This is a genomic window from Streptomyces albus subsp. chlorinus, from assembly GCF_013302895.1.
Taxonomy (GTDB): Bacteria; Actinomycetota; Actinomycetes; order Streptomycetales; family Streptomycetaceae; genus Streptomyces; species Streptomyces chlorinus.
The window spans coordinates 5,669,109-5,718,039 of record NZ_VJOK01000001.1 but is presented as its reverse complement, the minus strand read 5'-3'; the positions used below and the strand labels follow the sequence as shown (position 1 = coordinate 5,718,039).

The 48,931-nt window shown below is 72.3% G+C and carries 37 protein-coding genes; 14 read left to right on the top strand and 23 right to left on the bottom strand.

Annotation, left to right across the window (positions count from 1 at the left end):
- Positions 1 to 492: transcriptional regulator NrdR (gene nrdR / locus FM076_RS25025; protein ID WP_173873176.1), on the bottom strand; the 492-nt coding region annotated here is incomplete at its 3' end.
- An 813-nt stretch (positions 493 to 1,305) separates the two neighbouring features.
- On the opposite strand from nrdR, the gene lexA reads away from it, so the two are divergent.
- Positions 1,306 to 2,037, top strand: coding sequence for a transcriptional repressor LexA (lexA, locus tag FM076_RS25020; RefSeq protein ID WP_428815171.1), 732 nt, complete (start codon positions 1,306 to 1,308; stop codon positions 2,035 to 2,037).
- A gap of 476 nt (positions 2,038 to 2,513) precedes the next feature.
- On the opposite strand, the gene FM076_RS25015 is transcribed toward lexA, so the two are convergent.
- The 4 genes from FM076_RS25015 to FM076_RS25000 all read right to left on the bottom strand — a co-directional run bounded on the left by FM076_RS25015 (position 2,514) and on the right by FM076_RS25000 (position 9,964).
- Entirely contained in the window at positions 2,514 to 4,487 is a 1,974-nt protein-coding gene (locus FM076_RS25015) for an ATP-dependent DNA helicase (RefSeq protein ID WP_173873174.1), read from the bottom strand.
- Between the two features lie 101 nt (positions 4,488 to 4,588).
- Positions 4,589 to 6,394, bottom strand: coding sequence for an IucA/IucC family siderophore biosynthesis protein (locus tag FM076_RS25010; protein WP_173873173.1), 1,806 nt, complete (start codon positions 6,392 to 6,394; stop codon positions 4,589 to 4,591).
- Between the two features lie 415 nt (positions 6,395 to 6,809).
- The gene (locus tag FM076_RS25005; RefSeq protein ID WP_173873172.1) at positions 6,810 to 7,580 is read right to left on the bottom strand and encodes a GNAT family N-acetyltransferase; all 771 of its coding nucleotides are present in this window, start codon (positions 7,578 to 7,580) and stop codon (positions 6,810 to 6,812) included.
- A gap of 50 nt (positions 7,581 to 7,630) precedes the next feature.
- The gene (locus FM076_RS25000) at positions 7,631 to 9,964 is read right to left on the bottom strand and encodes an IucA/IucC family protein (RefSeq protein ID WP_345945208.1); all 2,334 of its coding nucleotides are present in this window, start codon (positions 9,962 to 9,964) and stop codon (positions 7,631 to 7,633) included.
- A 287-nt stretch (positions 9,965 to 10,251) separates the two neighbouring features.
- Between FM076_RS25000 and FM076_RS24995 the strand changes: the two genes are divergently transcribed.
- A complete protein-coding gene (locus FM076_RS24995) occupies positions 10,252 to 11,475 on the top strand; it encodes a trypsin-like serine peptidase (protein ID WP_173873171.1) in 1,224 nt (407 codons plus the stop codon).
- Positions 11,476 to 11,718: 243 nt separating this feature from the next.
- The gene (locus FM076_RS24990; RefSeq protein ID WP_173873170.1) at positions 11,719 to 12,921 is read left to right on the top strand and encodes a trypsin-like serine peptidase; all 1,203 of its coding nucleotides are present in this window, start codon (positions 11,719 to 11,721) and stop codon (positions 12,919 to 12,921) included.
- 167 nt (positions 12,922 to 13,088) lie between these two features.
- Here the strand turns inward: FM076_RS24990 and hflX are convergent, their stop codons facing one another.
- From hflX to miaA, 6 genes are all read right to left on the bottom strand, one after another.
- Positions 13,089 to 14,591 carry a GTPase HflX gene (gene hflX, locus FM076_RS24985; RefSeq protein ID WP_173873169.1) on the bottom strand — a complete coding sequence of 501 codons (1,503 nt, stop codon included), beginning with the start codon at positions 14,589 to 14,591 and terminating at the stop codon, positions 13,089 to 13,091.
- Between the two features lie 216 nt (positions 14,592 to 14,807).
- Positions 14,808 to 16,397 (bottom strand): M1 family metallopeptidase, encoded by a 1,590-nt coding sequence (locus FM076_RS24980; protein WP_173873168.1) that lies wholly within the window; start codon positions 16,395 to 16,397, stop codon positions 14,808 to 14,810.
- 259 nt (positions 16,398 to 16,656) lie between these two features.
- Positions 16,657 to 18,984, bottom strand: coding sequence for a RelA/SpoT family protein (locus FM076_RS24975; RefSeq protein ID WP_173873167.1), 2,328 nt, complete (start codon positions 18,982 to 18,984; stop codon positions 16,657 to 16,659).
- A gap of 193 nt (positions 18,985 to 19,177) precedes the next feature.
- Positions 19,178 to 20,056 carry a diaminopimelate epimerase gene (gene dapF / locus FM076_RS24970; protein ID WP_173873166.1) on the bottom strand — a complete coding sequence of 293 codons (879 nt, stop codon included), beginning with the start codon at positions 20,054 to 20,056 and terminating at the stop codon, positions 19,178 to 19,180.
- A 55-nt stretch (positions 20,057 to 20,111) separates the two neighbouring features.
- Positions 20,112 to 20,627, bottom strand: coding sequence for a hypothetical protein (locus FM076_RS24965; protein WP_173874984.1), 516 nt, complete (start codon positions 20,625 to 20,627; stop codon positions 20,112 to 20,114).
- Between the two features lie 107 nt (positions 20,628 to 20,734).
- Positions 20,735 to 21,655 (bottom strand): tRNA (adenosine(37)-N6)-dimethylallyltransferase MiaA, encoded by a 921-nt coding sequence (gene miaA, locus FM076_RS24960; protein WP_173874983.1) that lies wholly within the window; start codon positions 21,653 to 21,655, stop codon positions 20,735 to 20,737.
- A 221-nt stretch (positions 21,656 to 21,876) separates the two neighbouring features.
- Between miaA and FM076_RS24955 the strand changes: the two genes are divergently transcribed.
- Positions 21,877 to 22,305 carry a hypothetical protein gene (locus FM076_RS24955; RefSeq protein WP_173873165.1) on the top strand — a complete coding sequence of 143 codons (429 nt, stop codon included), beginning with the start codon at positions 21,877 to 21,879 and terminating at the stop codon, positions 22,303 to 22,305.
- Positions 22,306 to 22,348: 43 nt separating this feature from the next.
- A complete protein-coding gene (locus FM076_RS24950; protein WP_173873164.1) occupies positions 22,349 to 22,648 on the top strand; it encodes an antitoxin in 300 nt (99 codons plus the stop codon).
- Between the two features lie 374 nt (positions 22,649 to 23,022).
- Here the strand turns inward: FM076_RS24950 and FM076_RS24945 are convergent, their stop codons facing one another.
- From FM076_RS24945 to FM076_RS24935, 3 genes are all read right to left on the bottom strand, one after another.
- The gene (locus tag FM076_RS24945) at positions 23,023 to 23,730 is read right to left on the bottom strand and encodes a class III extradiol dioxygenase subunit B-like domain-containing protein (protein ID WP_173873163.1); all 708 of its coding nucleotides are present in this window, start codon (positions 23,728 to 23,730) and stop codon (positions 23,023 to 23,025) included.
- A 239-nt stretch (positions 23,731 to 23,969) separates the two neighbouring features.
- Positions 23,970 to 25,511, bottom strand: coding sequence for a tRNA (N6-isopentenyl adenosine(37)-C2)-methylthiotransferase MiaB (miaB, locus tag FM076_RS24940; RefSeq protein ID WP_173873162.1), 1,542 nt, complete (start codon positions 25,509 to 25,511; stop codon positions 23,970 to 23,972).
- A gap of 118 nt (positions 25,512 to 25,629) precedes the next feature.
- On the bottom strand, positions 25,630 to 26,322 hold the full coding sequence (locus FM076_RS24935; protein WP_243274629.1) for an ATP-binding protein: 693 nt from the start codon (positions 26,320 to 26,322) through the stop codon (positions 25,630 to 25,632).
- 71 nt (positions 26,323 to 26,393) lie between these two features.
- On the opposite strand from FM076_RS24935, the gene FM076_RS24930 reads away from it, so the two are divergent.
- A complete protein-coding gene (locus FM076_RS24930; RefSeq protein ID WP_243274628.1) occupies positions 26,394 to 27,428 on the top strand; it encodes a TAXI family TRAP transporter solute-binding subunit in 1,035 nt (344 codons plus the stop codon).
- Positions 27,429 to 27,485: 57 nt separating this feature from the next.
- Here the strand turns inward: FM076_RS24930 and FM076_RS24925 are convergent, their stop codons facing one another.
- Both FM076_RS24925 and FM076_RS24920 read right to left on the bottom strand, forming a co-directional pair.
- On the bottom strand, positions 27,486 to 28,907 hold the full coding sequence (locus FM076_RS24925) for an ATP-binding protein (RefSeq protein ID WP_173873159.1): 1,422 nt from the start codon (positions 28,905 to 28,907) through the stop codon (positions 27,486 to 27,488).
- Positions 28,908 to 28,933: 26 nt separating this feature from the next.
- The gene (locus tag FM076_RS24920) at positions 28,934 to 29,665 is read right to left on the bottom strand and encodes a response regulator (RefSeq protein WP_173873158.1); all 732 of its coding nucleotides are present in this window, start codon (positions 29,663 to 29,665) and stop codon (positions 28,934 to 28,936) included.
- 269 nt (positions 29,666 to 29,934) lie between these two features.
- Here FM076_RS24920 and FM076_RS24915 point away from each other — a divergent pair, with 269 nt between their 5' ends.
- From FM076_RS24915 to FM076_RS24890, 6 genes are all read left to right on the top strand, one after another.
- Positions 29,935 to 30,720: an amino acid ABC transporter ATP-binding protein gene (locus tag FM076_RS24915; RefSeq protein WP_173873157.1), complete on the top strand. Its 786-nt coding sequence runs from the start codon at positions 29,935 to 29,937 to the stop codon at positions 30,718 to 30,720.
- Between the two features lie 60 nt (positions 30,721 to 30,780).
- On the top strand, positions 30,781 to 31,692 hold the full coding sequence (locus tag FM076_RS24910) for a glutamate ABC transporter substrate-binding protein (RefSeq protein ID WP_173873156.1): 912 nt from the start codon (positions 30,781 to 30,783) through the stop codon (positions 31,690 to 31,692).
- A 112-nt stretch (positions 31,693 to 31,804) separates the two neighbouring features.
- Positions 31,805 to 32,452 (top strand): amino acid ABC transporter permease, encoded by a 648-nt coding sequence (locus FM076_RS24905; RefSeq protein WP_173873155.1) that lies wholly within the window; start codon positions 31,805 to 31,807, stop codon positions 32,450 to 32,452.
- Positions 32,449 to 33,366 carry an amino acid ABC transporter permease gene (locus FM076_RS24900; protein WP_173873154.1) on the top strand — a complete coding sequence of 306 codons (918 nt, stop codon included), beginning with the start codon at positions 32,449 to 32,451 and terminating at the stop codon, positions 33,364 to 33,366. Before FM076_RS24905 ends, FM076_RS24900 begins: the two co-directional genes overlap by 4 nt.
- A gap of 221 nt (positions 33,367 to 33,587) precedes the next feature.
- Positions 33,588 to 35,420 carry an FAD-dependent monooxygenase gene (locus FM076_RS24895; RefSeq protein WP_173873153.1) on the top strand — a complete coding sequence of 611 codons (1,833 nt, stop codon included), beginning with the start codon at positions 33,588 to 33,590 and terminating at the stop codon, positions 35,418 to 35,420.
- A 126-nt stretch (positions 35,421 to 35,546) separates the two neighbouring features.
- Positions 35,547 to 37,760, top strand: a complete 2,214-nt coding sequence (locus FM076_RS24890; RefSeq protein WP_173873152.1) for a glycoside hydrolase — start codon at positions 35,547 to 35,549, stop codon at positions 37,758 to 37,760.
- A gap of 140 nt (positions 37,761 to 37,900) precedes the next feature.
- On the opposite strand, the gene recX is transcribed toward FM076_RS24890, so the two are convergent.
- From recX to FM076_RS24870, 4 genes are all read right to left on the bottom strand, one after another.
- On the bottom strand, positions 37,901 to 38,551 hold the full coding sequence (gene recX / locus FM076_RS24885; RefSeq protein WP_173873151.1) for a recombination regulator RecX: 651 nt from the start codon (positions 38,549 to 38,551) through the stop codon (positions 37,901 to 37,903).
- Between the two features lie 3 nt (positions 38,552 to 38,554).
- The gene (recA, locus tag FM076_RS24880; RefSeq protein WP_173873150.1) at positions 38,555 to 39,727 is read right to left on the bottom strand and encodes a recombinase RecA; all 1,173 of its coding nucleotides are present in this window, start codon (positions 39,725 to 39,727) and stop codon (positions 38,555 to 38,557) included.
- A 225-nt stretch (positions 39,728 to 39,952) separates the two neighbouring features.
- Positions 39,953 to 41,077 carry an AI-2E family transporter gene (locus FM076_RS24875; protein WP_173873149.1) on the bottom strand — a complete coding sequence of 375 codons (1,125 nt, stop codon included), beginning with the start codon at positions 41,075 to 41,077 and terminating at the stop codon, positions 39,953 to 39,955.
- A gap of 340 nt (positions 41,078 to 41,417) precedes the next feature.
- Entirely contained in the window at positions 41,418 to 41,612 is a 195-nt protein-coding gene (locus FM076_RS24870) for a DUF3046 domain-containing protein (protein WP_173873148.1), read from the bottom strand.
- Between the two features lie 79 nt (positions 41,613 to 41,691).
- Between FM076_RS24870 and FM076_RS24865 the strand changes: the two genes are divergently transcribed.
- A complete protein-coding gene (locus FM076_RS24865; RefSeq protein ID WP_173873147.1) occupies positions 41,692 to 42,597 on the top strand; it encodes a hypothetical protein in 906 nt (301 codons plus the stop codon).
- Between the two features lie 42 nt (positions 42,598 to 42,639).
- Here the strand turns inward: FM076_RS24865 and FM076_RS24860 are convergent, their stop codons facing one another.
- The 3 genes from FM076_RS24860 to FM076_RS24850 form a co-directional block, all read right to left on the bottom strand.
- A complete protein-coding gene (locus FM076_RS24860; RefSeq protein ID WP_173873146.1) occupies positions 42,640 to 42,945 on the bottom strand; it encodes an AzlD domain-containing protein in 306 nt (101 codons plus the stop codon).
- Positions 42,942 to 43,892 carry an AzlC family ABC transporter permease gene (locus FM076_RS24855; protein ID WP_173874982.1) on the bottom strand — a complete coding sequence of 317 codons (951 nt, stop codon included), beginning with the start codon at positions 43,890 to 43,892 and terminating at the stop codon, positions 42,942 to 42,944. The genes FM076_RS24860 and FM076_RS24855 overlap by 4 nt, the downstream gene beginning before the upstream one ends.
- A 142-nt stretch (positions 43,893 to 44,034) precedes the next feature.
- Complete coding sequence (locus tag FM076_RS24850) at positions 44,035 to 44,886, bottom strand: AraC family ligand binding domain-containing protein (protein WP_428815006.1); 852 nt, start codon at positions 44,884 to 44,886, stop codon at positions 44,035 to 44,037.
- Between the two features lie 111 nt (positions 44,887 to 44,997).
- Between FM076_RS24850 and FM076_RS24845 the strand changes: the two genes are divergently transcribed.
- Positions 44,998 to 48,931 (top strand): Lhr family ATP-dependent helicase (locus FM076_RS24845; protein ID WP_173873144.1); only part of this gene is annotated, 3,934 nt, incomplete at its 3' end.

The following is a 48,931-nucleotide window of genomic DNA, read 5'->3' as shown; positions in this document are numbered from 1 at the left end:
CTCGGCAGACCGGCCGCCCTCGCCCGGCTCGGAGGCCGCGGCAGGCGGGTGCGCCTCGCGCAGTTCGGCTATGGCCGCCTCGAAGTCCTCCAGCGATTCGAACGCCTTGTAGACGGAGGCGAACCGGAGGTAGGCGACCAGGTCCAGGTCCTGGAGCGGGCCGAGTATGGCCAGTCCGACGTCATGGGTGGACAGCTCCGCGCTGCCGGTGGCCCGCACGGCCTCCTCCACCCGCTGCCCCAGCTGTGCGAGGGCGTCCTCGGTGACCGGGCGGCCCTGGCACGCCTTGCGGACGCCCGCGATCACCTTGTCCCTGCTGAAGGGTTCGGTGACGCCACTCCGCTTGATTACCGTGAGTGACGCATTTTCCACCGTGGTGAAGCGGCGGGAGCAGTGCGGACACTGGCGCCGCCGCCGGATGGCCGCGCCGTCGTCGGCCGTACGGCTGTCGACCACACGGCTGTCGGGGTGCCGGCAGAAGGGGCAGCGCATCGTTTTCACCCTCCCAGGGCTCGGACAGCCCTCACCGTGCATGACAGATCACGCCTCGGCACCCCCGTCACAGGAGCCCCTCGACGAGCCACCAGCATAGGCGAAGCTCCCCGGCATGAGCACCCGGGTCACCACAACTTCTGGTGGCGTGCGCTCATCAAAGCACTAGATCTGGTAGCCGCTGGTCAAGACAGCCGCCACGCGTGTCGGACCTGGTGCGACGCACGAGCCTACGCGAGGCGGGGCGGCGGAACGCCTTCGGGGCGCGCCTGCGAGACTGTCCGGGACATCCGCCGCGCGTGGTCCTGTCGTGACGGCCGGGCGGACGCATTCCGACCGCGCGCCAACCGTGACCGGACAGCGGCCCGGCGGCGAGGGCCGGCACCCTCTCCGCACGCTGACTACGGACAGCAACGGGCCGCCACGGACGCGGGCCGAGCCTCGGGCCGTGGACGCGGACGCGGAGCGCGGGTGTCGGACACGTCAGTGAACGTTGCGGGACATGTCGAACGCGGCGAGCACTGCCGGCACAACGAAAGACAGAATCGAAGCGTACGGATTCCGAAGAGCGCAGGATTCCGGAAGTGTCTGCGAAAACCGGCGGTACGAACGAAGCGAGACCTATACACCCATGGGGCCCAAGGAGTCCGGAGAACTGCGTTTTTTCACTCGAACGTGTGTTTGGCGCAACCTTTCGAAACCCACTACCGTTGTCCGGCTAGGGAGAACTTCTCGAGAGGGGCCGACGTGACCACGACCGCAGACAGCGCCACCATCACCTCCCAGAACCGCACAGCTCAGCCCATGGACGAAATGCAGCCGGTGAAAGACGCCGTGAACGCAGAGACCCAGGAAAGCCACCAGGCCAAGCGCTCACTTCCAGGCCGCCCCCCGGGTATCCGAGCCGACAGTTCTGGTCTCACCGACCGGCAGCGGCGGGTGATCGAGGTGATCAGGGACTCCGTCCAGCGGCGCGGATATCCGCCGTCCATGCGGGAAATCGGCCAGGCGGTCGGGCTGTCGAGCACCTCTTCGGTGGCACATCAGCTCATGGCGCTGGAACGCAAGGGGTTCCTGCGGCGCGACCCGCACCGGCCCCGCGCCTACGAGGTGCGCGGCTCCGACACGCCGAGCACCGCGCAGGCGGCGACGGACACCACCGGCAAGCCCTCGGCCTCCTACGTTCCGCTGGTCGGCCGCATCGCCGCGGGCGGACCCATCCTCGCCGAGGAGTCGGTCGAGGACGTGTTCCCCCTGCCGCGCCAGCTCGTCGGCGACGGCGAGCTGTTCGTCCTGAAGGTCATCGGCGACTCGATGATCGAGGCCGCGATCTGCGACGGCGACTGGGTCACGGTCCGCCGCCAGCCCGTGGCCGAGAACGGCGACATCGTCGCGGCGATGCTCGACGGGGAGGCGACCGTCAAACGCTTCAAGCGCGAGGACGGGCACGTGTGGCTGCTGCCGCACAACTCCTCGTACCAGCCGATCCCCGGCGACGACGCGACCATTCTCGGCAAGGTCGTGGCCGTACTGCGCCGGGTCTGAGATCTCCCGCCTCTCGTCTCCACAGCACACACACGACAGCACAGCGGCCCCGCCGGGGCCGCGGGCTACGGGCCGCTGGTTTCCTCCGCACTGGAGCCAGCGGCCCGCCGTCGTTTACCTACCACTCGCTGTCCTTCGCGTGCAGCGGGGAGGGCCGGGGGCCGAACGCGCCGCGAACGGCACGCTGTCCTTCGCGCGCACCGCGGAGGGCAGCGTCCTTCGCGCGAACCGCGGAGGGCCGGGGTCGAGCGGCCCGCGAACGGCGGCCGGGAACAGCCCCGCGAACCGTGCGGCCGGGAATCCGCACGCGGGCACGCGGCCACGCGGCCACGCGGGGGCGAGAAGCGCCGCACTGGACGAGAAGCGCGGCGCGGAGGCGCAGAGCGCCGCACGGGGCGACAGCGCCGGCACGGGGCGACAGCGCAGCGCCGAGGCACCAGTGCGGCGGTGGAGGCAGCAGCGCGGCGCGAGGCGGCTCATCCGCTTTTGGCGGCCTCGTCGATGGCCGCCAGGGAGCGGCGCACCTGGTCGCGGTCCGTCGTGTACCAGAAGTCGGGCATGGAGGTGCGCAGGAATCCCCCGTAGCGGGCGCGCTCCAGGCGCGGGTCGAGCACCGCGACCACACCGCGGTCCCCCGTCGCGCGGACGAGCCGGCCGGCGCCCTGCGCCATCAGCAGCGCGGCGTGGGTGGCGGCCACCGCCATGAAGCCGTTGCCGCCCGCCTCTTCGACGGCCTTCTGCCGGGCGCTCATCAACGGATCGTCCGGGCGTGGGAAAGGCACCCGGTCCATGACCACCAACTGGCAGTTCGGGCCCGGCACATCGACGCCCTGCCACAGCGAGAGCGTGCCGAACAGACAGGTCTCGGCGTCCTCGGCGAACCGCCGGATCAGCTCTCCGAGCGTCTCCTCGCCCTGCAGCAGGATCGGCAGCCCCAGTCGGCCGCGCAGCTCCTCGGCGGCCGTCCGTGCCGCCCGCATGGAGGAGAAGAGCCCCAGTGTGCGCCCGCCCGCCGCCTCCACCAGTTCCGCCAGCTCATCCAGCATGTCGCCGCGCTGGGCGTCACGGCCGGGTGGCGACAGGTGCTTGGCGACGTAGAGGATGCCCTGCTTGCGGTAGTCGAACGGGGAGCCGACGTCGAGCCCCTTCCAGGGGGGCGTCTCCGCGTCCTCCTCGTCCCCGATGCCCTCCGGGGCCAGGCCGAGGGAGGCGCCCACCCCGTTGAAGTCCCCGCCCAGCTTGAGCGTGGCGGAGGTGAGGATCACGGAGCGGTCCGTGAACAGCTTTTCGCGCAGCAGGCCGGAGACGGACAGCGGCGCCACCCGGAGGGAGGCCCCGTAGCGCTCGTGACGCTCGTACCAGACGACGTCGAACTCGGAGCCCGTCAGAATGCGCTCGGCCACGTCGTGCACGTTCTCCAGCGAGGCCTTCGCCTGCTTGCGGACCGCGTCCTCGTCCTGGACGGACTTGTCCCGGGTGTTGCCCAGCGCGCTGAGGCAGGTGCGCCCGGCGTCGCGCAGCGCCATCAGCGCGTACTGGAGGTCCTCCGGCACCGTCTCCAGGCGTCCGGGCAGTGCCAGCTCCATGAGCCGCTCGAAGGTCTCGGAGGCGGTCTGGAGCTGGTCGGCCGCCTTCTCGTCCACCAGTTTGGCGACGCGGCGCACCGCCCGGTTGACGCCGCCCGGGGTGAGTTCGCCGGTGGCCACCCCGGTGACGCGGGAGACCAGCTCGTGCGCCTCGTCGACGATCAGCACCTCGTGGCTGGGGAGGACCGGGGCGCCTTCGATGGCGTCGATGGCCAGCAGGGCGTGGTTGGTGACGATCACGTCCGCGAGCTTGGCGCGTTCGCGGGCCGCCTCCGCGAAGCATTCGGCTCCGTAGGCGCATTTGGTGGCCCCCAGGCACTCGCGTGAGGTCACGGAGACCTGGGACCAGGCCCGGTCGGAGACGCCCGGCTTGAGGTCGTCGCGGTCGCCCGTCTCCGTCTCGTCCGACCAGTCGCGCAGGCGCAGCAGGTCCTTGCCGAGCTTCGAGGTGGGGGCCGCGCTCTCGAACGGGTCGAACAGCCCCTCCTCCTCTTCCTGCGGCACACCCTCGTGGAGGCGGTGCAGGCACAGGTAGTTCGACCGGCCCTTGAGCATGGCGAACTCGGGGCGGCGGCGCAGCAGCGGATGCAGCGCTTCCACCGTGCGCGGCAGATCCCGCTCCACCAGTTGGCGCTGGAGCGCGAGCGTCGCCGTGGCGACCACGACGCGTTCCCCGTGCGCCAGCGCGGGGACCAGGTAGCCGAGCGACTTCCCGGTGCCGGTGCCCGCCTGCACGAGGAGGTGGCGGCCGGTGTCGACCGCCTCGGCGACGGCCTCCGCCATGGCGGCCTGACCTGGGCGTTCAGTCCCCTTGACGGCGTCGACGGCGGCCTTGAGGAGTTCGGTGACGGCGGGCTTGCTCATAGACCCGACACCTTACGCGGCGCCACTGACATTCCGCTCGGCACCGATCCGCTTCGGCCTTTCCCGGCCCCCTCCCCCCACCCCCCGCACACACCGGTGCCTCAGTGCAGCGGGTTGCGGATCGTCCCGTACACCGCGGCGTGCGGGCGCTCGGAGCGGTCGCGGTAACCGTCCGTGTGCAGCCTGTTGCGGTTGAGGCAGAGGCGTTCGATGCGCGGGGTCAGCAGGTCGAAGGTTTCGAAGCGGGTCTTCAGTTCGGGGAACCGCTCCTGGTAGCGGTCGATCTCTGCCCGCACGAGTGACCAGAAAACGTCCTCCCTCACACCGAGCTGTGCCTCGCACAGCGGGGCCAGGTAGCGGAAGACGCCGACGAAGAGCGCGGAGTGGATGAACTGCGGGAGGAATGCGGGCGGTTCGCTCAGCAGCACGCCGCGCACGTCGTCGGGCATGGAGTCGAGTTCCGGCACGGGTTCGGCGCTGACGTTCACGTCGTCCACGAAGTCCTTTATCGCCAGCCGGACCGGAACGTCCCGCTCGTCGAAGACGACGATGGCGTTCTCCCCGTGCGGCGAGAAGACGGTGCCGTAGCGGTAGAGGAAGTGCAGCAACGGCGGCAGGAGCGCGGCGAACAGGTGCTGGAGCCACACCTTCGGCTCCAGACCGGAGCAGGCGACGAGTTCGGCGGTGAGGGCACGGCCGTCCGCGTCGGTGTGGATCAAGGAGGCGAGCGTACGGGCGCGTTCGCCGGGGTCGAGGCTCGGGGTCAGGGGTTCTCGCCAGATGCAGCCGAGCAGTTCGCGGTACTGGTACGGCACTCCCGCCAGTCGCTCGTATACGGGGTGGGGGACGGCCACGGAGGCGACCTCGCCCAGGAGGACGACCCGGCACTCGTCCGACAGGAACGGATCCTGGTCGCGCAGCCCCTGCACCCAGGCGGTGACGGAGGGGGCGGCTGCCGTGCGTTCCGTCGGCAGGCCGCGCCACACCAGTGTGTTGAGGATGGCGAGCGGCAGCTTGACGGTGTGCCGTTCCGGTCTGCTGGTGTTGAGGAAGGTGCGGATCGACTGCTGGGGCAGCCGCAGGTCACCGTCCGTGGGCAGCGGCACGATCCGCTGGGCGGCCACCTCCCCGGCGAAGAGGGGCACAACGGTTTCGTCCCACTGCCAGGGATGCACCGGCATGAAGAGGTAGTCCTGCGGCGGCAGGCCCCGGGACCGCAGTGCCTGCCGGAAGGCGGCGAGCGTCCCGGGGCTCAGCTCGCGGGCGTACAGCCGTTCCGCTCCAGCCAGTCGGGGCACCCCGTGGTAGGTCCCCAGGCTGTCGTGCACGGCGATCCACGGGAGGGGCCGTGCGGTGCGGCCCTCGGGCGCCCAGCCCGTCGCGTCGGCGGCGGAGAACCCGAGACGGCCCTTGTTGGCGACCAGCCAGGGGTGGCCGGTCATATGGCCTTCCAGTTCGGCGTAGCCGAGATCGGCGAGGTCGGCGGCCGGCAGTTCGGAGGCCAGGAGCCGGGCGTCCGCGGTGAGGGTGGCCGTCAGCTCCCGCAGGTAGTGGCTGGTCGTCTCCCCGCTCAGCCCGAGCGGCTCCTGGGCGCGGGCGACGAAGTCCAGCGGGTCGAGGTCCGCCGGCCGCAGGGACTCGGGGTCGACATTCCAGTGGCCGTAGGCGCCCCGGTGGGCCCGGAAGCGCAGGGTCACCTCGTCGTCCACCCGCAGCTCGTAGGCGTCGGGCGTGCCGTCGGCGGCGGGGAGGGGCTGGAGGATCTCCTCGTAGGAGAACTCGGCGAGCATCTTGGCGAGCAGCCGCCGGGCCGCACGGCGCCAGTGACCGGGCCCGGTCTCCAGGCCGGCGGGGGCGGCTAGCGGGGCTACATCGGAGGACGCGGGGACGGAGGATGTTCGGGACACGGGAATCGCTCCTTGCGGACAGCGGATGGAGAAGTGGGAGACGACGGGAGGGAGGGGGAGGGAGGTACGGGACGGGACGGAAATCGGCACCGGGACGGGGAGGGGAGGGGAGGGGAGGGGACGGGTGGAGCAGGACCGGGACGGTGTCCGCAACGGGACGGGACGCAATGGGACGGGACGGGAACGGGAGACCGGAACGTCAGCGGACGGAAGCGGAACGGGCACGGGTCAGGGGCGGCGGCGGACGGCGGCAGGCGGAGGCGACGGCCGGAGGAGCAGCCGCGGGGTGCGGAACGCTGCCGTCCGGTGCGGTCCTCCTCAGTGGTCCCGTCCCCGGCCGTCCCCGGCCCCCGCTCCCGGAACGGGGCGGGTGACCGCCCGGTCCGCGCCGGAACCGGCGGACCACGACCGCCGCTCAGAGCACGTGACGCAGCGCGCGATCGCGGACCATCAGGGCCGCACGCTTGGCGGGAAGCTCGATCTCTGCACCGAACCGGAAGCCCGCGCCGAGAAAGGCCGCGACGGACGGAACGTTGCGCACGTCCGGCTCGGCGAGCACCCGCCCGCACCGGGGGCGCCCGTCCAGGACGAGATCCGCGACCGTGCGCAGCAGCAGCGTTCCGAGGCCCCTGCCCCGCTCTGCGCCTCCCCCGATGAGCACGTGCACACCGGTGTCGTGGGTTTGGACAGGGCAGTGGCGGGCCAGGGGATCGAGGTCGGCGCGGTACAGCTCCCAGTAGCTCACGGGGGTGCCGTCCAGGACACCCAGGCAGGGGACGCTGCGCCCGTCGCCCTCCACCTGCGGCCGCAGGTGCCTCTCGGTGACGTGTTCGGGGCCCGCCAGTTCCCAGAAGGCCGCCACCGCGGGGTCGTTCATCCAGGAGGAGATCAGCGTCAGATCCCGTCCGACCTGGACGGGCACGAGCTGGAACCGTCCCGCCGCCGTGGGGACGGCCGGCCAGCCGGCGGGGTCGTCGAGCAGGCTGTCCGCCGCGCGGGCAGGGGGTCCTCCGCGCGGGCTGCCGAGCCGGGCCGCCTCCGCCCCGCGGATGCCAGGGGGCCCGACGGCTGTGAGGGGGTCGTCGCTGCTGGGAACGGAGCCGGGCTCCGCCGTACCCGCGGTGTCGGTGGCGGAGCCACCTGGAGTGCTCGCGGGTGGTGCGGAGCCCGGCTGGAGGTGCGGCATGAGGACGTCTCCTCTCCTGCGAGGGCCGGCGGGGGGCCGGGGTCAGGGGGTCACGGGATGATCGGGTTGTCGAGGGTGATGTACACGGACTGGGTGTCCACCGGTCCCACCAGCTCGTCCAGGCCGTGCAGCCGGGTGAGCAGGTTGGCCTTGCAGCGCAGCGTCGGGGACTCCAGCAGGAGCGCGGGCAGCGGCGAGGCCGGCCTGTCCCGCGCGGCGTCGGCGAGGAAGCGCCGGAACGCCGCCAGCAGCACCCGTTCATCGGCCAGCCGCTGGGAGCCGAAGGCCCCGATGAGGCCGAGGACGTTGTTGATGCCCAGGTAATAGGCGAAGCGCTCGTCGGTCACCCCGTCGGCGACGAAGGTGTCACTGGCCACGCCGAGAGCCGTGCCCGGCAGACGGCGGCTGAGTGCTTCACGGTGGGAGGCGCGGAAGTAGTACCCCTGGTTGTCCCGGTAGCGCCCGCCCTGCGGCCACCCGTGCGCGTCCAGCAGGACGAGCGTGTTCTGCTGGTGGGCCTCCAGGGCGATACCCGCGTGCGCGTCCAGCCAGAGGATGGGCCGTACGACGGCGTCGAGGTACCGCAGGAACCACTCGGCGGCCACCGCGGTCAGGGGCCTCCTGGTGCGCTGGGCGAGCGCGGTCACCAGGGAGGCGAGTCGGGAGCGCAGCACGCCCGCGGAGCCGTTCGGGACGGGCACGGGCGCGGTCAGCCCCGCGAGGCAGACGGCGTCCTCGCCGGCCCCGAAGGGGTTGTGCCGGATGACGGTGTCGAAGCCGGGCACCCGTCCCTCCCCGGGCACGTCGACGCCGAGCCATGCGGGGTCCCGCACGATGTCGAAGCACGGGTGGGCGGCACGCCAGGCCGCGCCCAGCTCACCGCGGAGCAGCCGGTGCACCTCCAGGCCGCGCAGCAGTTCCTTGCGGAGATTCTCCCGGCGGGAGTTGGTGATACGCAGGCCGAGCGAGAGCTTGAGCATGGCGCTGCTGTCCGGACGGAAGACGGTACGCACGGACGACGTCGGGTGCCAGCACTCCCCGGTCTGGCCGAGGTCGTGCAGGAGCCCGGCTTCCAGCAGCCCGCGGACGGCGGGGCTGTGCCGCAGCTCGCCCGCCTGCCAGGGGTGGAGGGGCAGCGGAACGCAGTCGTCCGGGAGCCGGCCGACCAGGGCCCGGCCGCTGAGGCGCACGGCGAGTTCGGGGGCGGAGACGGGCTTGCCGCGGTCGGTCCAGGCGGAGTCCCCCGCCAGTACGGTGCGGTGGACGGCCATCCAGTGCAGCGGGAAGCCGGCGCGTACCTCGGGCGAGTAGAGGTTCTCCTCGGTTTCGGTGAGACCCTCTCGGCTCTTCGGGGTGGGATGGAGGGGGTGGCCGAAGAGCAGTGCCTGTTCGCCGTCGAGGAAGGGGCACGTACCGGGCGGTGGCTCGGGATGCTCACGCCGGTCCGCGAGGAAGCGGGCGGTGCGCCGCACGGAGTCGGCGACCCGGCCCACCAGGTCGGCGCTGTCCTGGGCGCGGGCGGTCTCCCGGGCGACGGCTCCGGGAGCGACGCGTCCGGGAGCGACGGCTCCGGGAGCAATGGATCCGGAAGCAACCGCTCCCGAAACGGGGGCTCCAGCAGCATCCGCTTCTGAGAGGGCGGCCCCGGAAGCAGCCGCCCCGGAAGGAGCCACCCCGGAATCAGTAACTCCGGCAGCAGCCGCTCCCGCAGCAGCGCGGAGGCCGCCGTCGCCACCGCCCTCGCCGGCCTCCGGGGCGCCCCGGTCACCGGGACGACCGCCGGTCTCCCTCCCGTCCCGCTCGTCAGGACGGCCGGGGGCCTCCGTACCGCTCCGTCCCTCAGGGCTGTCCGCGCCCCCGGGCTCCGTGACGTCTCCTGCCCCGTGTGCGGCCTCGCGTCCGATGAGTGCGGCGAGTGCGACGGCCTCCAGCGGGGCGGCATTGGGGGGCGCGCCCTTGAGGTACGGGGGGTCGAAGCGGTGCCAGCCGACGACCGACCAGTGCCGTACCGGCACCAGGAGCGCGGTGCCGCTGGCGGGCAGCGGGACACGCAGCGTTCCGTCCGGCGGACAGGCCAGGCCCGTCTCACGCACCCAGCAGCGCAGCAGGTTCTCCGACGCCGCCGCGTCGGCCGCCTTGCCGGAGTCCGGGTGGTGCAGGGGGTCGTACGGAGCGGTACGTGCGCGGGGGGCGGCGACCACGCGGGCGGGTCCGCCCGTGTGCCCCGTTCTTCCGCTGTCCGGGGGCCCGTCCGGGAGGTCCTCGTGGCGCCCGGTACGACGCTCCTGCGGGGGCACCATCGGCTCGGTCGGCCCGATCAGTCGGCGGGCCGGCCTGGTGCGGACCGGGTCCATCGAGCCGTCGGCTCCGGAGCGCGCGTTCACTGGGGTCTCCTTAACTGGTGTCGACTGGGCGCGCCGGGCAGCGAGCCACTGTCCCCCGTAAGCACCAACGAGACGAAGCGCTGGGGAACACGGGCCCGTTGAAGTTCGCTCCCCGCCGGGGGCGCGGGGAGAAGCAGTGCGGGGGCGCACTGTGACGGCGGTGCGCCGGGGAACCGCGGACCCTGCTGTGCCCGTCCCGAACACCACCGGGCATAGTGGGGGCGCCCCGCCCGGCGAGGTGCATGACAAGTCAACAGGCACGATCCACTTCAGGGGGAGTTTCAGCCATGCCATCGATAGCCAGGCCCGCGCGGCGCCGTCCGGCGCTGGCCGCGGCAGCGGTCGCCGCCGTGCTGGCGGTCACCGCGACGGCCTGCGGTCCGGAGGAGAACAAGGCGGACGCCAAGCCCAGCCCGGCCGCGTCCGAGAAGCAGCCCAGCCGGGACCTGAAGAAGGATCTGGGACTTCCGGACGATCTCCCCAAGGACCTGCCGACTTCCCTGGAAGACCTGGACAAGTGGAAGAACGGTGCCTGGAAGAACTGGGACCGGGACAAGTGGCTGAAGGAGGCGCAGGACTTCTTCAACCCGATCATCGATGACCTGTGGGACCCGGACCGCATGAAGGACGCGGACGGGAACGACCGCAAGATCGACGACTCGGACATCGACGACAGCGAGAGCGGCGGCCGGGACGGCACCGGCGAGGACGAGGGCGTCACCGACCCGACGCCGAAGCCCGTCAAGGCCGCTGCCGTCAGGACGCCGTACACCCAGGACAAGCTGCCCGTCGGCAAGGTGTTCATGGACACCCCCAAGGGCGCCATGGTCTGCTCCGGCGCGGTCGTCAAGGACCCGCGGCACCCGGGCAAGTCCAACCTCGTCGCCACGGCCGGGCACTGTGTGCACGGCGGCGCGGGCAAGGGCTGGTACCGCAACGTGGTCTTCGTGCCGGACTACAACCCCCGGGGCATGTCCAACCAGCGGCTGGCGAACGCCTCCAAGACACAGGTCGCACCCAAGGGCATCTGGTGGGCCAAGCGCGCCCGTACGACGAACCACTGGATCCGCAACGGCGCCGAGCGGGGCGGCAAGGGCGCGCAGCAGGACTTCGCGCTGCTGAGCGTCCAGCCCGAGGACAAGACGGACAGCACCTCGCTGGAGGAGAAGGCGGGCGGCGCGGTGCGGGTCGCCTTCAACACGCCGCGGGTCAAGTCACTCAGGAGCCTGACCGCCGTCGGCTACCCCGCGGCCCCGCCGTTCGACGGAGCCCGGATGTACCGCTGCCCCGCCAAGCCGGGCCGTCTCACGATCGACCCGCAGCAGCCGACGATGTACCGCATCGGCTGCACCATGACGGCCGGCTCGTCCGGTGGCCCCTGGCTCGACGCCTCGGGCACGCGCCTGCTCTCGGTCACCTCCATCGGCCCGATCACGGCCGACTGGCTGGCGGGCGCCCGCCTGGGCAAGGAGGCCAAGGCCGTCTTCGACGCGATCAGCAAGGAGAGCTGACAGCCGGTCCGGAAGGCCGACGGCCGTCCGGACCGGCCCCGGCCCGGGGGTGGGGGTGCGTGCGGTAGACCGTGTGCACGCCCGTCCCCCCGCCCGGTGGTTCGCCCCGCCGGGCCCCGCACGCTCACCACACGGACGCCACGCGGACGTCGCATGCTCACCGCACGGACGCCGCGCGCACGTCGCACGAATGCCACGCGGGCGCGCGGGCTTTCTCGTACAACCTTCAGGGGGACTCGGAACATGTCACGCATACGCAGAGCAGGGCGTGGGCGGCCGGTCATGGCCGCCGCCGCGCTCGTCGCGGCGCTGGCCATGACGGCCACGGCCTGCGACTCGGGCGACGGCGACTCCGGCAAGAAGACGGACGCCAAGCCGGCCGCCTCCGACACGCCGCGGGACTCCGGCGGCAAGGAGGGGATCGGTATCCCGGACAAGCTCCCGAAGGACCTTCCCACCTCGTTGCAGGACCTGGACGAGTGGCGCGGCGGAGGCTGGAAGAACTGGGACAAGGACCAGTGGGTGCGTGACGCCGAGGACTTCGTCAACCCCTACCTCAAGGGCCACTGGGACCTGGGCCGGATGAAGAAGGCCGAGGACAACGAGAAGAAGGTCCCCGAGAACATCGAGAGCACCTCCGGTGCGGCGAACACCGCCGAACCGCGTCCGGTGCGGGCGCGGGCCGTCAAGACCCCGTACACCCGCAACGCCGCCCCGGCGGGCAAGGTCTTCATGGACACCCCGGAGGGCCCGATGGTCTGCTCCGGCACGGTGGTCAAGGACCCGCGCCATCCGGGCAGGTCCAATCTGGTGGCCACGGCCGGGCACTGTGTCCACTCGGGGCGCAGCGGCGGCTGGCTGCGCAACATCACCTTCATCCCGGCCTTCAACGACCGCGGCCTGGACATGCCCTCGGTCAACAACGCCCCGCCGCAGGAGGTCGCCCCGTACGGCGAGTGGTGGGTGAAGTGGGCGCAGACCACGAACTACTGGATCCAGAAGGGCGCCAAGTCCGGGGGCGGCGGCTCCCAGCAGGACTTCGCCGTGCTGAGCGTCCAGCCGGTGAACAAGAGCGGCAAGTCGCTGGAGGAGACCGTCGGCAACGCCGTCAAGGTCAACTTCCACGCCCCCTCGTCGTCCCGTATCCGCGGGGTCAGCAACTACGGCTACCCGGCGGCACCGCCGTTCGACGGCGCGAAGATGTACGCGTGCACCGACAGGCCGGGGGCGCTGACGATCGACCCGGCGCAGCCCGCGCTCTACCGCGTCGGCTGCACCATGACGGGTGGCTCCTCGGGCGGTGCCTGGCTGATCAAGGGCGCGGGCGGCAAGCCGGAGCTGATCTCCGTCAACTCCATCGGCCCGCACCCGGCCACCTGGCTCGCCGGGCCGCGCCTGGGCCGCACGGCGAAGGCCGTCTTCGACGCCGCCGGCCGGAAGGGCTGACCGGCACCGCGTCAGCGGACCGCCCACGTCAGCGGACCGACCGCGTCAGCGGGCCAACCACCTCAGCGCGCGGCACAGCGGTGCCCGGAGCGTGAAGTGCCCCCTCCCGGCGACGGGGAGGGGGCACTTTCTGTCGGTCGGGTCCTGCCGGCCGGGCCGGAGGACGGTTACGCCCGGGCGGCGGCCACCGGCTGGAACGCGCGCAGTTCGGCGGCGAGTTCCTCGTGCACCCGCGCCTTGAGCAGGGTGCCGTGCTCGGTGTGCTCCTCGGAGAGCACCTCGCCCTGGCTGTGCACCCGGGAGACCAGCTTGCCCTCGGTGTAGGGCAGCAGCACCTCCAGCTCGACGGAGGGGCGCGGCAGCTCGTTGTCGATCAGCTCCCGCAGCTCGTCGACGCCCTGCCCGGTGCGGGCGGAGACGACCAGCGCGTGCTTCTCGGCGTGCAGCAGCCGCTGGAGGACCACCGGGTCGGCGGCATCCGCCTTGTTGACCACCACGATCTCGGGCACATCGGCCGCGCCGACATCGCGGATGACCTCGCGCACGGCCGCCAGCTGCTCCTCGGGGGCCGGGTGCGAGCCATCCACCACGTGCAGGATCAGATCGGCGTCACCGACCTCCTCCATGGTGGAGCGGAATGCCTCCACGAGGTGGTGCGGAAGGTGCCGGACGAAGCCGACCGTGTCGGCCAGCGTGTAGGCCCTGCCGCTGGGCGTCTCGGCCCGGCGCACCGTCGGGTCCAGGGTGGCGAACAGCGCGTTCTCCACCAGCACGCCCGCGCCGGTGAGCCGGTTGAGGAGCGAGGACTTGCCCGCGTTGGTGTACCCGGCGATGGCGACCGACGGCACCTTGTTGCGCCGGCGGTCCTGCCGCTTGATCTCGCGGCCGGTCTTCATCTCCGCGATCTCGCGGCGCATCTTCGCCATCTTCTCGCGGATACGGCGCCGGTCCGTCTCGATCTTGGTCTCACCGGGGCCTCGGGTGGCCATGCCGCCGCCGGCCGAACCGGAACCACCGCCACCCATCTGCCGGGAGAGCGACTGGCCCCAGCCGCGCAGCCTGGGAAGCATGTACTGCATCTGCGCCAGCGAGACCTGCGCCTTGCCCTCCCGGGACTTGGCGTGCTGCGCGAAGATGTCCAGGATCAGCGCCGTGCGGTCCACGACCTTCACCTTGACGACGTCTTCGAGGTGGATGAGCTGGCCCGGGGTGAGTTCACCGTCGCAGACCACGGTGTCGGCGCCCGTCTCCAGGACGATGTCCCGCAGCTCGTCCGCCTTGCCGGAGCCGATGTAGGTGGCCGCGTCGGGCTTGTCACGGCGCTGGATGACGCCGTCGAGCACGTGGGCGCCCGCCGTCTCGGCGAGTGCCGCCAGCTCGGCCAGGGAGTTCTCGGCGTCCTGCGCCGTCCCGGAGGTCCAGACGCCGACCAGTACCACCCGCTCCAGACGCAGCTGCCGGTACTCGACCTCTGTGATGTCCTCCAGCTCGGTGGAGAGACCGGCCACTCGCCTCAGCGCGGCCCGCTCGGAGCGGTCGAGCTGTTCACCGTCACGGTCCTCGTCGAGCGGGTGACTCAGAGCGACGTCCTCTTCCATCAGGGCGTCGGCTCGGCGGTTCGTCCTGGCGATGCGCTGGCCGTTCTGTGGAAGGGAAGAGGAGAAGGTCAAGTGGATCCTTAAGTCGAGGGACGTTTCCGTACCCGCAACAACGCTCCGGCTCCGGGGAAGATTCCCGGACGGGCCCCGTCTCACGCGGATGGCGTCGGCCGCCGCGCCGTGCGGTCACCAGATGGTCGCACGGGGCAGCGGCGGCGTCACCCGTATTTGCGGTCTGTCACCGCCGGCAGGGCGCCGGGGGGAGCGAGGACGGGGCCATGGGCCGGCTCAGCCCTTGCCCGCGGCCTCCGCCGGGCGCGAGCCGGCCGCACCTGTGCCGGCCGGGCCCGCACCTGTGCCTGCCGGGCCCGCGCCGGTGGTGGGCCGGGTCTTGCCGGGCTTCTTCTGCTTCCAGTCCGGGTGCCCCGGCATGGGCGGGGTGGTCTTCCCGTAGAGCCATGGCTTCAAGAACGCGCTCTGGTCCTTTCCGGAGACCTCGCCGGCCAGGGCGATGAAGTCGGCAGTGGTGGCGTTCGCGTCCCGGTAGCGGTGCGTCCACACGCGTTCGAGCCGGGCGAAGGCGTCCTTCCCGATCCGCTCCCGCAGCGCGTACAGCACGACGGCCGACCCGTTGTAGACGATGGGGCTGAAGAGCTGGATCTTGCCCTCCGTCCTGGCGGGCAGCAGTGCGGCGGGCGGGCCGTAGCGCTTGCGCCAGTCGTCCGACTGCTCGTACGAGGCACGTGCGCGCTCCTCCACCGAGAAGCCGCCCCGTTCGGCCGCGTATCCCCACTCGTACCAGGTGGCGTGCCCCTCGTTCAGCCACAGGTCACTCCAGCGGTGCGGGGTGACGCTGTTGCCGAACCACTGGTGCGCCAGTTCGTGCACCATGAGCGATTCCTTGTACCACGAGGGGTAGTCGGGGCTGACGAAGACGTCGTTCTCGAAGAGCGACAGCGTCTGGGTCTCCAGCTCGAAACCGGTCTGCGCCTCGGCGGACAGAATGCCGTAGTTCTCGAACGGGTAGCGCCCAGCGTGCCGCTCAAGCCAGCTGATCTGCCGGGGGGTGCGGTCCAGCCACGGCTGCAGCTTCTCGCGCTGCTTCACCGGTACGACATGGCGCAGCGGCAGCCCGTGCGGCCCTGCCGAGCGCACCACGGTGGAGCGTCCGATGGAGACCTGCGCCAGTTCGGTGGCCATGGGGTGCGCCATCCGGTACGTCCACACGGTGTCCTCACCGCGCCCGCCCGCGCGAGTCTTCCCCATGGGGAGCCCGCCCGCGACGACGGTGAGGGTGCGCGGGGCACGCACGTGGAAGGTGAACATCGCCTTGTCGGCCGGGTGGTCGTTGGAGGGGAAGACACGGTGGGCGGCGTCCGCCTGGTTCGCCATGGCCAGACCGTCCTTGGTGCGCACCCAGCCGCCGTTCTCCGTCGTGGGGTCGCTGGTGTGGCGCACCTCGACGTGCAGCCGGTCCCCCCGCCTCAGCGGCGTCCGGGGAGTGATCACGAGGTCCTCCCCCGCGCGTGCGTGCTGGGCGGGACGGCCGTCCACCTCGACGGAGCGGACGTCTCCGGCCGCGAAGTCGAGGTTGAAGTGGTCCATGGTCGAAGCGGTGACCCGCGCGTCGATGCTGGTGCGCGCGGTGAGCGGCTTGCTGTTGTCACCGCCGTAGTCGAAGGCGATGTCATAGGCGCGGACGTCGTAGCCGGGGTTGCCGAGGTGCGGGAAGAGGGGGTCTCCGATCCCGGCCGCGCGGGGCGCGGGAAGGGCCGCTCCGACGAGGGCGAGAGCGGCGGCGCCGACGGTGCCGGCGACGGCACCGCGGCGACGGCGGGAGCGTGCGCGGACGCGGGAGGTGAGGGCTGTACTGGCCATGCGACATCGCTACCAGCGCCCGGCACCGGTACTGATCCTCCCCGGGCGCGTCCACCCGAAAGGGGACGCGGGCGCGTCCGGGAGAAGGGCCGCGGCCGGGGTTCGCGGGACGGGCGGGCTCACGGGAGGACCGCGATCGAAGGGGAGGCAGCGGCCGAAGGGGAGGCAGCGGCCGTGAGAAGGCGGCTGTCGCTCGGTGGAGAGGCGGTGCTCACCGCTCGGAGACTGTACTCACCGTTGGAGGCGGTGCGACGCGGCGTCAGTTCGCGGCGGCCCGGCTGGCGGAGCGGGTCACGTCGTAGACACCGGGGACCTCGAGCATCGCGCGCATGAGGGCGGGAAGGCCCGCGGCGTCGGGGAGTTGGAGGGTGTAGGTGTGCCGCACGCGCTGCTCCCTCGGGGGTTCGACATCGGCGGCGACGACGGCGGCACCGTGGGCCGCGATGGTCTCGGTGAGATCCGCGAGCAGATGCGGCCTGCCGAACGCCTCGGCCCGCAGGGTCACCCTGCACCCGGCGTCACCCTGCTCCCAGCGCACCGGAAGCGTCAGACGCCCGTCCCGGGCCATCCGCGCCACCGACTGGCAGCTCTCCCGGTGTACGGTGACGGCGCCGCCGCGTACGGGAAACCCGGTGACCGCGTCGGTGGGCACGGGCGTGCAGCAGCGGGCCAGCCGTACGGGCGTACCGGGACGGCCCGGCACGACGGGCACGTTCTCCGGATACCGGTCCGGCCCCTGGGGCTGCGCGGGTGCCCTCTTCTGACGGACCCCGCCGAAGGCGTGCCGTGCGGAGCCCCCCGTCCGCTCGCCGCCGGCCCCCCCGTGCCCAGGGGCGTGTCCGGCGCTCCGGGTGCGGGATTCGGGGGTGGAGCGCGGGCCGGGGGCAGGGTCCCGCAGGGCGTCCGCACACCGGTCGGCGACGGTGCCGCGGCCCTCGGCCGCGGTCCGGCCGGCGCCCGTCTCCTGTCCGGCCGCCGTGCCCTCCGCGGCGCCCGCCTCCGGGCGGTGGGCCGCGAGCCATTCCCGGATGGCCAGCCGGGCGGAGGGGGTCCTGACGTGGTCCAGCCACTCCGGGGACGGCCCCGAGGGGCTGCCGTGGCTCGGTTCCAGGAAGAGCTGGAGCGCGTCACCGTCCCGCAGGACCGTGGTGAGCGCCACGAGACGCCCGTTGACGCGCGCGCCGATGCAGCGGTGCCCCGCCTCTCCCAGCTGGGCGTAGGCGGCGTCCACACACGTCGCACCGGCCGGCAGCGGGACGGCTCCGCCGCCGGAGCCCTCGGCGCCGGGGACGGCGCAGTAGACGGTGATCTCCAGGTCCTGCGCCAGCTCGTCCCGCAGCTCCTGCCAGAAGGTGTTCGGGTCGGGCGCGTGGCTCTGCCACTCCAGCAGCCGGGAGAGCCACCCTGGGCGGGTCGGGTCGGTGCGCTCCCCCGTGGCGTCGCCGACGGTGGCTCCCGTGGCCTGTCCGGCGGTGTCGTGGGCCGCGTCCGCGGTGGCCGCCGCGTGTGGGTCACCGAGCGCGATGACACCGGTCTCGGCCACGCGGTGCATCCGGTGGGTGCGCACCAGCACCTCGGCGACCCGGCCCTCGGTGTCGGCGATCGCCGTGTGCAGCGACTGGTAGAGGTTGAATTTGGGGACGGCGATGAAGTCCTTGAACTGCGACACCAGCGGAGCGAAACAGGTGTGCAGTTCGCCCAATACGGCGTAGCAGTCCGCGTCCTCCTCCACGAGCACCAGCAGGCGGGCGAAGTCGCAGTCGCCCAGCTGGCCGCGTTTGAGCCGCAGACGGTGCACGGAGACCGTGTGCCGGGGGCGGATGAGCACCTGAGCGGTGATCCCGGCGTCCCGCAGGGTGCGGCGCACCTGGCCGGCGAAGGCCGTCAGCGGGTCGGGGCGCGCGTTGTGCTCGCGGATCAGCTCCCGGGTGCCGGCGTGCTCCTCGGGATGCAGGACGGCGAAGACCAGGTCCTCCAGCTCGCTCTTGAGCGCCTGGATGCCGAGCCGTTCGGCGAGCGGGATGAGCACGTCCCGGGTGACCTTGGCGATACGGACCTGCTTCTCCCGCCGCATCACCCCGAGGGTGCGCATGTTGTGCAGCCGGTCGGCCAGCTTGATCGCCATGACCCGCACGTCGTTGCCGGTGGCCAGCAGCATCTTGCGGAACGTCTCGGGCTCGGCGGCCGCACCGTAGTCGACCTTCTCCAGCTTGGTGACGCCGTCGACCAGGTAGCAGACCTGCTCCCCGAACTCCTCGCGCACCTGATCGAGCGTCACCGCGGTGTCCTCGACGGTGTCGTGCAGCAGGGAGGCGGTCAGGGTCGTGGTCTCCGCGCCGAGCTGTGCCAGCAGCAGGGTGACCGCGAGGGGGTGGGTGATGTAGGGCTCACCGCTCTTGCGGGTCTGCCCCCGGTGCGAGGACTCGGCCAGTACGTACGCCCTCCGCAGCGGCCGCAGGTCCGCACCGGGGTGGTGGGCCCGGTGCACCTTGGCGACGTGCTCGATGGCGTCCGGCAGGGAGTCGCGTGACGTCGTGCCCAGCAGTGCCACTCTGCTGAGCTTCCGCAGACCGCGCACCGCGCTCATGGGCTCCTCCCGCTCCTGCCGCACCCCCGGGCCGGGGCTGTGATGCTACCGACCCCATCACGTGCCGCTGACCGGCTTCGGCCGAGGGTGAGGCGGATCACTCCATCGTGCGACTCCAGGCCCGCGAGGCCATGCAGGGGCCGGCCAGGTCCGCCCGGTAGCCCGGCGGCGCGCGCCGGAGGGGCCGCGGCGGTCAGGGGAGCAACGCGGGGTCGATGCGGCCCTCTGCGACGAGCACGGCCGGTCCGGTCATCTCGATCTCCCCGTCGGCCCGCTCGGTGATCTCCAGCCGTCCGCCGGGCACGTCCACGGTGTACGTCACCGGAACGCCGTCCCGGCGCGGGTCGTGCCCGTCCCTGCGCGCGGCGGCGACCATCACGGCGCAGGCACCGGTGCCGCAGGAACGCGTCTCCCCCGCGCCCCGCTCGTGCACCCGCAGGGCGACATGGCGCGGCCCCCTGGTGACGACGAACTCGACGTTGACACCGTCCGGGTAGGCGCTCGCGGGGTGCACCTCCGGTGCGTCCAGCAGCCGTCCGGCATCGTCCAGGTCCGCGACGAAGGCGACCGCGTGCGGGTTGCCCATGCCGACCTTGCGGGCCGGCCAGGTGTGTCCGGCGGCGCTGACGGTGATCTCCGTGCCGCCGTCCGGGGCGGCCAGTTCGGCAGTGCCCATGGCGATGGTGACGTCCCCGCCGTTCTTGGCGATATGGGCCCGGCGCACCCCCGCACGGGTCGCGAGGGCCAGGTCGCCGGGCTGGGCCAGTCCGGCGTGCTCCAGGTAGCGCGCGAAGACCCGGGCGCCGTTGCCGCACATCTCGGCGACGGAACCGTCGCTGTTGCGGTAGTCCATGAACCACTCCGCCTCGGCGGCCATGGGACGCGCCTCGGGGTGCGCGGCCGTGCGCACGACGCGGAGCACGCCGTCGCCGCCGATGCCCGCTCTGCGGTCGCACAGCCGGGCCACGGCCTCGGGCGGCAGATCGAGCACGCCGTCCGGGTCGGGGATGATCACGAAGTCGTTCTCGGTGCCGTGGCCCTTGAGGAACGGCACACCTGCTGCGCTGGTCACCCTGCCGATCGTACGGGAGAGCGGCGCGGGGCGCGGCGGGGGGCGATCGCGCTGGTCAGCGCAGCCGGGCGACCCGCCAGACAGCCAGCACGACGAGCGTTCCCACCACGAGCGCGTAGCAGAGGACCACCCGCCAGTCGGGCCGTCTGTCCGAGCCGCGGGCCGGGAGCCCCGGCCAGGTGTGCCCCACGCGGCGGGCCGCCATCACGCCCCAGCCCGCCGCGCAGCCGCACAGCAGCAGGCCGAGCATGGAGACCACGGCACCGGAACTGCCGCCGGGCTCGAAGGCGAGCGGGAAGGCGAACATCAGGGAGCCGAGCGCCCCGAGCACCACGATGGGGGCCAGCTGCCACAGGCGGAGCTTGCGCTGGGGGCGCAGTTCGTGCGGCTCGACCGGGGGGCCGGGCGGCTGGCCGTCCACACCGACGACGCCGTCCACACCGACGACGCCGTCCGCACCGACCAGGCCGTCCGGCGGGTCCCCGGCGGTCTCCGCGTCCCCGGCGGCGGGGCCGAGGGCGGCGGGTTCGCCGTCCGCGGGAGAGGAGTCGTCGCGAGGGCCGGCTTCCATTGCCACGCGCCCTCCCAACTCCGGCTTTACGGCTTCCAACGATGGAGATGATGGCATGCCGGGGGTAACGGGACGGTTGCACAGGGCTTCCCGATGCCATCACGTGATCAGGCTGTAACCGCCCTTGTGAGCAACGTCAGGGCGGCATCCGGCAGTTCCCCCCTGTCCGCGGCAGCTCCACTGAGCCAGTTCACCCGTGGATCGCGGCGAAACCAGGAATCCTGGCGGCGTGCGAAGCGCTTGGTGGCGCGGATCGTCGCCTCGCGCGCCTCCTCGAGGGTGCACTCCCCCGCGAGCGCCGCGAGAACCTGCTGGTAGCCCAGGGCCCGGGAGGCCGTGCGCCCCTCGCGCAGCCCCCGCTTCTCCAGCTCGCGGACCTCGTCGACGAGGCCCGCCTCCCACATCAGGTCCACACGGCGGGCGATCCTCTCGTCCAGCTCCGGCCTGGCGACGTCCACGCCTATCTGGACGGTGTCGTAGACGGCTTCGTGTCCCGGCAGGTTCGCCGTGAAAGGCCTGCCCGTGATCTCGATGACCTCCAGGGCACGGACGATGCGGCGCCCGTTGCTGGGCAGGATGGCGCGGGCCGCCTCCGGGTCGGCCGCGGCCAGGCGCTGGTGCAGCACGCCCGGACCGTGCTCGGCCAGCTCCTCCTCCAGGGCGGCGCGCACCTCGGGATCGGTGCCGGGGAACTCCATGGCGTCCAGCGCGCCGCGCACGTACAGCCCCGAGCCCCCGACCAGGACGGGCACCCGCCCCAGACCGCGCAGCCGGTCGATCTCGGCGCGGGCGAGCCGCTGGTACTCCGCGACGCTGGCGGCGACCGTGACGTCCCAGATGTCGAGGAGGTGGTGCGGCACCCCCTGCCGTTCCTCGACGGTCAGCTTGGCCGTCCCGATGTCCATGCCCCGGTAGAGCTGCATGGAATCGGCGTTGACGACCTCGCCCCCCAATTCGCGGGCGAGGTGGACGCCGAGGTCGGACTTGCCCGCCGCGGTGGGTCCGACGACGGCGACGACCGGGGGCAGGTCCGGCGAGGGGGACTGGGGGACGACGTGGGCGTTCACGCGTCAAGTCTCGCAAACCGGCCTGCCGGTTCCCGAACGAGCGACGTGACGGACCGTCCCGGGGGTCGTTGCCCGTTGCGAGGTTCCGACAGCCGGTTTCCGCACCGGTGCCCCGGGGCGGCGCAATGGGACGCTCCGCAAGGCGCGGGATTTCGCCCACACGAGTATGGTCTGGAGTAGATATGGGCGTATTTGCGAGACTTCTCCGTCGTTCGTCCGGCAAGTCAACACAGGACGGCCCCGACGCCACCCCCGCGGAGGAGACCGGGACGGCTGCGGACCCGGCGGCGAACCCGGCTGCGGCGGCGCGGGCCGACGCCGGGCGGGACGAGGGCACACAGGAAGCCGGCCCCGACGCGGGCGTGCGGGCGGCGGATGGCGACACCTCGCGGGAGAACCGGGAGAACACGCCCGGGGACGGGGACGCAGACGCGGCGTCGGCGGGTACCGGCCCCCGGGAGGCCGGGCACGCCGGAGGGGAGTCCGGTGAAGTCCCGCCGGCGGCTAGTGTCGAAAGCGGCGAGGCGGCCGAGGCGGCCGTGGGCATCCCCAAGCAGCAGTCCGCCGACAAGGCCGCCGACAGCGAGACCGGCGACAACGCTCGCAAGTAGCCGTGCGGCCCGCGTCGCACGGCACAGCAGGAAGGTGACCGCGATGGGCTTCATGGACAAGGTCAAGGGCATGCTCGGCCAGCACGGCGACAAGGTCCAGCAGGGGCTGGACAAGGCCGCCAAGGTCGCCGACTCCAAGACCAAGGGCAAATACAGCAGCCAGATCGACGCCGGTACCCGTAAGGCCAAGGAGGCGGCCCAGCGGCTGGCCGGCGAGGGGCGCGGTCCCGGCGGGCACGGCGGCTCCGGCCACGGCCCCACGGACGGCCCCGCCGGTGGTCCCACCGGCGGGAGCAGCGGCGGTTCCGGTCCGACGGGCGGCGGGAGCGGCACCGGCTCCTGACCGGCCTGCCGGGGCTTGCCGCCGCTTCCCGTGACGGCCGCTTCCCGTGACGGCCGCTTGCCGAGTCGCCCGGAGACGGGCCGGAGGTCCGAGGGTGATGGCCCAGCCCCGGGCCGCAGGGTCCCACGGTCGGACCCGAGGGCGCAGGCGGCCTGGTGACGGCCTCCCGGTCGAGCCAGGGAGGCCGGGCCCCCGAGGCGGCTCACGGCCGCTGAGCGAGCGCCTCGCGGCCTTGTGGGCACCGTTCCCGGACGAGTGGTCCGGTCTTGTCGACGGTGTACCCGGCGGGACGGCGACGGGGGCGTGCGCTGCGTCGTGCAGCGCACGCCCCCGTCGCCGTCTGCGCACGGCTGTCGCCTGTGCGCACGGCGCCGTCACGACCAGCTGGCCACCATGTAGCCCACGCCGTAAGGGGCGTCGTCGTACAGCAGGCGTCCGGCCAGACCCGCGCCCTGCGCTGCGCCCGCGAGGGTCTGCCAGGAGGAGCGGCCGGCGGCCTTGAGGTCGTAGGCCAGTTCCTCGTCCAGCGCCAGCAGCGCGGTGGTGTCGGCGCTGCCCAGGGCCCGCGCGGCTGCGGCGTCGAAGGCGGCGGCACGGTCGTCGAAGTAGCCGGGGGCCTTGAGGGTGCGGCAGTTGCTGCCGTCCCCCATCACCAGCAGTGCGACCCGGTCGGCGCCCGTCGCCAGCTCGCGGCCCGTCTCCACGCAGCGGTCCCGGGCGAGCGGTTCCCCGATGCCGAGGCCCTCGACGGGGCAGCAGGTCCAGTCCGTGCGCTCCAGCAGCCAGGCGCCCACCGCCAGGGACGGCGGAAGCTCACGGCGGGCGGGCTCGCCCTTGCCGAGGCTCACCTCCAGCGGGACGCCGAACCCGGCGAACGAACCACGCGCGCCCTGCGGGTGCGGGCCGCGCCCCGCCACTTCCGCGGGACCGATCACATACAGCTGGTCGGGACGGGCGGCGGCCAGGACGCCGACGGCGTCGTAACAGGCGGCGCGCGCCGCGTCCATCTCGGCGGCGGCACCACCGGCGACCTCGGGCACGAGAAGCGGGGGGCAGGGGCATACGGCTGCGGCGACAAGCATGGCGCGCAGCTTAAGTGCCGTACGGACCACTTCCCACCCTGCCCGCGCCGTGACTCACCCGCGCGTGCGAGATCCGCGAGAACAGGTGACAGAAGGGACCGGAGGCCATCTTCCGTGTCCGGTCCGGGGGGTCGTCCGGAAGCGGGGTGGTGGTCCGGCCGCGAAGCCGCGCGCCCGGACCGGTACACCGCTGTGGCGGCCCGGCGGGGTCGTGGTTTCCGTCCTGGCCGTCCGGTGGTTCAGTCGAGTGCGCAGCCGCCGGTCGCCGCGGGCAGCGGCTCGGGGACACCGACCGTGGGCAGGCCGAGCAGCACGCCCGTGCCTTGCTGCGACGTCGCGCCGTCGGCCCGGCCGGTGGTGCGGCGCTCCCAGGCGTCTCCCGCGCGGGTGCGGCGCACGGCCTTGGAGGGGCCCTCGGCGAGCAGGTGGTGGGGGGCGGCGTAGGTGATCTCGACGGTCACCATGTCGCCGGGGCGGACCGGCTCCTGGGGGCGGGTGAAGTGCACCAGGCGGTTGTCGGGCGCCCGGCCGGAGAGCCGCCGGGTGGCGTCGTCCTTGCGGCCCTCGCCCTCGGCGACCATCAGTTCCAGCGTGCGGCCGACCTGCTTCTTGTTCTCCTCCCAGGAGATCTCCTCCTGGAGGGCCACCAGCCGCTCGTAGCGTTCCTGGACGACCTCCTTGGGAACCTGCCCGTCCATCTCGGCGGCGGGGGTTCCGGGCCGCTTGCTGTACTGGAAGGTGAACGCCTGGGCGAACCGGGCCTCGCGCACGACGTGCAGCGTCTCGGCGAAGTCCTCCTCGGTCTCACCGGGGAAACCGACGATGATGTCGGTGGAGATCGCCGCTTCGGGGATGGCGGCGCGGACCTTCTCGATGATGCCGAGGAAGCGCTCCTGACGGTAGGAGCGGCGCATCGCCTTCAGCACACGGGATGAACCGGACTGGAGCGGCATGTGCAGCTGCGGCATCACGTTGGGCGTCTCGGCCATGGCGGCGATGACGTCGTCGGTGAAGTCGCGGGGGTGCGGGGAGGTGAAGCGGACGCGTTCCAGCCCCTCGACGCGGCCGCAGGCGCGCAGCAGCTTGCTGAACGCCTCGCGGTCGCCGATGTCGGAGCCGTAGGCGTTGACGTTCTGGCCGAGCAGGGTGATCTCGGTGACGCCCTCGTCGACCAGGGCCTCGATCTCGGCGAGGATGTCGCCGGGCCGGCGGTCCTTCTCCTTGCCGCGCAGCTGCGGCACGATGCAGAACGTGCAGGTGTTGTTGCAGCCGACCGAGATGGACACCCAGGCCGCGTAGGCGCTCTCGCGACGGGTGGGCAGTGTGGAGGGGAACGCCTCCAGGGACTCGGCGATCTCGACCTGTGCCTCGCTGCGCAGCCGGGCGCGCTCCAGCAGCACGGGGAGCTTGCCGACGTTGTGGGTGCCGAAGACGACGTCCACCCAGGGCGCCTTCTTGACGATGGTGTCGCGGTCCTTCTGCGCCAGGCAGCCGCCGACCGCGATCTGCATCCCCGGCCGCGCGGCCTTCTTGGGCGCGAGCTGGCCGAGGTTGCCGTAGAGGCGGTTGTCCGCGTTCTCGCGGACGGCACAGGTGTTGAAGACGACGACGTCGGCGGCGTCGGCCCCCTGCGGCGCGCGGACGTAGCCCGCGTCCTCCAGCAGGCCCGCCATCCGCTCGGAGTCATGGACGTTCATCTGGCACCCGAAAGTGCGCACCTCGTACGTCCCCTTGACGCCCTCGACGACGTCCACTGCCTGACTCCGGTCGCTACTGCTCATGCGACAAGGGTAGGCGTTTTCACGGGTGTGCTCCGCCGCGCCCGTGGTGCACCCCTGGGAACCACGCATCAGCTGTGACGCAGCTCACTGTGCGGTAGGCGAACCGGCGGGCGGCCGGTCACTGTTCGGGAAGCCGGTGGGGGAGGCGCAGGGTCGCCCAGACGGCGTTGCCGACGGTGAGCGGAGAGGGCCGCACGCCCCAGTCGGCGGCGAGTGCCGCAACGATGCACAGGCCGCGTCCGCTCTCGTCGGCCGCCTCGCTGTCCTTCATGTGCGGCGCCTCGTCACCCTCCGAGGGGTCGTGCACCTCGATGCGCAGCAGCGCCGCGGTGGAGGCGCCGTGGGGTGCCAGGGCCGCCCGGCAGACGAGTTCCGCGTCGGGCAGACAGCGGGTGTGCACCACGGCGTTGGTGGTCAGTTCGGAGAGCAGGAGCACGGCGTCGTCCGCCGTCCCGGCGGGCACCGGCGGATCGTTTCTCTCAGCCAGCCATCGGGAGAACGCGGCCCGGGCACGGGCGATGTTCCGCTCCCGCGCGGGGATACGGAGCTGCCAGCCGGTATCCCCGGTGTGTCCGGTGTGTCCGGGTGGGGCGGCGGGTTCACCGGCGCCGCCGGGGGACGCGGTCGTGGAGGCTGCTGCGTGATCCCTGCGAGCGGGGGCGGCGTACACGTGGGGGCGCCTTCCGTCGGGCTGGTCCCGGCGCGCGTGCGAGCCGGGACACGTGGTCTGCCCGTCACTATGGCCCCTGCCGTTCCACTCAGCAAGCGACAGTGTGAAATTTGCAGTTCGTGAACCGCCTGTAGGACACATGCACCGTTTCGATGCGAGGACGTGACCCCGACCACTCCCTCGCGCCCGGCGGACTGGCAGTATCGCGTCCCATGGCCAGCCTGCGTCCGCGAACGATGCCTCTCTCGGTGCTCCGCACCAGGCGGCTCGCCGCCGGCCGCCGTCGCGTCGTGTGGGCGTCGGCCGCCGTCCTCACGGTGTGCGTGCTGCTGCTGTGGTGGCTGATGCCCTCGCCGACGCCGTCGCCCGGAGGGCAGGTCACCTTCGCAACAGGGGTGCGCACAGGCGTGTACGAGCGTTACGGCACCCTGTTCAAACAGCGGCTGTCCCGGGACCTGCCGAGGGTCGATCTGACACTGCAGCACAGCCAGGGCTCGGTGCAGAACGTGGCACGGGTCGCCTCCGGAAAGGCGGACTACACCATCACCGCCTCCGACGCACTCGCCGCCTACCGGGAGGAGGGCGGCAAGGACGCCTCCCGCATCCGGGCCTGCGCGCGGCTGTACGACGACTACATGCATCTGGTCGTCCCCAGGGACTCCCCCGTGGACAGCGCCAAGGACCTCAAGGGGATGCGCGTCGGTGTCGGTGAGAAGCGCTCCGGGGTCTGGCTGGTGACCGGCAGGCTGCTGAAGGCGGCGGGGCTGGACATGCGCCACGACATCCGTCCCGTCCACGAGGGCATCGACCGGATGCCCAAGCTGCTGGCCCAGGGGAAGCTGGACGCGTTCTTCTGGTCGGGCGGACTGCCGACAGGTGCCATCGAGCGGCTCGCGGAGCGTACGGACATCCGTCTGGTGCAGCTCGGCGACCTGCTGCCCCGGCTGCACGAACAGGGACCCGAATCGCGCTACTACCGCGCCGCGGTGATGGCACCCGACGCCTACCCGACGGTGCAGCGCGGCCGGTCGGTCAAGACCGTCGCCATCGCCAACCTGCTGGTGACCACCGACCGCACCGACCCGGCGCTCACCGAGGGCATCACCCGCTCGGTCATCAACAGCAGGGATCAGATAGGGCTGGAGGTGCACGCCGCGCAGAAGGTGGATCTGCGCACCGCCATCTACACCGACCCCGTGCCCCTCCACGAGGGCGCGCGCCGCTACTACCGCTCCGCCAAGCCCTGACCCCTGCCCGCTTCGCGGCGGGGAGCGTTCCGGGCTCGCCCCGGGGAGCGCCCCCACTCACCCCGGGGCGTTCCGCGGCACCGTGATCAGCACCCGCAGCCCCTGCGGCTCGTTGTGCGCGAAGAAGAGTGCCGCCCCGCTCCCGGCGAGCAGGGCGCGGGTGATCGAGAGGCCCAGCCCCGAGCCGGAGACGTTCTGGTGGCGGCTGCTGCGCCAGAAGCGGTCGCCCACCCGCTCCAGCTCCTCGTCGGTCAGTCCCGGACCGCCGTCGGCCGTCTCCACCGTCACCTGGTCGCCCTCGGCGCGCACGCTGACGGTGACCGCGCCGCCGCCGGGGGTGAACTTGATGGCGTTGTCGACGACCGCGTCCAGCGCGCTGGAGAGCGCCACCGGGTCCGCCCAGCCGGTCGCCGCCGCCTGCCCCGCCAAGGTCAGCTCCACGCCCTTCCGCTCGGCGCTGGGCCGCCAGGCGGCGACCCGTTCCGCGGCGACCTCGGCCACGTCGGTCAGCGTGACATGCGAGGCGTCGCTGTGCTCGGCCGTCGCCAGGTCCAGCAGGTCGTCCAGCACGCGCGCGAGCCGCTTGCCCTCGGCGCGGACGGAGGCCATCTCCTCGTTGCCCTCCGGCAGCTCCAGGGCGAGCAGTTCGATGCGCAGCAGCAGCGCGGAGAGCGGGTTGCGCAGTTGGTGGGAGGCGTCCGCGACGAAGGCGCGCTGCTGCTCCAGCGCGCTCTCCACGTTGCCCGCCATCTCGTTGAAGGAGTGCGCCAGTCTGCGCAGCTCCGGCGGGCCGACCGAGGCGACGACCCGGGAGGTGAGCTTGCCGGTGGCGATCTCGTGGGTGGCCCGGTCCAGGGTGCGCACAGGCTTGAGCACCCAGCCCGTCAGGCGCAGCGCGGCTCCCAGGGCCAGCAGCATGGCGGCGGCCTCCCCGACGGCGATGCCCAGCCAGCCGCGCAGGATGCGCGAACGCATCGGTCCGGTGGGCGAGTCGGTGAGCACCACGGCCGCCACGTCACCGTCCCGGATCACCGGGGAGGCGACCGCGATCCGGCCGTCGCGCTGCCAGGGCCACACCTGGGGCGGGTCGTGGCTGCGCCGTCCGGCCAGCGCCTCGGCGAACGCGCGGGCACCGTCCGGCCGGGCGTCCTGGCCGGTCTCCGCGTCGTCCCCCGGCACGCGCCAGTCGCGGGGCGAGGCGGCCATGGTGCGGCCGTCCCGGTAGAAGACACCCGCGCGGATGCCGTAGAGGTCGTGGTAGCGGTCCAGCTCGTGCTGGAGCGTGGCACGGCGCTCGTCGGGCTGGCTGGTGGAGGTGACGAACTGGGCGAGGGAGGCGAAGCGCGCGGTGTCGTCGATCCGGTCGACGACCACGCGCTGCTGTTCGGCCTGCGCCTGGCTGACGGCCAGCGGGAAGCCCAGCGCGAGCAGGATCCCGGCGAGCAGGACGATCAGAAGGGGGAGGAGGCGGGTGCGCACAGTCGGTTCCGGTCGGTCCTGTCGGCTCAGGCGCCCTGGGCGGCCATGCGGTAGCCCACGCCGCGCACGGTCTCTATGAGGGCGGGCCGGCGGAGCTTGGCGCGCAGGGAGGCGACGTGCACCTCGAGGGTGCGCCCTGTGCCCTCCCAACTGGTGCGCCACACCTCGCTGATGATCTGCTCTCTGCGGAAGACGACGCCTGGCCGCTGCGCGAGCAGCGCGAGCAGGTCGAACTCCTTGCGGGTGAGCGCCACCAGCGTCCCGTCCACACTCACCCGGCGGGTGGGCAGTTCGATGGTGACGGCGCCCAGCCGGATCGTGCCCGGGGTGGCCGCCGTGCCGCCGTCCGGCGCGTCACCGCTCTCGGCGGCCTGGCTCTCCTCGGCGGCCGTGCGGCGGCTGACGGCGTGGATGCGGGCCAGCAGCTCCCCCATGTCGTACGGCTTGACCACGTAGTCGTCCGCGCCGAGGTTGAGGCCGTGGATGCGGGACCGCACGTCCGCGCGTGCCGTCACCATGATCACGGGTGTGGAGCCGGCGCGGCGGATGCGTCCGCACACCTCGAAGCCGTCCTGGTCGGGCAGGCCCAGATCGAGCAGGACGACGGCGAAGCGGGGCCCCTCCTGGCCGCCTGCCAGGAGTTCCTGGAGCGCCTCGGCGCCGCTGCGCACGTGGGTGACCTGGAAGCCGTGCCGCGCCAGTACCGCGGAGAGCGCCGCGGCGACACGGTCGTCGTCCTCGACGAGCAGCACTCTCACCCGGCAGCCTCCTGTTCCCGCGTGCGGCCCTTGCCGCACCCGCGCGACCCTGCGAAGTTCCGACAGTGCATCCACGCTGATCGGAGCAGGTGAGTCAAGGGGCTGCCACCCGGCTGTCGGCATCCGTTATGCAGCCGGTACCGTCCCCTTTACCCAGTGTGCCGGGCTGCCGCCGGATCGTTATGCTCAATTTCAGCTCAGATGTAATGACGGTCACGTCGGCCGCTCACTAAGGTCCTCGCAACCGACGAGGACGGAGCTACACGCCGATGAGCGAAGTATCGGTGACCAAGGACGCAGGCGGTCCCGAGGCCACGACCGACAAGCTGGTCGTGCTGGACAACGTCAATAAGCACTTCGGTGCGCTGCACGTCCTCCAGGACATTGACCTGACCATCGCGCCGGGTGAGGTCGTCGTCATCATCGGCCCCTCCGGGTCCGGCAAGTCGACCCTGTGCCGGACCATCAACCGGCTCGAGACCATCGACTCGGGCAGCATCACGATCGACGGCAGGCCGCTGCCCCAGGAGGGGAAGGAACTGGCCAAGCTCCGTGCCGACGTCGGCATGGTCTTCCAGTCCTTCAACCTCTTCGCGCACAAGACGGTGCTGGAGAACGTCACCCTCGGCCAGATCAAGGTCCGCAAGGCGGACAAGCAGGCGGCCGAGGAGAAGGCACGCAAGCTGCTCGACCGGGTAGGCGTCGGCAACCAGGCCGACAAGTACCCCGCGCAGCTCTCCGGCGGTCAGCAGCAGCGCGTCGCGATCGCCCGGGCGCTGGCGATGGACCCGAAGGTGATGCTCTTCGACGAGCCGACCTCGGCCCTCGACCCCGAGATGATCAATGAAGTCCTGGAGGTCATGCAGCAGTTGGCCCGGGACGGCATGACCATGGTCGTCGTCACGCACGAGATGGGCTTCGCGCGCTCGGCCGCCAACCGCGTGGTGTTCATGGCGGACGGCCGGATCGTGGAGGAGGCCGCTCCCGACCAGTTCTTCAGCAACCCGCGCAGCGACCGGGCCAAGGACTTCCTCTCGAAGATCCTGCACCACTGAGCCACCGGGCAGCACAGCAGCGCACTGGGCCAACGACTGTTCAAGCAAGGGATGTTCACTATGAGGTTCCACAAGACCGCCGCGGCGGCAGCCGCTGTCCTGGCGCTCGCCGCCACCGCCGCCTGCGGCGGCAAGGAGGGGTCCGCCGGCGACAAGCCGAAGGACCAGACGGACGAGAAGGCGCTGCCCGCCTACAAGGTCGCCAAGGACGTCAAGGTCGACTCGCCCGTTCTGAAGAAGGCCCAGAAGCGCGGCAAGATCGTCATCGGCGCCAAGGCCGACCAGCCCTACCTGGGCTTCCAGGACCAGTCGACCAAGAAGTACTCCGGCTTCGACATCGAGATCGCCAAGATGATCGCGGCCGACCTGGGCTTCTCCGCCAAGCAGATCGAGTGGAAGACCGTCGACTCGGGTGCCCGCGAGACCGCCGTCTCCAAGGGTGACGTGGACCTGATGATCGGTACCTACACGATCAACCCCGAGCGCAAGAAGCAGATCGACTTCGCGGGCCCGTACTTCCACGCCGGCGCCTCGCTGCTCGTCCGCAAGGACGAGAAGGAGGTCACCGGTCCGGACACCGTCAAGGGCAAGAAGGTCTGCTCCATCGTCGGCTCGACGCCGCTGCAGACCATCAAGCAGCCGAAGTACGGCGCCAAGGTCACCGAGCTGAGCAAGTACTCCGAGTGCGTCTCCCAGGTCCTGGACGGCCAGGTGGACGCGGTCACCACCGACGACGCGATCCTGATGGGCTACGCCGCGCAGAATCCCGGCAAGCTCAAGGTCGTCGGCAAGCCCTTCTCCGACGAGCCCTACGGCGTCGGCATGAATAAGGGTGACAACGCCCTCCAGAAGGCCGTCGCCGACGCGATCAAGGCGCACCAGGACAACGGCGACTACAAGAAGGCGTACGAGGCGACGCTCGGCAAGTCCGGCTCCAAGTTCAAGACGCCGCCCCAGATCACCGAGAAGTGACGCTCCCCGCGCCCCGCCCCCGGCGTCAGCGCCATGCGGGGCGGGGCGCGCCCGTGCGGCCATGCCGCCTTACGCCTCCCGCCGCTCCTACGCGACTCCTCGCGGAGAATTCATGAACGTACTGCTCGACAACCTGGCGCTGTTCCGCGAGGGATTCCTCGGCACGCTGGAGCTGACCGTCGTCAGCGGCCTGCTCGCCGTCGTGCTCGGCCTCGTGATAGCCGGGTTCAGGGTCTCCCCCGTGCCCCCGCTGCGCATCTTCGGCACGCTGTGGGTGACGGTACTGCGGAACACCCCGCTGACGCTGCTCTTCCTGGTGGCGTTCTTCGTGGTGCCCAAGGTGCTCTTCCCCGGCGTCAACTCCTTCGTGCTGGCCGTGTGCGCCTGCGGCTTCTACACCTCGGCCTTCGTCGCCGAAGCCGTCCGCTCCGGCATCAACACCGTGCCGATGGGCCAGGCCGAGGCCGCCCGCGCCATCGGCATGACCTTCACGCAGACCATGCGCATCGTGGTGCTCCCTCAGGCGACGCGCACGGTCGTGCCGCCGCTGAGCAGCATCTTCATCGCGCTGACGAAGAACACCGCGATCGCCGGGGCCTTCGACAACGTCGACCTGTTCAACGTCTCGAAGACGCTCAGCAACGACGGCTACGACATCGCCGTCATCTTCATCTGGATCACCGTCGGCTACCTGGTCATCACGTACGCCATCAACGGCCTCTTCCGGCTGCTGGAGAACCGTCTGGAGGTCGCCCGATGAGCGCGAGCGTCCTGTTCGACGCGCCCGGCCCCAAGGCCCGCGTCCGCAACACCCTCTACTCCGTCATCGGCAGCATCGCTCTGCTGGGCCTCGTCGCCTGGGTCTGCTACCGCTTGTACGACAAGGGGCAGTTCGCCGGCGAACTGTGGGACATCTTCAACTACGCGGGCATCCGGGAGAACATCCTCGACGCCCTGCTCTCCACGCTGAAGGTGTTCGCCCTGGCGGGCGTCTTCTCGCTGGTGTTCGCCGTGGTGCTGTGCGTGGCCCGGCTCTCGGACCACGCGCCGGTGCGCTGGGTCGCCATCGTCTTCATCGACCTGTTCCGGTCGATCCCGCTCCTCATCACGATCTTCGCGCTGTGGGTCGGCATCGTCGGGGACATGACCCCCATGTGGGCGCTGGTGCTCGGCCTGACCATCTACAACGGCTGCGTCCAGGCCGAGGTGCTGCGCGCCGGCGTCAACGCGGTGCCCAAGGGGCAGGTGGAGGCGGCCTACGCGCTCGGGCTGCGGAAGACGCAGGTGACCGCGTCGATCCTCTTCCCGCAGGCCGTACGCTCCATGCTGCCGACGATCATCAGCCAGTTGGTCGTGACGCTGAAGGACACCTCCCTCGGCTTCATGATCCTCTACCCGGAGCTGCTGTACTCGGCCCGGCTGATCGCCAACAACACGCCGGTGGGCGGCGTCTACCCGACCGTCCAGACGGTCACCGTCTTCGGCGCCATCTACATCGCTCTGTGTCTCGCCCTGGCCTGGCTGGCCAAGTTCATCGAGCGGCGCAGCAGCAGGTCGAAGACGGCCATCACCCCGGCCGCGGGGGCCAAGGAACTCACCGAGGTCGCCCCGTCCGGGAGCACCGACCTCGCGCCGGTCCCCAACCCGGGCACGGGGGACGTCCGCAAGGACTGACTCGGACAGATCCTGTCGGCTCCGCACCGACAGGCTGGCACAAAGGCGGCGGCCGTCGACGGCCGCCGCCTTTGTGCCCCCCGTGCACCGTGCTCCCGGGCGGCGTCACTTGACGCCTGCTCAGGCACTGGGTTGCATACCAGCGTGATCGTGCACCAGGCTCCACCCCCAGAGAAACCCGGCCCCCGTCAGCACCACCAGGGGTGTGAGGTCTTCGCGCTGTGGACCCGGTGATCGTCGTCGGGGCAGGCCCCGTCGGACTGGCTCTCTCCCTCGCCCTGGCCAGGCACGAGGTCCCCTCGCTCGTGCTGGACGCCACCGACGGCCGCCCGCAGCCCCGCGCCGCCCGCACCTGCGTCCTGCGTCCGGACACCGCCGCCGCGCTGCCCCCGCTGCCCGGCCTGCGCTGGCGCTCCTGGCGCACCCGACGGCGTTCCCAGACCGTCGAGGAGATCGCCCTGGCGCCCGAGCACGCCCCGCTGCACGTCGAACAGCACGCCCTGGAGCACGCGCTGCGGGCCGCCCTGGCGGACGAGAAGCTCGCCCGTATCGTCCCCGGCAGCCCCGTCGATCTGCTGGAACAGGACCCCCGCGGCGTGACCGCGCACACCCGGGGCCCCTCCGGCTCCTGGTGGCGCGGCAGCTACGCCGTCGGCTGCGACGGGGCACGCTCGATGGTCCGCAAACTCCTCGGGGTGCGCTTCCCGGGACGTACGGCGGTCGAACGGCACGCGGTCGCCACGCTGCGCGTACGGCTGCCCTGGGAGGAGGGCGCACGGGGCGCGGACGGTGTGTGGGAGCCGGGAAGCGTGGGCGGCGCACTGCTGCACCGGGACCCTGGCGGTACGCCGGGCGAGGTGACCGCCCGGCCGCTCGCCGGGGGCCTGTGGCGGCTCGACTGGCTGCTGGCCCCGCGCGGCGACCTGGTGACGCCCGAGGAGATGCTGGAGCGCGTCGCCGACACGCTCGCGGTCTGGTCGGAGGAGTCCCTCAAGGAGCCCGGGGCAGCCGCCGGCGCGCGGAACGGTGGCCGAGCACGCGCTGTTGACAGCGCGCGGGCCGGTGGCCGGGCACGCACCACCGACGGCGCCCCGGCCGGTACCGGCCGCCCGGACGGCCCAGGCGGCGGCGAGGCCGGCGGCATCGGGCCGTACGAACTGGTGGACACCGGCGTGCACACCGCACACCAGCGGCTCGCGCGGCACTGGCGCGTGGACCGCGCCTTCCTGGCCGGGGACGCCGCACACCTGACCGGGGCGCTGGGCATACAGTCCGTCGACGAGGGCCTGCGCGACGTCGCCAACCTCGCCTGGAAGCTCGCCCTCGCCTGGCACCACGGCCACGACAGGGCGGCCGAGACCCTGCTGGACAGCTACGAGACGGAACGGCGCGGCGCCCTCACCGCCCGGCTGCGCGCCGTCGACCAGGCACTGACCGTCGTACGGCGCGGCGGCGGACTGCGCGCACTGCTGCCCGGCGGAGGAGCGCGCGCCCACCTCGGGCTGCTGACCGACGGGCACCTGGGACAGGGCACCCTCGGTGCCCCCGCCTCCTACACCCGTACCCCGCTGACCCCGCCACGCGGAGCCGTTACCCAGGTGCCGGTGGGGACGGCGCCCGGCGCCCCGGTGGAGGACGTGGCGGTCACCGCGGCGGACGGCGCGAAGGGGAAGCTCCGCGACTGGCTCGGTGGCCCCGGCGGCGAACTGCTGGTGGTGCTGGTGGCGCCCGGCACCGGGGTGTGGGACAGCCGCCACTGGCTGTCGGCGGGCATGATGCCCGAACTCGTGGCGCTCGTGGGGGCCCTCCCGCTGCGGGCCACACTGCTGGTCGCCGAGAACTATCCTGGCGCGGCAGCGCACACACTGCTGGTGGTCCGCGCCGACGGTCATCTGGCAGCGGCACTTCCGGGCAGCCGGGCCGACGCGCTGCGCACATGGGCGCAGGCGATACGCGGAGGAGCGGCGGGCGAGATCGAGGCCAGCGACCGGGGGCGGGTCCGGGATGGCGAACGGGACGAATCCCCGGACGGACCGCCGGCCGCCGCGTCGTGAAGGTCGCACCCCGCACCGTTGTTCCCGCGCGCCGCCGGGCTCTCCGGCTGCTCTCCGGCACCCGGCGGAGTCCTCACGAAGCGGCTCTTAAAAAGCTCTTACCCGTGCGGCACATACTCACACCCCATGGAACAACCGGACAGCTCCCCCAGCGGGACCAGCAGCCACCAGGCCCCCGGCGAGGCCAACCAGCAGCCTCCGGACAGCACGAGCCAGCAGCTCCCGGACGGGACGAGCCAGCAGCCCTCCGGCGGCGGGACGAGCTGGCAGCCCTCCGGCAGGACGAGTCGGCACACGCACCGGCGTCAGGGGCACCGGGACACCACCGGCGCCGCGCGCAGACGCCGCAACCGCGTTCTGGGCATCGCCGCCGCGCTCGCCGTCACGGCGACGACCGCCTCGGCCGGGTACGCCGCCTTCGCCGGCCCCGGTGAGGAGAACGCACCGGCCGGGCCGCCCCGGGCACACGGCGGACACGTCGAGTTCGATGTCGCGGGCGGCACGGCCACGGTCGACACCGCGTCCCTCCGGGTGGCGGGGCACACGGACGGCGGCGGCACCGTCCCCGTCTCCGACGCCGCGGACGACGACCTGGGCGCGCCGAGCGCGGTCGAGGTGGACGGCTCCCGCGCCACCTGGTCGTACCCCGCCAAGGGCCTGAAGGTCACCGCCGCCTCCGAGCACGGAAGGCTGCGGATGACGGTGCGCGCCACGCAGGACGGCGCCCTCGCCTGGCCGGTCACCGGCAAGGGTCCGCACACCGGCGCGAAGGACGCCGCGCTGCAGGTGCCGCGCGGTGAGGGACTCTCCGTCCCCGTCACGGACGCCTTCTGGAACTCCCCGAAGGCCGGCCTCGCGGGGACGGAGGCCGACCTGGCCACCGGCTCCCTCACCCTCCCACTGTGGGGCTACTCGACGGGCGGCCACGGCGTCAGCTACCTCGTTCCCGAGAGCGTCGGCACCTCCCTCTCCTTCGCTTCCACGCGGGGGAAACTGAACGCGACGGCCCGGCACGAATTCTCCCGGCGGGAGAAGACCCTCGCCTACACCGTCACCTTCTCCCTCACCTCGGCCTCCCCTATCGCACCTGCCGCCGACTACCGTCGCTGGCTGCGCGACCACGGCGAACTGCGCACTCTCCGGCAGAAGATCGCCCGCAACCCCCGGATCGGGAAGCTGCTCGGCGCCCAGCACGCGTATCTGTGGGGCGAGGCGCGCAGCGCGAAGGCCGTGCGGACGCTGCGCAAACAGGGCAACACCCGGCTGTGGCTCGGCTACGACGCCGACGGGCACCCCATGACCAGGAAGGCGGTGGCGACAGCCGAGAAGCAGGGCTATCTCGTCGGTCCCTACGACACCTACAGCAACGGCCAGGACCCCCGGAGCGCGGACACCCCGGTCGCGAAGTGGCCCGGCACCGTCTACCCCGACTACTGCGTGCGCACCTGGAAGGGCGAGACCAAGAAGGGCTTCGGCGGGCGCGGCTGCTACCTCAGCTCGGAGGCCTTCGCCAGATCGGAACCCACAGAGCACCACCTCGCCCGGCACAACAAGAGGATGACCCGGAACGGCGCCGACAGCCTGTTCCTGGACGTCGACGCGGCGGGCGAACTGTTCAGCGACTTCTCGAAGAGCCATCCGATGACCAAGAAGCAGGACCGGGCCAACCGGTTGCGGCGCATGCGCACCCTCGCCGGAAGGGACGGCCTCGTCCTCGGATCGGAATCCGCCGTCTCCTGGTCCGCACCGGCGCTCGCCTTCACCCACGGCGCCCGCACCCCCGTCAACGACACCCTCTGGCCCTTCCAGAAGACCAAGGAATGGGGCTCCTACAGTCCGCAGGGCGCACCCGGCTTCTTCTTCAAGCCCGCCAAGCTGCCCGCCGCGCTGGCGAAATCCCTGTTCGACCCCGCCCACCGCGTCCCGCTGTACCAGACCGCACTCCACGACTCCCTGATCAGCACCGACCGCTGGGAAATGCCGTACGACAAGTTCCCCGCCCAGAAGAGGGACCGGGCGCTGGAGGCCGTCCTCACCAACACACCGCTCAACTTCGTTCTGGGTGACGGGAACCTGGGGACGGCCAGCAAGGAAATGGCCGCCTTCCAGCAATACTTCGCCCCCCTGCACAAGGCCGCGGCCACCGAGCGGATGACCGAGTTCCGGCGGCTGACCAAGGACCACCTCGTGCAGCGCTCCGTCTTCGGCGACGGCGTCCTGACCGTCACGGCCAACTTCGGCACCAAGGCGTACCACGGCCTGCCCGGCGGCTGCGTGGACGCCTCTCTCCACAACGAGTCCACACCCCACCGCCTCTGCCCGACCACCCCGGGCGGCTGAGGCCCCCTCGTTCGCACCCCGCACCCCCGCACCCCGCCAAGCGGAGTGTCGGAGGGATGGCCGGGCCGTTGTCCCGGGCGACCCGCTCAGGCGGAGCATCGGGTGACAGCCGGGCCGACGGGGAGGGAGGGGCCCTCCCGTCAAAGGCCCGGGAAGTGTTCCTCCAGTACTTCCGGGTCCTCACCCTCTTCTTCCAGGGCCCGCCGGACCACGCGGAGGGCCAGGCCCTCGGAGTAGCCCTTGCGGGCCAGCATGCCGGCGAGGCGGCGGAGGCGCTTGTCCCTGTCGAGGCCCCGCGTGGCGCGCAGCTTCCGCTCGACCAGTGCTCGGGCGGTCTCCTCCTCCTGGTCCGCGTCGAGCCCGCCCATGGCCTCGTCGATCACCGCCGAGTCCACGCCCTTGGTCCGCAGTTCCCGGGCGAGTGCCCTGCGGGCCAGGCCCCGGCTGTGGTGCCGGGACTCCACCCAGGCGGCGGCGAACGCGGCGTCGTCGATGAGGCCGACGTCCTCGAAGCGGGCCAGCACCTTCTCGGCCGCGTCCTGGGGCACCTCCCGCTTGCGGAGGGCGTCCGCGAGCTGCTGCCGGGTGCGGGGGGTGCCGGTGAGGAGCCGCAGGCAGATGGCTCTGGCCCGCTCCACCGGATCCTGCGGTTCGGCGCCCCCGGACGCCGCACGCGATGGTCCCGCTCCGGCCCTCGACGGGGCGGGACCACCGCTGTTTCGGACGTGCGCCGGCGCGACGTCGCCCTCCTGGGAGGCCGGGTACTCCGGCCATTCGCTGCGCCGCGTCACGGACTAGCTCTTGGCCGCGGCGGCCTTGGGCGTCTTGCTCGTCTTCGCCGCCTTGCTCGCCGGGGCGGGGACGGACTTGGCCGCCGGCTCCGTGCCGCCGTCCGCCGGGGCCGGCGCGGCGGCGACCGCCGGGGTGCTCTCCGCGGCGTCCGGGCCGGGCTCGCTCGTCGGCTCCTGGGGCTGGACGCCGATGCCCAGCTTCTCCTTGATCTTCTTCTCGATCTCGTTGGCGAGGTCGGGGTTGTCCCGCAGGAAGTTGCGGGCGTTCTCCTTGCCCTGGCCCAGCTGGTCGCCCTCGTAGGTGTACCAGGCGCCGGACTTGCGGATGAAGCCGTTCTCCACGCCCATGTCGATGAGGCCGCCCTCACGGCTGATGCCCATGCCGTAGAGGATGTCGAACTCGGCCTGCTTGAAGGGCGGCGCGACCTTGTTCTTGACGACCTTGACCCGGGTGCGGTTGCCGACGGCCTCGGTGCCGTCCTTCAGGGTCTCGATGCGGCGGATGTCGAGCCGCACCGAGGCGTAGAACTTCAGCGCGCGGCCACCGGTCGTGGTCTCCGGAGAGCCGAACATCACGCCGACCTTCTCGCGGAGCTGGTTGATGAAGATCGCGGTGGTCTTGGACTGGTTGAGCGCGCCGGCGATCTTCCGCAGCGCCTGGCTCATCAGCCGGGCCTGGAGGCCGACATGGGAGTCTCCCATCTCGCCCTCGATCTCGGCCCTGGGCACCAGCGCGGCGACCGAGTCGATGATGATCAGGTCGAGCGCGCCGGAGCGGATCAGCATGTCGGTGATCTCGAGGGCCTGCTCGCCGTTGTCCGGCTGGGAGAGGATCAGCGCGTCGGTGTCGACACCGAGGCGCTTGGCGTACTCGGGGTCCAGCGCGTGTTCCGCGTCCACGAAGGCGACCGTGCCGCCCGCCTTCTGGGCGTTGGCCACCGCGTGCAGGGTCAGGGTCGTCTTACCGGAGGATTCGGGGCCGTAGACCTCGACCACCCGGCCGCGGGGCAGCCCGCCGACGCCGAGCGCCACGTCCAGAGCGGTCGACCCGGTGGGGATGACCTCGACCGGCTCGTTCGGCCGCTCGCCCATGCGCATCACGGCGCCCTTGCCGAATTGCCGTTCAATCTGTGCGAGAGCGGCGTCGAGCGCCTTCTCGCGGTCGGTTCCTGCCATGGGTGCCACCCGGTTGTTTGCTTGAGTCGATCGCTTCACGTCTCACGACGCTAGCGCCTGCCACTGACAATCGGTCCGGACCCGCGCTCCCTGGGCCGTGGGCCTGAGCGGGCGTGCTCGCCGGAGCCTCCATAAGAATCGATGTTCGATTTTTGAGTCAAGTCGCACCGCATTCCTGTGGAAAACCCGCAAAAACCCAGGTCAGCGGCGCTTCTCAGCAGCAGTTCACCGCTCGGGCCCCCGACGGCGCACCGCTGACCGGCGCCGCGGCAGCCACCCTCGGAACCCTTTTCCACCCCGCGATCCGTCCCCCACGCTCACGTCGGGAACCTTGTAACGCCTCACGTACGCGCCGAGGAAGCCCTGAAGCGTCGCCGTGGCCGGGACCGCGATCAGGGCGCCCACCACGCCCAGCAGGGACGTGCCCGCGATCACCGAGCCGAAGGCCACGGCGGGGTGGATGTCCACCGTCCTGGCGGTGATGCGCGGCTGAAGAACATAGTTTTCAAACTGTTGATACAGAACAATGAAGACAAACACCCACAAAGCCGACCAAGGATCCACGGTGAAGGCGATCAGCAGCGGCAGCGCTCCGGCGATGTAGGTGCCGACGGTCGGCACGAACTGGGACAGCACCCCGACCCAGACGCCCAGGGCCGCGGCGTACGGGATGCCGAGCAGTTCCAGGAAGACGTAGTGGGCGACAGCGGAGACCAGGGCCATCAGGGCGCGCGAGTAGATGTACCCCCCGGTCTTGGCGACGGCGATCTCCCATGCGCGCAGCACCTCGGCCTGCTGGGCCGGCGGCAGCACCGAGCACAGTGCCGCCCGCAGCCTGGGGCCTTCCGCCGCGAAGTAGAACGTGAACAGGGCGACCGTCAGCAGGTGGAAGACCACGCTCAGCAGGGTCGCCGAGACTCCCCACACGTTGCTGGCACCGCTGCGCAGGAAACCGCGCACCCAGCCGGAGTGGACGAGCCGGGAGCGGAGCTTGTCCACGTCGAGGTCCGTGTGGAAGTGGGCGTTGCTCCAGTGGAGGACCTCGGAGACGTACCGGGGCAGGTTCTCGGCCAGGCGGCTGACCTGCTCGACGAAGAGCGAGCCGAGCGCGAAGAAGAACCCGGCCGCCGCCACCAGGAGGAGCAGCGAGACCAGCGCGGTGCCCGGCCCGCGCCGCACCCCGTGCCGGGCCAGGGCCGCGACGGGGGGTTCCATGGCCAACGCCAGGAAGAACGCGATCAGCACGTCCAGGAGCAGCTCCAGGACGCGCAGGAACGCCCAGCTCAGCAGGTGATACGCCCCGAGGAGGGCCAGGGCCAGCACGAAGGCGCGCGGCAGCCAGCGCGGCATGGCAGGCCGCGGTTCGCGGTCCCCGTCCGGTGGCTTGCGCCCCTCGCCCTCCGGGAGCCGCGGCTCCGCCGCGCCGGGAAACCCGGGCCGGACGTGGCGGCTCGCGTCGTCCTCCCGTCCGGGGGCACCGCGTCCGTTCCCGTCACGCGCGCCGCCGGCACGTCCGGCACTGCTGCGCGCGTCGTCGCGCCGGTGCGCGGAGGACCGACGAGGCCGCCGCTTCCGTCCGCCGGTCCCGCCCTGCCTCCGGTCACCGCCCTCGTCGCGGTTCCGGTCGCCGTCGTCTGGTGCGCCCACCGGGCAAGTCTCGCGTCATGGGGCACACCACCCCGTAAACGACTCACCGCTTGTCGGCGGGCACCCCCATGACGTCGCACACCATCCGCCAGACGTCCTTCGCCTCCCAGCCCGCCGCGAGCGCCTCGTTGACGGTCCGGCCGCCGAGTCCGGACATGACGAAGTCACGCGCGAAAGAGTCCGCGTACGCCTCGCCGAAGTGCTCCGCCATTCGCTGCCAGAAGTCCGTCAACCGCATGACTCCAGTATCCCGCCCTTGAGGGTTGGCTCTCGCCCACAGCCGTGACCGGGGCGCCGTCCCGGCCTACGGTCGGAGAATGGCTCCCTCTGGTTCGGTTCTCTCCCGTGCGGAGAACTTCATCTGGCTGACGGCACGCGTGCTGGAACAACGACGCTTCGAGCACGCCTTCCTGGACGGCGACCCGAGTGCGGTGGAGACGGCGCTCGACGCGTACCGCAACGCCGACGGCGGCTACGGGCACGCGCTGGAACCCGACCTGCGCGGACCGGTGAGCCAGCCGCTGCACACCGCCACGGCCGTCCGCGTGCTGGACGAGATCGGCCGGTGCGCGGGTCAGCGGGTCGAGCGCATCGGCCGGTACCTGACAGCGGTCTCCACACCGGACGGCGCCCTGCCCGCCGTGCATCCCTCGCTGCGCGGCTACCCGGCCGCCCCGTGGATCCCGGTGGTGGAGTCACCACCGAGCGCTCTGCTGGCGACCGGTCCGGTGGTGGGCACCCTCCACCGCAACAGCGTCTGGCACGCCTGGCTCTTCCGGGCGACGGACTACTGCTGGCACACCATCGAGACCCTGGACAAGACCCACCCGTACGAGGTGGTGGCCGCGCTCGCCTTCCTCGACGGCGTACCGGACCGGCCGCGCGCCGAGGCCGCGGCCGCACGGCTGGGGACGCTCGTGAGGGAGCAGCAGCTGGTGGTGACCGATCCGGACCGTGCCGAGGACGTCCCCGTACCGGACGGATACGCGCCAGGAGAGCACCATTACGTGACCGACTTCGTCCGCGGTCCGGACTCGCTGGCCCGCCGCTGGTTCACCGACACGGAACTGGAGCGCGGTCTCGACCACCTGCTCGGCCGCCAGCGGGACGACGGCGGGTGGGACATCAACTGGCGCGCATGGGCTCCCGGAACGGCGCTGGAGGGCCGCCCCCTGGTCACCCTGGAGGCCCTGCGCACCCTGCGCGCGTTCGGACGGCTGTGACGGGACTCCTCCGAACAGCTGCTCCCCTGAGCGGGCGCTTCGTCAGCCCAGGGCGCGCACTCCCGCCGTGACCAGCACGGCTGTCGCGACGACCACGAGGAAGGGCGCCCGCAGAACAAGTGCGAGACCGGCTGCCGCCAGCCCGGCGGCACGGGCGTCGAGCACCAGGTCCGTCTGGTCGGCGAACGTCTGCTGCGCGGTCAGGGCCGCCAGCAGGGCCACCGGCAGCAGTGCGGCGAGCCGCCTGACCACCGGCCGTTCCAGCACCCCTGCGGGCACCGACAGGCCGAGCAGCTTCACCAGATAGCAGCCCACAGCGGTGACCACGATGGCTGTCCACACACTCACTGGTCCTCCTCCTTGGTCACACGGGCGCTCTCCACCGGCCCACTGACGCTCTTCGCTCTCCCGTCCACGCTCTCCGCGGTCCCGTCCACGCTCACCGCTCGTCCGCCGGCCGCTCTCCCCACCGGTGTGCGGCTGTGTGCGAACAGGACCGCGGGCGCCGCCAGCGCTGCCACGAGTACCGGCACACCGGCGGGCAGCACCGGCAGGAGTCCCAGGCCGAGGCAGGCGGCGAGCGCCGCTGTCACACGTTCGACCCCGGTGCGGAGCATGGGGGCCAGCAGCGCAAGGAAGGCGGCCGGTCCCGCCGCGTCCAGGCCCCACGCCCCGGTGTCGCCGAGCGCCTCGGCTCCCAGCGCCCCGAGCAGGGTGGTGAGGTTCCACAGGAGGAAGAGCGTCGCTCCGGTGACGGTGAAACCGAGCCGGCCGGCGCGCCGGCCGCGCTGCGCGAGGGCGACGGCCGAGGTCTCGTCGATCACCCAGTGCGCGGCGGCCAGGCGGGGGCCGGGGCGCAGCCCCAGCAGTCCCGACAGCCGCAGCCCGTAGAAGGCGTTCCTGGTGCCCAGGAAGAACGCGCCGGCCGCCGCGGTGAGCGGACTCCCTCCGGCGGCCAGTGCGCTGACGAGGGCGAACTGGGAGGCGCCGGTGAAGACGAAGAAGCTCAGCGCGCACATCTGCGCGAGGCTGATGCCGGAACCCGCCGCGGTCACCCCGAAGGCGAAGCCGGAGAGGCCCACGGCGATGCCGACGCCGAGCGCGTCCCGTACGACGGCACGGTCGCCCTGTCCGCCCGCACCCTCGCCCGGCTCGTCCGTCGGGCCGCTGCCGGCGGTGTCCGCGGCACGGGGACCGGTGGACCTGTCCGTCTCGTGAGGGCCGGGAGCCGCGACCTGCCGGGGACCGTGGGCGGGCGGGGAGCCGGTGCCGGGTGCGCGGGTCTCGTCCGGCATCGCCGGGGTGCGGGGGACGGCGGTGCCCTGCCGACCGCGCGCTTCACCGGTTCCCTGGTCTTCGGGGAGGTCGCAGGCTTCGCGGACGTCGGACGTTCCGCGTGTGTCGCTGGTTTCTCTTCGCTGTGGCACGGGCGCCACGCTAGGAAGCCGAGCGTTCCCGGGTCTTGTACATTCTTGCGCGTCCCCGCTGGTAAGCGCCCGGCGGTACGCCAACGATCCGCCCGAAGTGGCGCGTCAGATGGGCCTGGTCGGTGAACCCGACGGCGACCGCGGTGCGGGCGGGCGGCATGCCCGCGTCCAGCAGGGCGCGGGCGCGGTGCACCCGGGCGTCCGTCAGCCAGGCGTGCGGCGGCATCCCGTACATCTGCCGGAAGGCACGCAGCAGTGCGAAGGGGCCGGTCCCCAGTTCGGCGGCGAGGGCCTCCAGCGACGGAGGGTCGGCCATGCGCTCCTCCAGGATGGCGCGGGCCCGCGCCGTCCCGCGGGCACCGGCCATGCGGACGGTCCGCTCGGGGAGCGGGCGGCCGTGCAGCCGCAGCAGCCGGGCGACGAGAGCGTGCAGGTGGCTGTCGGCCGCCAGCGCGTTGCCCTCCTCCAGCGCGCGGTGCACGGCCCGTACGTGGCGGACGGAGGCCGGATCGTGGGCGGCCGGGACGGCGAAGCCCGGGGTGCCGCGGATGCTGGTGGTCTCCGCGGCGATACGGGAGACCAGGGCGGGGTCGGGGTAGAGCACCTCGTAACGCCATCCCTCGGGTATGCCCGCGTGGCCGGTGTGCGTGGTGTCCGGGTTGATCAGGGCGAGCCCTCCGGGGCCGACGCGGTGGACGCCCCCGCCGTGGTGGAAGGCCTCGACCCCCTCGACGATCGCCGCGATGACGTAGGTCCCATGGGTGTGCCGCGAGAAGGTCTTCCGTATGTAGCGTGCGCGCAGCAGGTCGACGCCGGGCAGCCGTGGTGACTGCCAGTAGTGCGCGCTCTCCCCGTTCGTCATGCGCCCCATTCTCACGCCGGCCCGCCCGGCAGGCCGGTCCGGCACCGGCCGGACCCCTCGCACCGTCCACAGCCGAGGGCCGCTGTCAGTGGCGTGCTGCACGATGGGGGCATGGGTCGGACATCGGCGCTGGACGCCTTCTCACCGGCGACCCGTGCGTGGTTCACGGGCGCCTTCAGCGAACCCACCTCCGCGCAGGAGGGGGCCTGGCGTGCGCTCGCCGAGGAGTCGGACGCGCTGGTCGTCGCACCCACCGGGTCCGGGAAGACGCTGGCCGCCTTCCTGGCCTCGCTGGACGCGCTCGCCTCCACGCCCCCGCCCGCCGATCCCCTCAAGCGCTGCCGGGTGCTGTACGTGTCACCGCTGAAGGCGCTGGCCGTGGACGTCGAGCGGAATCTGCGCAGCCCGCTGACCGGCATCCGGCAGGAGTCCCTCCGGCTCGGGCTGCCGGAGCCGGAGATCAAGGTCGGTATCCGTTCGGGTGACACGCCCGCGGCCGAGCGCCGGTCGATCGCCCGCCGTCCGCCGGACATCCTCATCACCACCCCCGAGTCGCTGTTCCTGATGCTGACCTCCAGCGCGCGGGAGGCGCTCTTGGGGGTCGAGACGGTGATCGTGGACGAGGTGCACGCCGTGGCGGGCACCAAGCGCGGCGCCCACCTAGCGCTCTCCCTGGAGCGGCTGGACCACCTGCTGGAGCGGCCCGCGCGGCGCATCGGGCTGTCGGCGACGGTCCGCCCGGTGGACGAGGTGGCCAGGTTCCTCTCGCCCCGCCGGAACGCCGCGATCGTCCAGCCGCCCGCGGGCAAGCGGTTCGAGTTGTCGGTGGTCGTCCCTGTGGAGGACATGGGCGAGCTGGGCAGCTCCCCCGCCCAGGACGCGGCCGGACCGGACGGCGGCGGGCCCGGCGGCGGGGGCAAGCCCTCGATCTGGCCCTCGGTGGAGGAGCGGATCGCCGACCTGATCCAGGAGCACCGTTCCACCATCGTCTTCGCCAACTCGCGCCGGCTGGCCGAGCGGCTGTGCAACCGGCTGAACGAGATCGCCTACGAGCGCGCCACGGGCGAGCCCATGCCGGAGGACCATGCGCCCGCCGAGCTGATGGGCAACGCGGGCGCGGTCGCCGGTGCGCCCCCGCTCCTGGCGCGGGCGCACCACGGCTCGGTCTCCAAGGAGCAGCGCTCCCAGGTCGAGGAGGACCTCAAGGCGGGCAGGCTGCCCGCGGTGGTGGCCACCTCCAGCCTGGAGCTGGGTATCGACATGGGCGCCGTGGATCTGGTCATCCAGGTGGAGTCCCCGCCCTCGGTGGCCTCGGGTCTCCAGCGCGTGGGCCGGGCGGGGCACCAGGTGGGTGCGGTCTCGGCAGGCGTGGTCTTCCCCAAGTACCGGGGCGATCTGGTGCAGTCCGCGGTGGTCACCGAGCGGATACGCGAGGGTGCCATCGAGGCGCTGCGCGTGCCCGCCAACCCGCTGGACGTCCTCGCCCAGCAGATCGTCGCCATGACGGCGGTGGACACCTGGGATGTGGAGGAGCTGCTGGCCCTGGTGCGGCGGGCCGCCCCCTTCGCGGCGCTGCCCGAGTCGGCGTACCACTCGGTGCTGGACATGCTCGCCGGGCGGTATCCCTCCGACGCGTTCGCCGAGCTGCGCCCCCGGCTGGTGTGGGACCGGGTGGCGAACACGGTCACGGGCCGTCCGGGCGCGCAGCGGCTGGCGGTGACCTCCGGCGGCACCATCCCGGACCGCGGACTGTTCGGGGTCTTCCTGGCGGGTGCCGACCCGAAGAAGGGCGGTGGCCGGGTCGGGGAGCTGGACGAGGAGATGGTGTACGAGTCGCGGGTGGGCGACGTTTTCACCCTGGGGACGACGTCCTGGCGGATCGAGGACATCACCCGCGACCGCGTCCTGGTCTCCCCGGCACCCGGCGTTCCGGGGCGGCTGCCGTTCTGGCGGGGCGACCAGCTGGGCAGGCCGCTGGAGCTGGGGCGTGCGCTGGGCGCCTTCCTGCGGGAGGTCGGCTCGCTGGCCCGCCCGCGGGCTGAGGAGCGGCTGAGGGCGGCCGGGATGGACGCCCTGGCGGTGGACAACCTGCTGGCCTACCTCGACGAACAGCGCGAGGCGGCGGGGCACGTCCCGGACGACCGGACGATCGTGGTGGAGCGCTTCCGGGACGAGCTGGGCGACTGGCGGGTCGTGGTGCACTCTCCCTTCGGCGCACAGGTGCACGCGCCCTGGGCGCTGGCCATCGGGGCGCGGCTGTCGGAGCGGTACGGCATGGACGCGCAGGTCATGCACGCCGACGACGGGCTGGTGCTGCGGCTGCCGGACGCCGAGCTGATGGAGCTGGACCTGTCCGGCGCGCAGCCGACCTCCCCGCGGACGCTGGGCCAGGGCCTCCCCGTCGATCCCGACCAGCCGCCGATCGGTGTCGGGGACGTGCTCTTCGACCAGGCCGAGATCGAGCAGACGGTCACCGACCAGGTGGGGGGCTCCGCGCTGTTCGCGGCCCGGTTCCGCGAGTGCGCCTCCCGGGCGCTGCTGCTGCCGCGCCGCAGTCCGGGAAAACGCACACCCTTGTGGCAGCAGCGGCAGCGTGCCTCACAGCTGCTCCAGGTGGCCAGCGAGTTCGGCTCCTTCCCGATCATCCTGGAGGCGGTCCGCGAGTGCCTCCAGGACGTGTTCGACGTGCCGGGTCTGAAGGAGCTGATGGGGGACATCGAGTCGCGCCGGGTGCGGGTGGTGGAGGTCACCACCCCGGAGCCGTCCCCGTTCGCCCGCTCGCTGCTGTTCGGCTATGTCGCCCAGTACTTGTACGAGGGCGACTCCCCGCTGGCCGAGCGCCGGGCCGCCGCGCTCTCCCTCGACTCGCGGCTGCTGTCGGAGCTGCTGGGCCAGGCGGAGCTGCGGGAGCTGCTGGACGCCGATGTGCTGCGGGAGCTGGAGGCCGAGCTCCAGTGGCGCACCGAGGACCGCCGCATCAAGGACGTGGAGGGTGTCGCCGATCTGCTGCGTCTGCTGGGTCCGCTCACCTCGGCGGAGCTGGCCGAGCGGGGTGCCGAGCCCGGGTGGGCGCCCGAGCTGGAGGCGTCCCGGCGCGCCATCCGGGTGCGCATCGGGGGCCGGGAGCACTGGGCGGCCGTCGAGGACGCGGGGCGGCTGCGGGACGCACTGGGGGTCGCGCTGCCCGTCGGCGTACCGGAGGCGTTCACCGAGCCGGTCGCCGACCCGCTGGGTGACCTGCTGGCCCGCTACGCCCGTACGCACGGCCCGTTCGTCTCGGCGGACGCCGCGGCCCGCTTCGGCCTGGGCACGGCCGTCGCGGACGGCGCGCTGCACCGGCTGGCGGCCGGCGGACGTCTGGTGCAGGGCGAGTTCCATCCCTCCGGGGTGGGCCAGGAGTGGTGCGACGCGGGCGTGCTGCGGCGGCTGCGCCGCCGTTCCCTCGCGGCGCTGCGTCAGGAGCTGGAGCCGGTCGCGCCGCAGACGCTGGCCGCGTTCCTGCCGCAGTGGCAGCACGTGGGCACCAGCAGCCTGCGCGGCGTTGAGGGGCTGTTGCGTACCGTCGAGCAGCTCCAGGGGGCGCCTGTCCCGGCGTCCGCGCTGGAGAAGCTGGTGCTGCCCAGCCGGGTGACGGACTACGCGCCGCCCATGCTGGACGAACTGACCGCCTCGGGCGAGGTCGTCTGGGCGGGTGCGGGCGCGCTGCCGGGCAAGGACGGCTGGATCTGTCTGCACCTGGCCGACGCGGCGCCCCTCCTGCTGCCGCCCCCGCACCCCCTGGAGCTGACGCCCGTTCACCAGGCGGTGCTGACGGCGCTGGAGGGCGGTTACGGCCTGTTCTTCCGGCAGATCGCCGAACGGGCGCGCGCCGCGCTTCCGGAGGCGGCCGACCCGCAGCTGACCGAGGCCCTGTGGGACCTGGTGTGGTCGGGCCGGGTCACCGGGGACACGCTCGCTCCGCTGCGTGCGCTGCTGGGTTCGGGCCGTACGGCAGGTTCGACGGCGCACCGCGCCAAGCGGCCCACCCCGCGCGGGCGTTACGGCT

Bases quoted from the DNA above. Each gene is read 5' to 3' on its own strand.
- lexA (WP_428815171.1), top strand. From the start codon at position 1,306: ATGCAGCCGGTGAAAGACGCCGTGAACGCAGAGACCCAGGAAAGCCAC.
- FM076_RS25015 (WP_173873174.1), bottom strand. From the start codon at position 4,487: ATGAGCAAGCCCGCCGTCACCGAACTCCTCAAGGCCGCCGTCGACGCC.
- FM076_RS25005 (WP_173873172.1), bottom strand. From the start codon at position 7,580: ATGCCGCACCTCCAGCCGGGCTCCGCACCACCCGCGAGCACTCCAGGT.
- FM076_RS24995 (WP_173873171.1), top strand. From the start codon at position 10,252: ATGCCATCGATAGCCAGGCCCGCGCGGCGCCGTCCGGCGCTGGCCGCG.
- FM076_RS24990 (WP_173873170.1), top strand. From the start codon at position 11,719: ATGTCACGCATACGCAGAGCAGGGCGTGGGCGGCCGGTCATGGCCGCC.
- FM076_RS24980 (WP_173873168.1), bottom strand. From the start codon at position 16,397: ATGGCCAGTACAGCCCTCACCTCCCGCGTCCGCGCACGCTCCCGCCGT.
- FM076_RS24975 (WP_173873167.1), bottom strand. From the start codon at position 18,984: ATGAGCGCGGTGCGCGGTCTGCGGAAGCTCAGCAGAGTGGCACTGCTG.
- FM076_RS24965 (WP_173874984.1), bottom strand. From the start codon at position 20,627: ATGGAAGCCGGCCCTCGCGACGACTCCTCTCCCGCGGACGGCGAACCC.
- FM076_RS24955 (WP_173873165.1), top strand. From the start codon at position 21,877: ATGGGCGTATTTGCGAGACTTCTCCGTCGTTCGTCCGGCAAGTCAACA.
- FM076_RS24950 (WP_173873164.1), top strand. From the start codon at position 22,349: ATGGGCTTCATGGACAAGGTCAAGGGCATGCTCGGCCAGCACGGCGAC.
- FM076_RS24945 (WP_173873163.1), bottom strand. From the start codon at position 23,730: ATGCTTGTCGCCGCAGCCGTATGCCCCTGCCCCCCGCTTCTCGTGCCC.
- miaB (WP_173873162.1), bottom strand. From the start codon at position 25,511: ATGAGCAGTAGCGACCGGAGTCAGGCAGTGGACGTCGTCGAGGGCGTC.
- FM076_RS24935 (WP_243274629.1), bottom strand. From the start codon at position 26,322: ATGTGTCCTACAGGCGGTTCACGAACTGCAAATTTCACACTGTCGCTT.
- FM076_RS24930 (WP_243274628.1), top strand. From the start codon at position 26,394: ATGGCCAGCCTGCGTCCGCGAACGATGCCTCTCTCGGTGCTCCGCACC.
- FM076_RS24915 (WP_173873157.1), top strand. From the start codon at position 29,935: ATGAGCGAAGTATCGGTGACCAAGGACGCAGGCGGTCCCGAGGCCACG.
- FM076_RS24910 (WP_173873156.1), top strand. From the start codon at position 30,781: ATGAGGTTCCACAAGACCGCCGCGGCGGCAGCCGCTGTCCTGGCGCTC.
- FM076_RS24905 (WP_173873155.1), top strand. From the start codon at position 31,805: ATGAACGTACTGCTCGACAACCTGGCGCTGTTCCGCGAGGGATTCCTC.
- FM076_RS24900 (WP_173873154.1), top strand. From the start codon at position 32,449: ATGAGCGCGAGCGTCCTGTTCGACGCGCCCGGCCCCAAGGCCCGCGTC.
- FM076_RS24890 (WP_173873152.1), top strand. From the start codon at position 35,547: ATGGAACAACCGGACAGCTCCCCCAGCGGGACCAGCAGCCACCAGGCC.
- recA (WP_173873150.1), bottom strand. From the start codon at position 39,727: ATGGCAGGAACCGACCGCGAGAAGGCGCTCGACGCCGCTCTCGCACAG.
- FM076_RS24875 (WP_173873149.1), bottom strand. From the start codon at position 41,077: ATGCCGCGCTGGCTGCCGCGCGCCTTCGTGCTGGCCCTGGCCCTCCTC.
- FM076_RS24870 (WP_173873148.1), bottom strand. From the start codon at position 41,612: ATGCGGTTGACGGACTTCTGGCAGCGAATGGCGGAGCACTTCGGCGAG.
- FM076_RS24865 (WP_173873147.1), top strand. From the start codon at position 41,692: ATGGCTCCCTCTGGTTCGGTTCTCTCCCGTGCGGAGAACTTCATCTGG.
- FM076_RS24855 (WP_173874982.1), bottom strand. From the start codon at position 43,892: ATGCCGGACGAGACCCGCGCACCCGGCACCGGCTCCCCGCCCGCCCAC.
- FM076_RS24850 (WP_428815006.1), bottom strand. From the start codon at position 44,886: ATGACGAACGGGGAGAGCGCGCACTACTGGCAGTCACCACGGCTGCCC.